The following is a 57,671-nucleotide window of genomic DNA, read 5'->3' as shown; positions in this document are numbered from 1 at the left end:
TGCGTTGGGCAGCGGCGTACCAGGAAGACGACCTGGTGAGTTGGACGGCCGACGGCCGGCCCGACGTCGCCCAGGGACGACCTCGTGTCGATCACGGTGACCAAGCTGTTCCGGAACTGGCGCAAGGTGCGCGCGGGACGCATACGCCCAGCGGGTGCTCAGCCGGACCTGGCTGGACGAGCAGAAGCGCGCGTCCCGCCGGGATTCGAGCCAGGCGGAGCCGCCGCACCTGGGGTGGTCGGTGCCGGATCGGATCACCGATCGGGAGTCGCTCATGCGGCTGCTCAAGGTGCTGGGCCCACGGCAGCGCGCCGTGCTGGTGCTGCGCTTCTACCTGGATTTCTCCGTCGAGGAGACCGCGGAGATTCTCCAGATCACGGTCGGCACGGTGGACACCCGGTTCGCGCTCGTGGCGGACAGTGCGGAGTCCATCGAGGCGACCGCGCGGCGACTCAGCGAGAGCCTGGACGCGGCGCTGAGGGAGGCGGCGCCCGGCGCTGAATGGATCTTCGAGCCGAGAATCCCAGGCGAGACCGGGCCGGACGGCCAACCGATGACGATGTCGCACAAGGAGTGTCGGTTGATTCGCCGACCGCGCGGGCGCATCGGCATGCCGCTGGCGCGCGGAAAAGGGATCTGCAAGCCGAACCGCCCGGCCGTGTGCGGACCGAGCCGGACGTCACGCGTTGGGTCATTCCCGTGGCGGGCCGACCACGAAGCCTTATCTGGGCTGTGAGCAGGGCCTGATCTTCCCCCGGTAGCGTGGCGACGCCGCAGCCCCGCTTTGACACAGGGTACGGTGCCCAGGTGCAGCGTCGCGTGCCCGATACCCTGCCCCGCACCCTCGACGAAGTCGGCGGGTGGTATCGCCGGACCGACCAACTGGTCATGGATTGGCTGCTGGGCTATCAGGAGAGCGCCGGGGTCACCGGCGACCTACTGGAGATGGGGGCGTACCTCGGCAAGAGCGCCATCCTGATCGGCCGTCATCGCCGGCCTGGCGAACGGTTTGTGGTGTGCGACCTCTTCGGCGAGGAGCCACCGACGGCGGAGAACCGCAGGACTGCCCAGTTCTACACCAAGAACCTGACCAGGGCGGCGTTCGAATTCAACTACGCCGCCTTCCACTCCGAGTCGCCCGAGGTGCTCCAGGCGCCGACGTCGGAGCTACCCGAGCACGTGAAACCCGGCACCTGTCGGTTTGTCCACGTGGACGCGTGCCATCTCTACAACGTCGTCCGGGAGGACGTTCAGATTGCCCGTTCGGTGTTGATCGACGACGGCATCGTTGTGTTCGACGACATTCGCAGCGCGCACACCCCCGGCGTCCCAGCGGCCGTCTGGCCAGAGGTCGCCACCGGCGGGCTCCGGCTGATCTGTCTCACTCCCAACAAGCTCTATGCGACCTGGGGGGACGCCAAGCCCATCCAGGACGCCATGCTCAAGTGGCTGCGGGCCCAGCCGGCGTCAAAGAGCGAAGTGCAGCAGGTGACCGGAGAGCGCCTGATCCGGGTATCGGACTGGACGACACCGCCGCCGTGTCCGGTGCCGCCGAACGGCCCGCCGCCCGCCAGGTCCCTCAGGGTCACGCCGCGCGCCAAGCGGATCGTGGTCGATCTGCTTCCGCCCATCTTGACCCGCACGATCAAACGAGCGCGCGCGGCCGCGCAGAATCGTCGCACGGCCAGTTGAATCCGCCCCGTCCAAGGTGACCCTGCGGACCAGGGATCAGCCGACCGTTTCAGATCCTCTTACGGGCGCCGTGCTTCCTCGCAGTCATCGGCGGAATGTGTGTCACTAACCGATACCACCCGCAGCCCCGAAGAATCCTCCACCAAAAGGCCAGCAGCAGGCCGTATTAGTACCGATCTACTATGGACCTTGTCGCGGCGTGAGGGTGACATGATCGAGCCGACTTCGTGCCACCGACGGCGGGAACGCGCCCAGTCGCGACGAGTTCGCCCGGCCGGCCATCACACGGTCAGCAGGTCAGCGTAATTGGACGCCAGATGAAGTGGCTGTTTAGGGAACCGTTGCTTCTGCGAGTCGTGCACCGGACGCATCGTCGGTCGCGAGTCGGCCCGTAGAACCCTCACGGGAGTGGTTGGTGGATTGTGGGTGCTCCCTGGGTGCTCGGATGCCAGCGACCCTGGGCGGACTCCGCGCCTAGAGTCTGGATTTTGGCCCTGAGCGCCTGTCGACTCGGAGACTACACTGGGCAACGACCGCTCTGACCTGGCGATACTCCGGCCCATCTGACTGGGAATGGCAGGCGAGAACCTAGACGTGCTTGGCTTACGTTTGGTAGCGGGGCCGAAAGGCAACCCCCGCGGATTAAAAGTCCGCAACATCCCACCGCAGCGTAACGACGTGGCGCTCTCGAGCATGGACGCAAGGCGATGCCGCCACTGCGGCTCCCCTGCCGCGGCGTCGTGCCGAGGGTGGCCGCGAGCACCCGCTCGGCGAAAGCGTCGGCAGGCAGGCCGGGGGTCGGGGCGGTCAGCAGGTCGAAGTGGCGGCCGGCCGGCTCGAGCGTCGTGGCCATCGTGAACTCCTTCGTTGTCGATCACACCACCCTGGCGATTTCGATCGCAGGGATGCCGTCGGACAACTGCAGCCTCGGTGGCCGATGTGGCCCACCGTGCGGAACCGGCGGGACCGTCGAGGTTTCACGCCGCTGCGGGCTCTCCAGTCGCTGGCGAGCCTGCAGCGGCAGCGCGCCCTGTTTCGGAACAAGCCCTACGGTCGCTCATCAACCAGCGTTGGGATGCGGTTGCTCAACGGCCTCTTCACCGACTCGGCGCAGGCTCCGCGGTGGTTTGATGGTGAGTCTGCCGGGTCAGGCGCGGGCCTCGATGACCAGGTTGGTCATCGTCGACGCGGCGACCTGCGCGGAGGTGAAGCCGGCGTCGCGGAACGCTTGGGTGAGACGGGCTGGGCCGGCTTGGGCGCCGAACGCCGCGCCGCCGTCGGAGACGCTGTGTGGGACACACAGCGCCGAACTGCCGACGTAGAACACGGGGGCGATCGGGTTGGCCAGATTCGCCTCGAGCGTATCCTCGGCATACGGCTCGATCGCCACGACCCGGCCACCAGGCGCCAGCACGCTGCGGGCGTGCGCTAGGGCGCCGACGGGGTCGCCGAAGTCGTGAACCGCGTCGAAGAACAGGACGAGGTCGTAGGTGCCGTCATACCCTGTCGCGTCACCGACGAGGAACTCCACGCGGTCGGAGACACCGGCCTCCGCCGCCGCAGCGACAGCCTGCCGGATCGAGTCCTGGTGGTAGTCGACGCCGGTGAACGTGGAGTTCGGGAACGCCTCCGCCAACAGGATGGTCGGGACGCCCAGACCGCAGCCGACGTCGAGGACGCGGATGCCGGTCTCAAGCTGCTCGATCAAACCGTCCACCGCGGAGAACCACTCGCTGAGCATCGAGTTGCGGTACATCGTTCCGTAGAAGCGGGCGACGGCGGTGAACAGGCGGGGGTCGTGCTCGTGCCAGCCGAGCCCTTCGCCGGTCGTGTAGACGTTCGCGAGCTTGTCGCTGGCGGCCCACACCGCGGCGATGAGTTCGAAGCCGGACATCAGCGCAGTGGGGCTCTCCTCCTCGGCTAGGCAGGAGGCCGCTTCGGGCGAGAGGGTGAACGTGTTCGCGGCGGCGTTGTAGGTCACGTAGCCGTTGGCGGCCTGGGCCGCCAGCCACTCCTGGAGGTATCGCGGAGCGACGCCGGCGTGCTCGGCGAGCTGGGCCACGGTGGTCGTGCCTAGCGTCGCGAGTGATCGCCAGATCCCCAGCCGGTCGCCGAGGTAGACAAGGATCGCGTTGTACGCTGCCGCCTGGTCGCCGGCGACCTTGCCGGCGAACTCCTCGAGCCTGCCGGAGTCCAGGACGGGTGCGTCGAGCTGTGCAGTCATGATGCGTTGTTGCCTTTCGTCGGGGCGCCAGGTTGCGCTGTTGAGGAGTGTGGAGGAGCCCGATCCCACGGCCCTGTCCTTGCGGTGACAGCGCCGTGACAGGTGTTGCCGGGATCATCGTGGCCATGGAACACCTGGGAACGGTCCTGATGATTTGGGCTCATCCGGACGACGAGACCTATCTGGCCGGCGGGCTGTCGGCGGCGCTGACGGACGCCGGTCACCGTGTCGTGTGCGTGACCGCTACCCGCGGCGCTGCCGGCGGTGACGCAGACGTGCGCAGCACCGAGTTGGAGGCCGCCCTGACGGTGCTCGGAGTGACCGAGCACCACTGGCTGGAGTACGACGATGGCGCCTGCGCCTCGGTCGACCCGGCCGAGGCCGCAACCCGATTGGGCCGTCTGCTCGACCATGTCCGGCCCGACACGGTGGTCACCTTCGGCCAGGACGGCTTCACGGGCCACCCCGACCACCGGGCGGTGAACGGGTGGACCGACCTGGCCATCCTCGGCGCCCGCGAGACACCGCTGCTGCTGCATTCGGTCGCGCGGCCCCAGCCGCTCGACGCGGACCTGGACGAGAACTTCAACGTCTTCGAACTCGGTCGTCCACGGGTGTGCGCTGACGATGAGCTCGCGTTGCTGCTGGAGCTTGACGGCGAGCTCTTGGACCGCAAGGTCGAGGCACTACTCCGCCAGTGGTCACAGACCGGCGGCCTTGTCGAGGCGGTGGGGCTGGATCGCTTCCGGACCTGGGTGTCACAAGAAGCCTTCGCCGCGCCGCTGCAAACCGCGTGACTGCGCGCCCGCGCTGCGGCACAGTGCGGGAATGGACCGATCCCGGCTCCCGCTACGCGTTGACCTCCTCGGTCCGCTCGCCGTCATGGTCGAGGGCCGAACCGTCGACGTCCCCGGTAGCCGGCGGCGAGCCCTGCTGGCGCTGCTCGCTCTCGAGGCCGGGCGGACGGTGGGGGTCCAGCGGCTGATCGAAGCGTTGTGGCCCGACGACCCGCCCGACAACGCGGTGCAGGCGCTCTACAACCACATCTCCCGTGTGCGCGGTCATCTCGGTCTGTTGGCAGGGCGGCTGGAACGGCGAGCCAACGGCTACCGCCTCCACCTGGAGCCGTGGGAGCTCGATGTCGATGCCGTACAACGCCTCGCTCCCGACGACCCCGGGGCGGCGCTGTCGCTGTGGCGCGGGCCCGCCTTGGAGGAGTTCCGCTCGCTGCCCGAGTTGGAGAGTGAGTCGGTCCGACTCGGCGAGCTGAAGCTGGAGCTGGTCGACGAGTTCCTGGAGCGACGCCTGGCAACAGGTGAGCATGTCGCCGCGGACGCTGCGGCCGCGGCAACGGCCGCGCCGCTGCGTGAGCGGACCGCGTTCCTACAGATCCGCGCGCTGGCGGCCGAGGGCCGCGCAGCGGAGGCGATGACGGCGGCCCAGGCGTTTCGCCGCCGGCTGGTCCACGAGACTGGGCTGGATCCGACGCCCGCACTGGCCGAGCTGGAGAAACGGGTCGCGGCCGGGACCCTCGGGCGACAGGTGCTCGCCGCGCGTGTCGCGAGACCGATCGGTCCAATGATCGGTCGACAGCATGAGCGCGAGGAGGTACTTCGACTGCTCGCCGATCACGCGGTGGTGATTCTCACTGGCGCGGGCGGGGTCGGCAAGACCCGGTTGGGGCTCGACATCGCGGCCGACGCCGACGAGGCGGTGGTCGTACCACTGGCCGTGGTCGACCGGGCCGAACACGTCTGCCAGGCGGTGGCGTCCACGCTCGGGCTGCGGATGACCGGCGAGGTCCACCCGGCCGACATCGCGGCCGCTCTGGCGGACCGGTCGCTCTTCCTCCTGCTGGACAACTGTGAACACGTCGCAGCCGCCTGTCGCGATCTGGTGGTCGCCATCAGCCGTTCGTCGCCGGGCGTGCGCGTGCTGGCCACCTCACGCGTGACCCTGCAGGTGCCGGGGGAGTACGTCGTGCGGCTGCAGACACTCCCGGTGCCTCACGATGCGGCCGACCTCGACGCGTTACGTCGCAGGCCGAGCGTGCGCGCCTTCGTGGAGCACGCTCGGCGGCGCCGGCCGTCCTATGAACTGGCCGCCGAGGAAGCGGCCGATCTTGTCGAGATCCTGCAACGCCTAGACGGCCTGCCGCTCGGCATCGAGCTGGCAGCCAGACAGGTGGGACTGATGCCGATGCGCGATGTGCTCACCCGCCTGGACCGGGCCCTCGACCTCGCGACCGGGCTCGAGGGCCCGGAGGCCCAGCGACAGCGGACCTTGCGGGCGACGATCGCGTCGTCCTACCGCCTGCTCACACCCGACCAGCAGTGGCTCCTGCGCGCGATCGCGCCCTTCGCAGGTGGGGTGGACGTCCCCACGGTCGAAGCACTGAGCGTCGGGCTGCGCGACGACCCCGTGGACCTGTTGCACCGGCTCGTGGACGCGTCGCTGCTGGTCGCGGATCCCGTCGCGGGTCGCTACCGGCTGTTGTTCACGGTCCGCGCTTTCCTTCACGACGAGATCGATCTCCTCGCCGAGCGCGACGAAGCCTCCGCGCGGTTCGTGTCCCGGTGCCGCGTCGTAGCCGAGGAGATCGGCACCCGGATGCCGGGGGCGGAAGAAGCGCGCGTCGATCGGAGGCTGCGGGCCGAGCTGGACAACCTGCGCGCCGCGCGCGACCTGGCATCCTTCGACGACCGGGTGGCGATCACACTCGGCGTGAACCAGGTAGCCACGTGGCGCGACCTACCCGAAATCTGGTCCTGGGCCACGGAGCTCGCCGCCGACTCGACGCTCGTCGGTCACCCCTCTCACCCGGCCATACTCGCCGCCGCGGCAGAAGCCGCGCGTCTCACGGGCGAGCTGGACGAGGCCGAACGGCTCGCCCGCGAGGCGATCGACGCGGGCGACGAAATCCGCGGTTGGAGCGTGCTCGGGGTCGTCGCGCACTTCCGCGGTGACTTCGGCGCGGCTCGCCAGGACTGGCTGCAGGCCGCCGCGACACCCAGCCCCGACGAGGCGACGTTCGTCGGCTCCGCCGCGCTCGCCGCAGCGTACGACGGCGATCGTGCATCGGCCCGTTCGCTGCTCGACCGGGCGCGGGTGACCTCCCGGTGCGGATCGCACCGCGCCTTCGTCGCCTACGTCGAGGGTGAACTGCTGCCATCGAGGCAGGCGATCGCGTGCTACTCGGCCGCCATCCGGGAAGCCATCTCGGTCGGCTGCAGCTTCATCGAGGGGGTGGCCCGGGTATCCCTGGCGTCGGCACAGGCACGGACCGGGGACGTGGCGGGTGCGGCCAACGGCTTCGCCTACCTCATTGAGTTCTGGCGGCGCACCGGGCAGACGACCCAACTGTGGACCACCGCCCGCAACGCAGCCGAGCTGCTCGCCTCAGCCGGCCGCCCGTCAACCGCGGCCCTGCTACTGATCGTTGCCGACGCCATCCCCGGGGCCGCTGCCGTCAGCCCGGAGATCGCCCGACACAGCGCGCGATCGTTCGTGCGCGTGGAAGATATCGTGGACAAGGACGAGCTGCAGCACGTGCGCAACGAAGCGGCAAAACTGGGCGGGCCGGCGGTCCTCGACCGCGCGGTGACCGAGCTCGGTGAGCTGGCGTCCCGACATTCGTCGGTCAGCTGATTCCGACACCCGCGGATTGCGAACGGAGCCGCGGGATAGAGGAACAAACCCATAGCTGGTCGCTGCGCCGGGCGACGACTGGAAGCCCACCTCGCCCGCCGCCGCCCAGATCGCACACGACCGCAGGTATCCGCCGTCGGCGTTGATCGCTGGTGACCACCCGGACGTGGGGATGCCAGCGATCGCGGTCCGTTCCGGTTCGCCGATCGCCGATCGAGTACTCCACACTGCGGCCACGCTTGCGGTTTTGCTCGACCAGCCAGTCCAGCACGGCGTGAGCCGCGGCGGCCGAGTCACCGCGCACCAGCAGGCGCCGCCGATGCTCGGTCGGGATCTGCGCGAACGCCTCCGCCAGGACCTCCAGGTGATCGGCCGCGGTGTTCGCACCGGCGTTGCCCAGCCGCAGCGCAGGATGCCATCGCCGACACCTACGGCCACGATCCTGCCCGCGCACGCCCGAAACGTGTCGAGCGATCACCGTCTCGTGTCCCGCCACCAACCGACGACGCCGACCAACCCTCGACCAGCCCCTGGGCAGACCCACGCGATGCGACTTACGAAGTGAACCTCACCCGCACGGTCCGGAGGCTCACCGCAGCGCTCACCCGGATCACGGACAGGTGAAGCCTCAATGGTCGTCGGAACCGGGTCCGCAGCCACGGCAACGGCAGACCGGGGGCCCAGGACACCGTCTACATAGATCTAGAACCGGGAAGCGGAGGTCCTCGCAGCTGCTCCCATAGTAATGGGTGCATACGGAGCAGCCCCTTACCCGAGATTTCAGGCGAGGGGGCTGCGAGCTGCAAATATAGATAGTGGACCATACGTGGCAGAATAAGAACCGCGTTTTCCCAGTCCAGGGCCCAGATGTGCCAGTTGCGGCCGTCCGCCGACGCGTGGTGTGAAACCTAGGTCGGTGGCCACCGGCGTTCACTGCGGGGTACCGCGGTCCCGGTCGGGCAGCGCGAGATGCCCGATATCGCGGGGGTCTTCGATTCTTGATATCCCTCCCGGTCAGTGGTTTCGGCTCCGGGAGTTCGGGTAGGCCCTACGGAACGGTCAAATCCGGAAATATTTGGGGGGAGACGGCCATGGCAAAGGCGGTCGGTATCGATCTCGGGACCACGAACTCGGTGATCGCTACCGTGGAGGGCGGCCAGCCGACGGTGATTGCCAACGTCGAGGGGTCGCGCACGACCCCGTCGGTGGTGGCGTTTACCGATCAGGGGGAACGGCTGGTAGGGCAGCTTGCCCGGCGGCAGGCGGTCCTCAACCCGAAGGGCACGATCTATTCCGCCAAGCGCTTCATCGGCCGCCGGTACGAGGAGGTTGCCAGCGAGCTTAATGCGGTGACGTTCGACGTCGAGTCTGGCCCGGAGGGTGCGGTCCGGTTCAAGGTCCGCGACCGCCAGTACGCGCCGGAGGAGGTATCCGCGCTGGTGCTGCGCAAGCTCGTGGAGGACGCGGCGAAGTTTCTCGGCGAGAAGGTGACCGAGGCGGTCATCACGGTGCCGGCGTACTTCAACGACGCGCAGCGCACCGCCACGAGGGACGCCGGGCGGATCGCCGGTCTGGAGGTGTTGCGGATCATCAACGAGCCGACCGCTGCGGCTCTGGCGTACGGCCTGGACAAGCGCCAGCACGAGACGGTGCTGGTGTTCGATCTCGGTGGCGGCACGTTCGATGTCAGCATCCTGGACGTGGGCGACGGTGTGGTGGAGGTGCGGGCCACGGCCGGCGACAGCCATCTGGGCGGCGACGACTTCGACCGCCGACTTGTCGACCACCTGGCCACCGAATTCCAGCGCGAGCAGGGCATCGACCTGCGGCGGGATCCGCAGGCGCTGCAGCGGCTGTTTGAGGCCGCGGAGAAGGCGAAGGTCGAGTTGTCGTCGGTCACTCAGACCACCGTGAACCTCCCGTTTGTCACAGCCGACGCTAACGGCCCCAAACACCTCAACATGACGGTGATGCGGTCGACGTTCGAGCAGATCACCGCCGACCTGGTCGAGCGCTGCCTGGAACCTGTGCGGCAGGCGATGGCCGACGCCAAGGTCGCCGACAGCGACATCGACGAGGTGATCTTGGTCGGCGGGTCGACGCGGATGCCCGCCGTGCAGAACCTGGTCCGGCGGCTGACCGGCGGCAAGGATCCGAACATGACGGTTAACCCGGACGAGGTGGTCGCGCTCGGTGCCGCGGTCCAGGCGGCGGTCATCAAGGGTGAGGTCAAGGACGTGCTGCTGCTGGACGTCACGCCGCTGTCGCTGGGCGTGGAGACCATGGGCGGCGTGATGACCAAGATCATCGAGCGGAACACGACCATCCCAGCCAGGCGCACGGAGGTGTTCTCCACCGCCGACGACAACCAGGGCGCGGTCGACATCGTGGTTCTGCAGGGCGAACGGGAGCGCGCGGCCGACAACCGGGTGCTGGGCCGGTTCCGGTTGGAGGGCGTGCGGCCGGCGCCGCGGGGCGAGCCGCAGATCGAGGTCACCTTCGATATCGATGCCAACGGCATCCTCAACGTTTCGGCCCGGGACCGCGATACCGGAGCCGAGCAGCGGATCACGATCAGCGAGACCAGCAACCTGGACAAGTCCGAGATCGACCGGATGGTGGCGGAGGCCGAGCAGCACCGCGGCGAGGATGCTCGCCTGCGCGCGGAGGTTGACGCGCGCAACGAGTTGGACGCCATCGCGTACCAGGTGCGGCGGCGGCTGTCGGATCTGGGCGACCAGGCCCCCGTACACGAGAAGGCCCGCGCGGAGATGCTGGTGGCCGACGCGCACCAGGCCGTCAAGGAGCAGGCGCCGATCGACCGGGTCCGCTCACTCACGTCCGAGCTCCAGCAGGTCTACCACAGCCTCGCCGCCGCCGCCGGGACCGGGCCCGCCGGCGGTGGCGGTGACCAGAGCGGTGACCGCCCGCCGGGCGGCGGACCGGACGACGATGTCATCGACGCCGAGTTCACCCCGAGCTGAGCCTCGTGGCCGCCGACGACGATGACCAGCGCAACGGCCTGGAACCCGAGCCGGCTGCCAGCGACGCGCAGATCCTGTCGCCCGTGCTGCTTGACGAGCTTCGTGCGGAGGTGAGTGACCTTCGCACGCGGGTGGCGGATCTGGAGGACCGGTGGCGGCGGGCGCTTGCGGACGCCGACAACCTGCGTAAGCGGGCGGCCCGTGAGTCGGCTGTGCAGCGCGAGGACGAGCGGGCCCGGGTGGCCGCGGAGTGGCTGCCGGTGCTCGACAACCTCGACCTGGCGTTGGAGCACGTCGGAGACGATCCGTCCCCGGTGGTCGAGGGCGTCCGGGCGGTACGCGAGCAGGCCTTGGGTGTGCTCGCGCGGCTCGGTTTCCCGCGCCGGTCCGACGAAGGTGCGGCGTTCGACCCGAGCCGGCACGAGGCGGTGGCCGTGCTGCCCTCGCCCGAGGCGCCCGCGGGCACGATCCTGCGCGTGGTGCGGCCCGGGTACGGCACCGAGGAGCGCCTGCTGCGGCCGGCGGCGGTGGTCGTCGCGAAGGGCGAGTAGATGGCTCGCGACTTCTACGAGGCCCTTGGGGTGCCGAGGAACGCCAGCCAGGACGAGATCCAGCGGGCGTACCGCAAGCTGGCGCGCACGTACCACCCGGACGTGAACTCCGACCCCGGCGCGGAGGACAGGTTCAAGGAGATCTCCGAGGCGTACGACGTGCTGTCCGACCCGGATACCCGCAAGCGCTACGACGCGTTCGGCGCCGACTTCCGCCAGGTACCTCCGGACGTCGATCCGTCGACGTGGGCGCAGGCCCGCGGCCGGGCGCGAGCCGGGGCGGGCCAGGCCCACGGCGGGCCGTTCACCTACGCCGACGCCGAGGGGATCGACCTGGAGGATCTGCTGGGCAGCATGTTCGGCGGCCGGGGCCGGCGCGGCTGGGGTCCAGTGCCCGGCGCCGACCAGGAGGCCGAACTGGTGCTCTCGGTCGAGGACGCCTACCGGGGCGGGCGCCGCCGGATCACGCTCGACGGGCGCAGTCTGGACGTCACGATCCCGGCGGGCGTGACCGATGGACAGCGCATCCGCCTGGCCGGGCAGGGTGGTCGCGGCAGCGACGGCGCCGCGGCCGGCGACCTGTACCTGGTCGTCCGGGTCGCCCCGCACCCCCGGTACCGGGTGGACGGGCGGAACATCTCCGTCGACCTTCCGCTGGCGCCCTGGGAGGCGGCGCTGGGCGCGTCGGTCGTGATCGACACACCGGGCGGCGAGGCCAAGGTGAAGGTCCCCGCCGGCACGTCGTCCGGACGGCGGCTGCGCCTGCGCGGGCGCGGCCTGCCCAACCCGCGAGGCCAGCCGGGCGACCTGTTCGCCGAGGTCAAGATCATGGTCCCGGATCGGCTCACGGACGAGGAGCGGCGGTTGTTCGAGCAACTCGCCGCCGCCTCCAGGTTCGACCCGAGGAGGGGATCATGACCTACGCCCTCGTACGCGTCACAAGTGCGGACCCACGCCGGTTCGACCTGGAGGCGTTCTGCCGGGTGGGGCAGGTGCACCCGGACCTCGTATTCCGGTTGGTGGCGCTGGGGCTGCTCGACCCGGAGCGGGGCGCGGCGGGCGAGCTGTGGTTCCGTCCCGCGGACCTGTTCGCGCTGGCCCGGATCCGGCGGCTGCGCGCCGGGCTCGGGGTGAACTACGCCGCGCTCGGCGTGGTGATTGATCTCCTGGACCGGATCGCCGACCTGGAACGGGCGCTGCACAAGACACCATCTCGACGGACCGGAGACCGACCATGGACCTGAACCGTCTGACCCAGAAGTCCCAGGAGGCGTTGCACGACGCGCAGACCAAGGCGCTGCGCTTCGGGCACACCGAGGTCGACGGCGAGCACCTGCTGTTCGCGCTGCTCGACCAGCCGGACGGCTTGGCGCCCCGGCTGCTGGCGACGGCCGGCGCCGACCCCGATGGGCTGCGCAAGGAGCTGGAGGCCGAGCTGAACCGCCGGCCCCGGGTCAGCGGCCCGGGCGCCGCGCCTGGACAGGTCTTCGTGACCCAGCGCATGTCCCGGCTGCTCGACGCCGCGCAGCGGGAGGCGAAACGGCTCAAGGACGAGTACGTCTCCGTCGAGCACCTGGTGATCGCCCTCCTCGACGAGGGCACGCAGACCACGGCGGGCCGGCTGCTGCGCCAGCAGGGGCTGACCCGCGACCGGTTCCTGCAGGCACTCACCGAGATCCGCGGCAACCAACGGGTCACCTCGGCGATGCCGGAGGTGGCGTACGAGGCGCTGTCCAAGTACGGCCGGGACCTAGTCGCCGACGCAGCGGCCGGCAAGCTCGACCCGGTCATCGGCCGGGACGGCGAGATCCGCCGCGTGATCCAGATCCTGTCGCGCAAGACCAAGAACAACCCAGTCCTGATCGGCGACCCGGGCGTCGGCAAGACCGCCATCGTCGAGGGCCTGGCCCAGCGGATCACCCGCGGCGACATACCCGAAGGGCTGCGCGACAAGACCGTCTTCGCCCTCGACATGGGTTCGCTGGTGGCCGGCGCCAAGTACCGCGGCGAGTTCGAGGAGCGACTCAAGGCCGTGCTGAACGAGGTCCGGGCCGGCGAGGGTCGGATCCTGCTATTCGTCGACGAGCTGCACACCGTCGTCGGGGCGGGCGCCGCCGAAGGGGCGATGGACGCCGGCAACATGCTCAAGCCGATGCTGGCCCGGGGTGAGCTGCACATGATCGGCGCCACCACGGTCGACGAGTACCGCCAGCACGTCGAGAAGGACGCCGCGCTGGAGCGCCGGTTCCAGCCGGTACTCGTGGACGAACCATCCGAAGAGGACGCCATCTCGATCCTGCGCGGCCTGCGCGAGCGCCTGGAGGTCTTCCACGGCGTGAAGATCGCCGACAACGCGCTGGTGTCCGCCGTGACGCTCAGCCACCGCTACATCTCCGACCGGTTCCTGCCGGACAAGGCTATCGACCTGGTCGACGAGGCCTGCGCGATGCTCCGAACCGAGATCGACTCGATGCCGGCCGAGCTCGACGAGCTGAGCCGGCGGGTGACCCGGCTGGAGATCGAGGAAGCCGCGCTGTCCAAAGAGGACGACCAGGCGAGCCGGGTGCGGCTGGACCAGCTCCGCAAGGAGCTGTCCGACCTGCGCGCGGAGGCCGACGCGCTGCGGGCGCAGTGGGAGGCGGAGCGCCAGGCGCTGCGCCGGGTGCAGGAGCTGCGCCAGGAGATCGAACAGGTACGGCACGACGCCGAGGAGGCCGAGCGGAACTACGAGCTCAACCGCGCGGCCGAGCTGCGCCACGGCAAGCTCCCCGAATTGGAGCGGCGGCTGGCGTCCGAGGAGGATCGGCTCTCGTCCCGGCAGGGCGGCAAGCGGCTGCTGCGCGAGGTGGTCACCGAAGAGGAGATCGCCTCGATCGTGTCGCGCTGGACGGGCATCCCGGTCAGCCGCCTCACCGAGGGAGAGCGGGACAAGCTGCTGCGCCTGGACCAGATCCTGCACCAGCGGGTGGTCGGCCAGGACGAGGCGGTGCAGCTGGTCGCCGACGCCATCATCCGCGCGCGTTCCGGCATCAAGGATCCGCGCCGGCCGATCGGGTCGTTCATCTTCCTGGGGCCGACCGGGGTCGGCAAGACCGAGTTGGCGCGTTCGCTCGCGGCAGCGCTGTTCGACACCGAGGACAACATCGTCCGCATCGACATGAGCGAGTACCAGGAACGGCACACCGTCAGCCGCCTTCTCGGCGCGCCGCCCGGTTACGTCGGTTACGAGGAGGGCGGCCAGCTCACCGAGGCGGTACGCCGCAAGCCGTACTCGGTGGTGCTGTTCGACGAGATCGAGAAGGCGCACGCCGACGTGTTCAACACCCTGTTGCAGATGCTCGACGACGGCCGGCTCACCGACGCGCAGGGCCGCACCGTCGACTTCCGCAACACCGTCCTCATCATGACCTCCAACATCGGGTCGGGGTACCTGCTCGATGGCGTCACCGCGGACGGTGAGATCAAGGACGACGCCCGCACCGCGGTCATGGGCGAGCTGCGCCGGCACTTCCGGCCCGAGTTCCTCAACCGGGTCGACGACATCGTACTGTTCAAGCCGCTCACCCAACCCGAGATCGAACGCATCGTGAACCTCATGTTCAACGACCTGCGTACCCGCCTCGCCGACCGGCAGATGCAGCTGGAGGTCAGCGAGGAGGCCCAGCGCCTCATCGCCCGGCAGGGCTTCGACCCGGTCTACGGCGCCCGCCCACTGCGCCGGCACATCGCCCGCGAGGTCGAGACCCGCATCGGCCGCGCCCTTCTCGGCGGGGACGTCCGCGCGGGCGCGGTGATCCGGGTCGACGTGTCCGGCGGCGAACTGACCGTCACCCACGCCGCGCCATGAGGGTCGTCGAGTGTCCGAACTGCGGGCGCAAGAACCGGGTGCCCGCCGCGGCGACCGGCAAACCGCGCTGCGGCGGCTGCCACCAGGACCTGCCCTGGCTGGCCGAAGCCGGCGACGACACGTTCGCCGAGGTCGCCGAGCACGCCGCCGTCCCGGTGCTGGTCGACCTGTGGGCGCCGTGGTGCGGCCCGTGCCGCCAGGTCAGCCCCGCGCTCGAACAGGTGGCCCGCGACCTCGCGGGCCGGCTGAAGCTGGTCAAGGTCAATGTGGACACCGCGCCCCAGCTGTCACAGCGGTTCTCCGTGCAGGCCGTGCCGACCCTCATGGTGCTGCGCGACGGGCAGGTCGTCGCGCGCCAGGCCGGTGCCGCGCCGGCGCACGTTCTGCGCCGATGGGTCGACGACGCACTGGGGTCCCGGACATGACGTCCGGCACCCTTGCCGAGACACCCGACGTCGCCGGGGCCTTTCCCCGCCTGGGCGACGACCAGATCGAGGCGCTGCGCCGGTACGGCGAGCGGCGCCCCACCCGCGCCGGTGACGTGCTGGTCCGGGAAGGGGAACGGCACCGGGACTTCTTCGTCGTCCTGGCCGGCACGGTCGCGATCTTCGAGGGGTACGGCACCGCCGAGGAGCGGCTGGTCAAGGTCCACGGCCCCGGCCGGTTCCTCGACGAGCTGGGCCTGCTCACCGGCCAGCCCTCGTTCGTCTCGGCGGTGGTCGACACACCGGGCGAGGTGCTCGCCGTACCGCTGCCGGCCCTGCGCGAGCTGGTCTCCCGCGATCCCAGACTGGGCGACGTGATCCTGCGGGCCTTCATCTGCCGCCGCGAAATGCTGATCGGCGCGGTCTCCGGCATCCGGCTCATCGGCTCGCGGTTCTCACCCGACACCCGGCGGCTGCGCGAGTTCGCCGCCCGCAACCGCCTTCCGCACACGTGGATCGACCTCGACGACGACGCCGGCGCCGAGGCGCTGCTGCGGCACATGAGCGTCACCCCCACGGACACGCCGGTGGTGATCCTGGGCAACGAGCAGGTGCTCCGCAATCCCACCAACGCCGAGCTGGCCCACATCATCGGCCTGCCCACGCGCGACCCGCCCGAGTCCGAACTCGACCTCGTCATCGTCGGCGCCGGCCCGGCCGGGCTCGCCGCCGCCGTCTACGGCGCCTCGGAAGGACTGACGACCGTGGTGCTGGACGCTATCGGCACCGGCGGCCAGGCCAGCACGTCCGCCCGCATCGAGAACTACCTCGGCTTCCCGGCCGGGATCTCCGGTGCGGAGCTCGCCGACCGGGCCGTCATCCAGGCCGAGAAGTTCGGCGCCACGATCACCGTGCCCACTGCGGCGACCGGCCTGGAGCAACGGGACGGTTTCCACACCGTACGGATCGAAGACGGCACGGAGCTCCGCACCCGCACCGTGGTGATCGCCACTGGTGCCCGCTACCGCAGGCTCGACGTGCCGCGGCTGGACGAGTTCGAGGGCACCAGCGTCTACTACGCCGCCACGATCGTGGAGGCCCGGCTCTGCCTGCGGCAGCCGGTGGTCGTCGTGGGTGGCGGCAACTCCGCCGGCCAGGCCGCCGTCTACCTGGCCCAGCACGCGGCCGCCGTACGGCTGCTGATCCGCCACGACGACCTGGGCCGCGACATGTCCCGCTACCTGGTCGACCAGATCGAGCGCGACCCCCGCGTCGAGGTGCTGCGGCGCGCTGCGGTGCGCGAGCTGGTGGGCCGCGACGGGCAGCTCGAAGCGGTCATCGCGGAGGACACCCACACCGGCGTACGCCACACGCTCGATGCAAGCCTGCTCTTCGTTTTCATCGGAGCCCAGCCGTGTACGGGCTGGCTCGCCGGGCGCCTCGCGCTCGACGACCACGGCTACGTCCACACCGGACCGGCAGCCGCGCCGGCCCCGCCGAGCGACCGCCAACCCGATCTCCTGGAGACCAGCCGCCCCGGCGTCTTCGCCGTGGGCGACGTGCGCAGCGGATCCATCAAGCGGGTCGCATCCGCGGTAGGCGAGGGAGCCATGGCGGTCCGCCTCGTCCACGAACACCTCGCCAGGACCGGCCGCTCCCCGGGCCGGTGACCACAAGCCGCCCCGACCGAAGGAACAGCCAGCTCGACGGCGGGTGCCGCACCGCCAGCCCGGGTGTCCATGCGCGGCACCGACTTGCCGACACTGCTCAGACGGCAACGGTCAGGTCGCGCGAACGCGGCCCGGACCTGACCCGATCTGACAAGACCTAACAGTGCAGGTCAGCCCGGACAGCGCTCCTTGGTGTTCAGATCATCGCATCGGCCGGCTCGCGGTTCGCGCCGCCTTGCGAACAGTGCGCTCGGGGCGCGTCTGCCTCCGCGTTTCGGGCCGCGTCCGGGGTACGCGTTTTGGGGCGCGTTGGGTACGCGTTTCGGGTGGACCATACGTGGCAGAATAAGAACCGCGTTTTCCCAGTTCAGGGCCATCTGTGGTAGTCGCGGCGGTTCGTCGCCGGGCCACGGCGGCAAGATCATGAGGGCCTTGCCATCCCACGTAACGCGGAGCAACTCAACGCGGAACAGGCATGGCCCCTGCCACCCCGGGCAGCATCCGTTACGCAACCTGAGCCGCAATCGCGCCCCGCGCGCGTTGTCTGCGGCAGATCAGGACGCCGGCCTGCCCACTGATCGTGGCATCAAGCGACGCAGAACTCGTTGCCCTCGGGATCCTGCATAAACTCCGGCGGCAACCAGCTCCGGCACCTTCTGTCGGATCGCGCACCGCAGCCGCGGAGCGGCGAGGCGCGGGCGTGCCGCATCGTGGTCGACGCTCATCGCGGCCTCCTTTCGCGGAACGGCTAAGGGTGGGGCCGCCGCCGCTGTCGGCTGGCGGCGGCCCCTGGGGAGGGAGTGCGATGCGTTAGACCGATACGCGTTCGGCCGCTGGTTCGGACGGGACCGGTTCGGGTGTGTCCTCGAGTTCGTGGCGCAGCTTCTCGCCTTCGACGTCCACATTGGGCAGGAGCTTGTCGAGCCAGCGCGGCAGCCACCAGGCGGACTTGCCGAGCAAGGTCATGACAGCCGGCACGATGGTCATGCGGACGATCAGGGCGTCGAAGAGTACGGCGATGCCGAGGGCGAATCCGATCGACTTGATGATCGCGTCCGGAGCCAGGATGAACCCTGAGAAGACGCTGATCATGATGATGGCCGCGGCGGTGACGACCCGGGCGCCGTGCCCGAACCCGGCGATCACGGCCTTGCGTGCCTCGGTGCCGTGCACGTACTCCTCGCGCATGCGGGTGACCAGGAAGACCTGGTAGTCCATGGCCAGGCCGAACACGATGCCGATCAGGATGACCGGCAGGAAGCTGGTGATCGGTCCGACCTGGTCGACGCCGAGCGCGCCGGCGAACCACCCCTTCTGGAAGACCGCCACCACCGCGCCGAAGGTAGCCGCGATGCTGAGCAGGAACCCAACGGTTGCCTTCAGGGGCACCAGCAGGGACCGGAACACCAACATGAGCAGGATGAACGCGAGGCCGACCACGACCGCGAGGTACGGGATCAGCGCGGCACCAAGCTTGGCCGAGATGTCGATGTTGATGGCGGTCAGCCCGGTGACGGCGATGGCCGCGCCGGGCACCGCGCCGTCCTGCTGCCGGATGGCCCGGACCAGGTCCTTGGTCGCTTCGGTGCTGGGGCCGCTGTCCGGGATGACGGTCAGGATCGCGGTGTCGCCGGCCTGGTTGACCGCCGGCTCAGTGACCGCGCTGACGTCCTCGATGCCGCGGATCCGCTCGGCCACCTGGGTGGCCGCCTGCTGCGCGGCCGCGTTCGGCACGTCGACGACGACGACCAGCGGCCCGTTGAAGCCCGGCCCGAACCCTTCGGAGAGCAGGTCGTACGCCTTGCGCTGGGTGGTGTCCTTGGCGGCGGTGCTGTCATCAGACATCCCCAACCGCATGTCCAGCGTGGGCAGGGCGACCACACCGAGCCCGACGACCGCGAGCAGCAGCACCGCCACGGGCCGGCGGGCTATCAACCGCGCCCACCGCACGCCGAAGGTGGTGCGGCTGTCGGTTTCCGTGTCTCGGGCGCGCAGCCCGGGGATCCGCCCGCCGGCGATCCGCCGACCGGCAAAGCCAAGCAACGCCGGCAGCAGGGTCAACGCGATCACAACGGACACAGCGACGGTGAACGCGGCAGCCACGCCCATCTGAGTCAGGAACGGGATCCCGACGACCGACAGCGCGGCCAAAGCGATGATCACGGTCAGGCCAGCGAAGACGACCGCGGAACCGGCGGTGCCGACCGCCCGGCCGGCGGCCTCCTGCGGCTCATGTCCAGCGGCAAGTTCGTGCCGGTAGCGGGAGACAATGAACAGGGCATAGTCGATCGCGACGGCCAGGCCGAGCATCAGCGCGAGGGTCGGGGTATTGGACGACAGGTCGACGAACCCGGATGCCGCGGTGATCACACCGATGCCGATGGCGATGCCGAGGATGGCGGTCAGCAGCGGTAGTCCGGCGGCGATCAGAGATCCGAACGTGATGACGAGGACAAGCGCGGCGACGACCACGCCGATGATCTCGCCGAGGCCCTGCTTCGCGTCGACGGCCAGCGCGTCACCGCCGACCTCGACGCTCAGCCCGCTGGCCCGGGCCTGGTCGACCACGCTGGTGAGGGCGGCACGCGCGGCATCGGACACGTCGTCGCCCGGCACCTGGTAGGTGGCCTCGGCGAACCCGATCGTGCCGGCCTGGTTGACCGCGCCGGAGCTGAACGGGTCGCTGACCGAGGCCACCTGCGGCGCCTGCTCCAGGTCGGCGACCGCCTTCTCGACCGCCGCCTTGTAGGCGGGCTTGCTGAGCGTCTGCCCGTCGGGCGCGGCGAACACCACCCGGGCGGTGGCACCGCCAGCCGACGCCTGCGGGAACCGCTCGGCGAGCAGATCGATCGCTTTCTGCGACTGGGTGCCCGGAATGCTGAACGAGTCCTGCGTCGGCCCGGACAGCGCGAAGGCGCCGATCAGCGCCGCGGCCAGGACCGCCAGCCAGGCGCCGGCGACCCACCGCCGGCGGCGGAAGGCCAACCGGCCCAACCGGTAGAGGAACGAGGCCATGAGAAGTTTTCTCCTGTTCAAGGCGTATGGGATCGCCTGTCCGCTTTCGGTAGCGGATGGCTACGGATACGGCGCCGCTGGTGTCGCCGTGGCGCGGGACGACCAGCCAGGTCATCGGCTGCGCCGGGCTACCTCGAAATGCGACTCCTACATCGTTCGCGAGCAAGCCCCTACTCGTCATCGGCCTGCCGCGGTGACCCGACCCGCCGCGATCGCGGTGGCTCCGGGCGGCCGTCTACCGCGTTCACAGGTGCCTTCACAGCCCGGCGCGGCCACGCCTACTGCGCTCGCAGTAGTTTGATTGCGGCCACGGCCACGGGCTGCTTACTGTCGCCCTGTGGGATCTAAAGACCTGGCCAGGGGCCGCATGGGGGCCGGCGGACATCATGCGGTCGCCTACCTCAAACAGGTGGCCGACCAGCTTCATAGGCTCGCCGCAACCCATCCCACCGCCACCCGCGTAGCCGGCGCTGGCGCCCTCTTCCTGGTCTCGATCATGATCACCGCGATGCCAGAACGGTCCGCGCTCACGCCCGGCGCCGTCGTCACCGCCATCGTGGTCTCGGCCAGCTTCGTCGTCGTCCCCGCCCTGCACTGGCCGAACTGGCTCATCCTGGCGACCGCGACCGCAGGCGCGATCGGTGCGATGCCGTCCGGAGCGGACGACTCACCGGCCCGGCCCGCGCTGGTCGCCGCGATGCTCCTCTACTCGCTGCGCAGCGACATGACCGCCGTGATAGCCGCAACCGCCGCTGTCAGCATCGCCTCGGTACTGGCCGGCAGCGTGGTAGCCACCGTGCAGGACCGGATCGAACTGGACAACATCGCGGTCCTGCCATGGGTCGTGGCGGCCGCTGCCCTCGGCCAAGCCATCCAGGCCAACCAGGCACGGCGCGCCATGCTCGAAGAACGCGCCCGGCGCGCCGAACAGAGCCGCGAAAACGAGGCCCGCCGCCGCGTCCAAGCCGAACGGCTCCGCATCGCCCGCGAACTACACGACGCGGTCGGCCACCAGGTAGCGCTCATCAACGTGCAGGCCGGCGCCATGACCCTCCTGCTTGACAGACATGACCTGGCCCACGCCCGCCAGTCCCTGGAACACATCCAGAACGCAAGCCAGGCCGCGCTCACCGAACTCAAGCTCGCCGTGGGCCTGCTGCGCCAGCCCGGCGAACACGAGAGCGTCGAACCCGCCGGTCGGCTCGACCGGCTCGAGGAACTGGTCGCCACCTTCACCGCCACCGGACTACGGGTCACCTGGAACGTCACCGGCTCCGCCCGGCCCCTGCCCGACGCCGTCGACCTCACCGCCTACCGCCTGATCCAGGAATCCCTCACCAACACCGCCAAACACGCCGCGGGAGCATCCGCATCCATCCGGCTCGACTTCCGACCCGGAACCCTCGCACTCACCGTCGAAGACGACGGACCGGCGACACCTGGCGCCGCGGCACGACCGGCAACCGGCGCCGAGGCCGGCCAGGCCGGGCACGGCATCATCGGCATGCACGAGCGAGCCACCGCCCTCGGCGGCCGACTCACAGCCAGCCCCCGCCCCGAAGGCGGCTTCCGCGTCACCGCCGAACTGCCCACCCCGATCGGCGCCGCAGCATGACCGCGGTACGCGTGCTGCTCGCCGACGACCAGGACATCGTCCGCTCCGGCCTACGCCTCATGGTCGACAGCGCCCCCGACCTGACCGTCGTCGGCGAAGCCGCAACCGGAGCCCAAGCCGTACAACTGGCCCGCCAAACCCGCACCGACGTCATCCTCATGGACATCCGTATGCCCGAACTCGACGGCCTCGCCGCCACCCGCCACATCACCGCCGACCCCGACCTGGCCGGCGTGAAGGTGCTGATCCTGACCACCTTCGAGGTCGACGAGTACGTCTTCGAAGCGCTACGCGCCGGCGCGAGCGGATTCCTCGGCAAGGGCGCACGCCCGGAAACGCTGATCGACGCCATCCGGACCGTCGCCCGCGGCGAGGCCCTGCTCTCACCCTCCGCCACCCGCGGGCTGATCGCCCGCTACCTCGCCACGGACGACCACGGCCCGGCCTCGAACCCCGAACTGCTCAACTCGCTCACCGACCGGGAACGCGAAATCGTCGCCCTAGTCGCCACCGGCATGTCGAATGCCGAGATCGCCGACCACCTCACCCTCAGCCCCCTCACCGTCAAAACACACGTCAACCACGCCATGACCAAACTCGACGCCCGCGACCGCGCACAACTCGTCGTCATCGCCTACCAGGCCGGCATGCGCGCTCGCACCTAGCCGGAGTGATCCCCACGCGGCACCCTCCGGGCCCAGACCGGGCAGGATTGCGCCCTCGCCGGGCGTCACCTGAGCCGTACGAGGATTGTGGGAGATATAGCGAGCCCACGATGCCATCACGGCACGGCGGCCGTGGCCAGCCAACGCCACCGCGTCGTGAGCCCGGCATCGCCTTGCGCACAGCAACTCATATAGCCACGGCCGGGCCGGCCCCCGCCCTCATCCGGGTTAGAGCCGTTGTTGGGCCCAGCGGAGGAGGTCACGGATAACGGCCCGCGCGGCGCGTTGCCGGGCCGAGCATCGCGACCAGATCGCTGGCATCACCACTCAGTACAGGACCGAGGCAGGCAGGACCGCGGCTCACACGGACGGACGCGGTCAATCAGATCGCAGCCGAAGCCCGACAACCGCTCCCCCCGGGCTTGGCCCCGACGGCGCGTACGAGCAGGGCCGGTGCGAACCATCCGAGAACGCGGCCTAACTAGCGGTTTTACCGCCTTCGTAGGCCGCGTCTGGGTACGCGTTTCGAGTGGGCGATACTGGGATCGAACCAGTGACCTCTTCGGTGTGAAGGATGTAGGAGTGTCCTATCACACACGTGTGGACGATCTTCGATTGGACTAACCTCCTGGTCAGAGCGGCGAGGTCGGTGCTTCCTCATTTTTCCTCATCGGTCACCATCGGTCCAGGTCCACGGTCAAACGACGGTCAAACGATCTTGGAGTGCGGGATGGGCTTCACTCGAACGCGCGTCGGCAAGGACGGCAAGCCGCGGTACACCGCCTACTACGTCGACATCCGCGGCAAGGAGCGGTCCGCAGGCACATTCGGCGACAAGAAGGCTGCCAACAAGGCGTGGCAGAAGGCGGAGGTCGAGGTTGCGGCCGGGAAGGTCGGTGATCCCCGGCGCGGCCGGCAGATCTTCCGGCGATACGTCGAGGTCGAGTGGTTCCCGAACCACCAGCTTGAGGCCACCACCCGCCAGACGTACACCTATTTGCTCGACCGCTACATCCTGCCCGCGCTCGGCCCCATGCGCATGGTGGATATTCTTCCTTTCCACGTGCGCGAGTGGGTCTTCAAGCTTCAGCAACAGGGCGTGAAGCCGCCGACCATTCGGTACTGCAAGATAATCGCGGATGCCATTTTTACTACGGCCCTGAATGATCAGATAACATTCTTGCACGCCGGCAAAGGCGTCAAAACGCCTCCGGTGGCTTCGAAGCCTCGACGGATCATCACACCCGAGCAGTTCGACGCCTTCTATTGCGCCCTGCCGGAGAACGACATGCGCCTCATGGTTGAGACCGATATCGAGACCGGCCTTCGTTGGGGCGAGCTGACGGAACTACGCCCCAAGGACTTCGACTTCTCCACCGGCGCGCTTAGAGTCTCGCGGGTTGTTGTCGAACTTAATCCGAAGTTCCACCCCGACGGCCAGCGGTTCTTGGTCAAGGACTACCCCAAGGACAAGGAGTGGCGGCAGTTTCGGGTCGCAGATCACCTGCTGGACAAGATCAAGGACCACATCGCCGCCCAGGGGCTGGGCCTCGACGACTTGCTGTTCCAGCTTCGCCAACCGGATGGGCCGCGCAGGCGGATCCCTGAAGTGTTGCCCGACCCAAAGACTCTCGGTCGGACGGAGCCGAACGAGAAGGGCAGGACTTACTTCCACGGCACGCCTACCGCGTACGGGGCTGGAAAGTGCCGGTGCCGGTACTGCAAGGATGCCGTCGCCGCCTATCGGGCGCGACGGCGAGCCGATGGACGGGATAACCCCCGGTCACCCAAGAGGGTGGACACCGACGGGCACATCGGCCGCGACTGGTTCCGCCGGAACGTGTGGACCAAGGCGCTCGACGACGCCAGGCTCGGCATTCATGTGACTCCGCACGGACTTCGCCACGCACACGCGTCGTGGCTGCTGGCCGGTGGCGCCGATCTTCAGGTGGTCAAGGAGCGACTCGGGCACGGCAGCATCAGCACCACGGGCAAGTACCTGCATACCTTGCCCGGCACGGAAGACGCGGCCGTCAACGCCTTGGCGCGCATCCGCGGCAGGTCCCGCGGCTGAAGATCAAGCGCGCCCGAATCTGTCAGAGGAACTGGACAGTTGCGCAGCTGAGATTCCCCCGGGCTACCCGGCAGTGTATGTAACACTCATGGCGACGCGGGACCCCTATAAAGTTGAGCTGTGAGAGGCCACACTTTCATACAGGGGTTCCGCGTCTTTACGTTGCACCGCGACAGATTCGGCGCGTCTCAGCCACCAAGCCGCCGACTACTCAACGTCCACGATCTGTTACGCGGAATAGCTCACTCTCGTCCTGCAAGCGATGAAGCGGCGCGGCTCGCAGTGGCCTAACTCGGGTAGCAGCATCGGCTCGACTGTGGACAGCGATCAGGAGAGCATCAAGTGGTGACGACACCAGTGACTGGCTGGCGGCATCTCAACCAGGATGAACGCAGCCAGGGGCCATCTGCGCTCATGTGTCCTTGCCGCACACGAAGAATGTGAACAACGGGATTTTGTCGGTCCTATGGGTGAACTTCACTCGGTCGACGGTTTCAATCCGGTATCGCTCCATATCGATGAAGTGATCCCGGAATCCGACGAGGCGCCAGCGGGCCTGGAGCGCCGCGTTGTAATAGTCCACCAGCGGTCGCGAGTAGTAGGTCAGCGGGCCCACGATCCCGGAAATCATCACATTCCGCTCTTCGCGAGAGCCCACCGACTGGTCAATGAGAAAGCTTCCGTTATGGAGCACATGCCCATTTGTGTGGAAGTACGGATGCATCAGACTCACGATCAGACGGCCACCCGGCCGGGTGACCCGGTATGCCTCGCGAAATGCGCCGTACAGGTCGTCCACCCACATGAGCACCAGGCTGGAAACGACAAGGTCGAATGAGTCATCGTCGTACGTCAGGCGGCAGACGTCCTGGCAGTGAGACCGAATGCGGCTGTTGTTGCGCCGCACCGGCGGGACGACGTCGCACTCGCAGCCGCCGAGTGGCGTGATCGCGTCGAAGAGCCACCCGGTGCCGCAACCGGCGTCGAGTACCTGCAGCCGACGCATGTCCCCGATCAATTCGATCATGTGTGGCACGAGACCGGTACGGCGCAGGTACTCTGAGTCGTAACGTGGATCATGAATCAGAGCCTTGTACGCTTCGAAGGCATCCTGCCACTGCTGCTTGTTGCCGATCGCCATCTTGTCGCCTTTGGTTTGCGGATTTCCGTCGTACATAGATCTTGGAGTGCCAGACAAGAGTCCGGTCAGCCCTGCTGTTCCCTGCCAGTCATCGGCGGGACGCACCAGTAAGTGGTCGACAGGACCAGAAGTGGGAGGGCCAGGCCGGCTATAGCAACAAGTCGTCGTCATCCTCCTGCATGCGGTCGAGCGCCAACTGACCGAAACGCACGTCCGCCGGGTTTTTCAACGCCGCGTATGTGCCTCTGATGCCGGGCTCGATACGGCGGGTCAGGGTGACGACGTCGACCCGGCGCAGTGCTGCCAGGATGCCGTGGGCCGGCTGGCTCAACTGCCGAGCGTGCCGCTCGACGCCATCCACCATGACGACCTTATCCTCCAGTGAAAGTGGTTGGCGGTCCGTAAGACGGCGTACGGCCTCCACATGGTGGTCCGCATCCGTTTCATTGAGGATTCTCCGTATTGCCGACAGTCGCAGGTACGTCTGATTGGTGTTGAAAAGAGCATCGGGTGTCCGCCCTCCATCCAAAATGGACATGTGGGAGCCGTACGGACCGTCGGTCATGCATAGGGCGCCGCCAACGTCGTAGGTGCGTACGGTGATCGGCAGCGGATGCGCCAACGGCGAGCCGGTTTCATCCATCGACCAGCCCGACTCGTCCCCGCGAACGGCGATCGATACACCCGCGCGCTGCACGCAGGCACTGAACCCCCAGGGCACGCCGGCCAACACACCGTCCACCATGGGATGCCGATCGAGGTACCCAATGATGCCCGGGTTGAGTCGGTAGCCTACGTCATCCCCGTTGGCAGAAGCGATGTACGAGATCCCCTGTTGCTCCCAGGTATCCAGGAGACCGGAAAGAACGAAGCACGACAGCAGGCCCATGCCACCCGAAGGCTTGAGACTAGGCCGCCCCCGTGCATCGCGCAGGATCACGTCGACCCAGCCGTCACGGGGATTGTCGTTAAGTAGCCCGACGTCTATTCGGTAGATGCCGTGCTGCGCGAAGATGCGCACTGAACGGCGGTACGGCTCTACGAGCCGGTCGCGCCATTCGTGCAGTGCGGCCTGACTTGTGGGCGACGCCATCACCGCCATCGGCACGCGCCCAGGCTGCCCGGCGTCCCAGTGCCTTACGTTTGCGAGCCGGATGTCTATCGCTGACAGTCGCCGCCTACGGACGATGAACGCCGGGACGAGCGCTTTCTGGCGAGCCGGATCGGTTTCGGGTACTCCGTACCCGCCGAAGCGTCCACCTGTTCCGCCAGCCGGAGCCAGCACTCCGACTCCACCTGCGGCGATAATGGCGGTGCCCCGGGCTTCATCCCGAGCGTCTGGCAACGCGGTGACGGTAACCAGTGGTTCCTTGAGCACCCCAGCATCGGCACCGGGGCCATCGCTCACGCTGTTCGGCGGTTGCCGCAGCGCTCGGTCCAGGAGGTCGAAGCGCACGCCGTCGGCATACTGATTAGCTGGGCCGAATACTGGCGGCACGAACCGAAGGATCTCCGCCGTACATGCCTTGAGGTCCAGCCCGCAGGTCATGTCGGTCAACCAGCCGCTCGGCCGCTCAGGCAGCACGCGGGGGTCCGCCAGAACGATACGCTCGATCTCGGCGTCGGTCAGGCCGCCCTGGATCAGTCCCGCCGTCAGCAGATCCGGGCCCGACGCACAGTCGGGCGCAAGCTTGCGCAGCTCAGTCAGCCCGGCTAACAAGCCGTCACTGCTGTGTACCAGGTTGAACCTCGAGGTGACCGGCCTATCGTCGGCAAGCGGCATCAAATGATCGACGGCGTCCCGGCGTAGGGAGCCAGGCCGGCAATGCTCCGGCCTGCTGTCGTCGCCTATGAGCGCTCGACGCACATCACCAATCTGGACACCGCTGCCCTCGATCCCCAGGTCGAACAGCCAAGCGACGGGATCGAACAGATCGACCAGTCCGGGCACATGACCGTTGATGACGATGACCGGCGCGCCGGCGTAGAGTCGATCATCGCGTAGGGCGAACGCCGTGAGGCTGGACGCTATCCGGCTGATACCGACCGGAAGCCGGCCACGAAACCAGTCGTACTGCGTGGCGTCGCCCGCACCGAGTAGTGCGCTGGTCGCCCTACCACCGTAATGCCGGATGAGCGTGTCGCGGCTGACCGGTCTGCGGCCGGTCTCCCAAATCCGTGTGAGCTCGCCCGGCGTCAGGCCGTTGTCTCGGATGGCCCTGGCACCGGAGACCACTAGTGAGGAATCGTATCGACAGCCGAAGATCGCCAAGAACTCGTCGCGGTCGAAGCGGTCCGCCAACAGATCCCACAGAGCCGGTGCGGTAGGGCCTTGGTCGAAATACCGGGTGGCAAGCGGATAGAGCGACTCGACGACGTGCCTGCCGGCGTCGGATATCCGACGTAGCCCGCTCACAGTCACGCCGAATGCCGACAATCGGGCAGCTACACAGGCAAGGCTGGTATCGGTCGCGAGATGCGGTCCTTTGGTGACGACGCAGAACATCGCACGAGGCCCACCGGCACGGGTCTCGCCCGCCACAATGGACACTGCATCGTCCACGACGGCGTCGAGTCTGTGCGGTACAGGCGCCGCGCGGCCCCCCGCGAGCGTCCACCGGCCGACGGCACCTTGCAAATCTGCAAGGACCAATGCCTTATCGATCAACGACGCCTCCCGATCGAGAGGTGGTGTCCGGCCTTCTGGCACCACCAGTATGGGGGAGGCGAAGTCGATCCGATAGGGGAACGTAACGAGAAGACATCGCCGTAATGGACATGCTAGCCTCCCAGCAGCGGCCACTGACGCTGCGCTCCGTCACCGCGACAGTGGGATATTTCGGCGTACCGCCCACCCGTCCGAATGACGATCAAGGACCAGGGTGAAGTCAAAGCACCTACCATTAGCTTGGTCGTCGATCAAGGGATACAGAATGAGTGAGTCAACGCAGTCTTCGGCTGTCGAGCTTCCCGAGGAATTGAGATTCGTGCTCGACCTAGACGCCCTGAAGGACCTTGAACGGCAGAACCCGCTGACCGTGGGCAGCCGACGAGAACGTGTGGCCGAGCATTCATGGCACGTTGCTATCGCCGCGCTGCTGCTCCAGGATTTTGCTGACGAAGACATCGATCTAGGCCATGCTGTACTGCTCGCTGTGGTCCACGATGTTGTCGAGCGCTTCGTAGGTGACACGTTTGCCTTCGGCGATGGGAAGGCTGGGCAACATGAGCGCGAGCACACCGCCATGAAGCGGCTGCGGGAAAGCACGGACGCGAAGGCTATTCAGCGACTCGTGGACTGTTGGCAGGAATACGAGGCGCAGGAAACCGCGACCGCACGATTCGTCAAAGGACTCGATGCCCTGCTGCCGATCGCGCAGAACTTCAGTAATCCGGAACAGTCGTCGTGGGTAGCACATCGCGTGGCCGCTGAGAAGGTCAGAACCCGACTACGGAGCCATGGCGCAGCGGGGCGACTACGGGAGATCGCCGAGCAAATGATCTCTAGTGCGCAGGCACGGGGTTATCTGACCTGATAACGCTAGACGAGGGGTGGGCATGTCGCAGTCGCCACTTGTAACGCTCGCCGCCGGGATGATCGGCGCAACTATAGGGTTGTTGGCACCCGTGATCGCGGCCTCGCTCACACGCCTCGGCGCGACGAAGCAAGCACAGCGCGAGGTCGCGGATAGCATTCTCGACCTGCTTAGTGAACCCAAGCCTATCGACGCTCTACTGACCGGTTCGTTCAGCCCCGCACGCCGCAGGCTCTACATCCTGGGCATCCGGCTACGCGACGACGTGGCCCGCCGGGCCTGTACAGACCTTGTCAAAGCCGCTGGTGACGTCGGCGCGTCCGAAGACGACCTCTTTCCTGCCTGGCAGAACGCAATCACTGAAGTCAGCCGCATATCGCGCGGAAAGCGCTAGGCCCACCATGACAACATACGAATCACCCGAGGTCCGGGCAGCCAAGGGCGCGTCAACTCCACGACAGCGCGAAGCACCCACGATCTCCGTACACGCCCGGATCAGTCCCGGCATCGACGTTCTTCTCAACGAGATGCTGGATGCCAGCGAGGTCTTCATCGTGGGCGTGATGCCCTGGGAATGCTCCCGTCGGCTCATCACACTACAACACCAGCGTGTGGAGGCCGGCAATCCGCCGCCGGCGAAGACCGTTCACTATCTCGTTCCCGAACGGGACGCGAAGAACACGGGTGCGGCGATGGCCCCGCGCATCCAGCGGTGGATCGCCGGTCTGTTCGGCATGCGTAACTGGGTGGTACCGAATCGGGATGATAGCGCCAACCGGGACAATTTAAAGATCTACCTGTATCAGTACGATGCCGGCGGCTGCACCATTCTCGTCCGTAAGGATGCCGACTACCGGGCGACGAGCCTGACCTATATACCTGCGGCCGGTTATCCGGTGGAGGGAATCCTCACAGTCGCTCCCCTTGACCCGGATCAGACGGCTGCCGTCCAGCGGCACGTGCTCGACAAGCTTCTGCCCGGCAGCCGTCGATGGGAGATCCGCCAGGTCCGTTGCTACGGGCCTAAGTGGGAACCCGGCGACGATGCCAACGCCTTCACGCCACGGATCTGGCGGCTTAGCAAGGAGCGCAGGCTGGAGCCGCACGAAACCGAGCCTGCCGTCGTGGTCGCCGTCTGCGGGCAGACGTCACAAGGCTCGGTGGTTATATTGAAGAACCGGGACCGATCCAACTCGATCGACGACTTTGACCGGCTCTCGTTGGTCAGTGAGCACGTCATCGTGGAGGACCTCGTTGACTGGATCAAGAAGGTCCCTGGCCCGCTCGATCCCGACGACGTACGGGCCCGGGAGCAGATCTGGCGGGCGGCGGGCCGGCCCGAGCGGCTGCTGTTGCAGCAACAGTTCTTCGCCGAGGCGGCACAACGCGAGCTGTTTATCTCGTGCGGATTAAACGTTGACTTCGATCGACTCCAGTTCCACGGCTACCGTCTGGTCAACCGGGAAGACGGCACGCACCTGGGCTTCGCCGTCTTCCGCCTAGACCTGATTCAGGACGAGGATATCGACGAGCTCGACATCGTGGAGGGCTGGAGCAGCGACATGCGCCCCATCCCGGTCGCGATGCTCTACCAGGATCCGTACGTCAACCGGCTCAACCGGTTTCTCCGCCTCCAGCAGGGGTGGCTCCTGGCGAACGTCCTGCCCAAGCCCCGGCCGGGAGAGCAGCGGTGAAGGTCGGCAACGGTTCGGCGGTCGACGACCCGGTCGGCGTGATCTCGGTCGTCGTGGCGGATGAGGCGAACCCCGGCATGGTGCTGCTCGGCGTACGGAGACCGTCGGCACTCTCTCCACGCCATCCTGGCGTGCTAAGCACGCCCACCCTTCGACTGCCCGCCGATGTATTCGGCCTGCTTACGGCGGACATGCCCGAACCAGTTGCATGCATAGGGATTTACCCGGTCAACGGGCCCGAATTCGTGGTAGGCAGGGGCGGGTATCTCGGATCGGCGCACCCATTCGCAGTGGAATCATTGTTTGGCCGCAAGCTAGGGCTCGCCGACTCACTCGTCGACGGCCGGTTCGAGGCCGTGGCAGTGCCGCGGTTTCTTGCGCTGGACGCGGTGGAAGACCCCCTCGGCACGGGGGAGATCGAGTGGACGGCGATCTTGACGTACGGGGTCCACATCCGCCGTGCCGCCGACGCCATACCGACGTCAACGGCAAGCTACTCCCGGCTGCTGTGGGCATCCTCGGCCAAGCTACCGCGGGCAGTGGCCCACCGAGATGCGCTGTTGCTGGACGAGACTCTGGACGCGATCGAGGTATGCGTCCAAGGCCTATGCCTGCGGGCCGCAGTGCACATGCTGACCGCGGCGACGGGCGAGGCCGCGTTGTAGCCCGGCCGGCGAAAAGGCGACGCCAAGGAAGGCAAGGACATCGAACGGGTGACCTGGAGGGTGACAGTGACCAACGCGGCTAAGTGCGTGTTTGAGAGGGCGTTGATCAGACACGGGGTTATGCGGCTGATGCCAGCATAGTTGATGTTGTATTGAGGGTGTTCTCGTAGGCGATCGGGGATTGGTGTCCGAGGCGTGAGTGGCGGCGGAGCGTGTTGCAGGGGTGCAGCCACCGGCAGGCGGTCAGTCGGGCTTCGCGTTCGTCGGTGAACGCGCGGCGGCCTTGCAGGGTTTCGCGTTTGAAGGTGGCATTGAAGGATTCGCGGCGGCGTTGTCCGCGCTGGAGCCGATCGCGCTCATCGATTGGCGCACGCCGGCGGCTTGGCAAGCGGCGGCGAACGCGGCGGAGGCGTATTGGGCCGTGATCGGAGTTAAACCGATTTCGGTTTAACTCCGATCATGCCGAGCTTTGGGATAAGCCGAGGGATCGTGGGACGGCCTGGTAGGAGCGCTGCTGGGTCTGATTTCTCGGCTTAACGATCCTGCGGTTGGCGGCTACCGTCCGCCGTGTCCATTTCGCGCTGCGGAGAGGAGACGGCCATGGATGTGACGGTCGCAGGGATCGGGTCGGTTGTTGTCGCGGAGTCGCGGGCGGCCGGCTACATGGAGTCGACGATCGGCCAGTACAGGAAGTCGATCAAAGCGTTGACCGACCGCGGCAGCCGGTACACCTCGGCCGAGTTCCGGGCGACACTGACGCGGCTGCGGATGCGCGCGCCGATGGGCCGGGTCGGGCCCTGCCTACGACAACGCCGTCGCCGAGTCGCTCTCTTCGCCACCCTGAAAGCCGAGATCGGCACCCGGGTGTGGGTCACCCGCCGACGCCCGCCAGGCCGTGTTCGCCTACCTCGGCTACTACAACCACGACCGTCTACACTCGACACTTAACCACCGCACCCCGTAAGAAACCCGTGTCTGCCACCGTCAGCCCATCGCCTCGTGGCTTGAAACCCCGGTATCCGGTCCCGGGGTGGAACCTCACTCATCTTCCCGGTCCACACCTGACGCAGTCACAGCCACGCCTTTTCCAACGACGCTCAGGACGACGGTCTTCAGCCAACACCCCTCGTGGTGGTTTGAAACCTGCGTCCGCACGCCGGTTCCGGAGGGCCAACAAACCTCCATCTCCCATACAGCGACACAGCGACTGCGGGCAGAAGGCACACACGCCTCATGGTTCGTGGCCGGTGGCGCCGATCTTCAGGTGGTCAAGGAACGACTCGGGCACGGCAGCATCAGCACAACGGGCAAGTACCTGCACACCCTGCCCGGCACGGAAGACGCCGCCGTCAACGCCCTCGCGCGTATCCGTGGGCGGACGGCGTCTATCGCAGCGCGTTGACGATCGTCGCCTGCCTGGTCACACTCTCACGCCAGCGCGATGACCTGAGCCTGATTGGATGCCAACGCGGGCTCGGACGCAGGGGTTGAGGTCACCGGTTCTACGCCGACGAGGTAGAGGGGGTCCGGCCGGTCCGGTGTCGCCAGGGCGAAGTTGACGTCCGCGTAGAGCGTGTACGCGAGGCCGAGTGGGTTGCGGCGCGCCAGCAGATCCTGTCGAATTTTCAGGAGCGCGGCGCCGGCGGTCTGTCCGTCCAGGAATGCATGGAGGAACTTGGCACCCACCTCAGTCGCGAGCTGCTCCCAAACTGAGATTTCGGTGCCGAGCAGTGCCCCGGCCATTCGGTCCTGGACGAGTTTACGAAGGAACGGGCTCAGGGCATCCGGGCGGAACGCCGCCGTCCGGCATCCGTTCAGCACGATGAGTGGCCGGTGCAGCCACGCATCCGCGTGGAGGTCTGCGGCCTGGAGGGAGCGTTCGTCGTCACCTTCCATCTGGAACCGGAGGATCGGTGGTTCGATGCCGGTCCCAACTCCCCCGTCAGCGTGGCAGTAGAGGTAAACGATGTCGAGGTCGACCGCCTTGAGACTGTCCTTGACGTCGTCCGCGTCGTACGCCTCCGCGACGATCTCGGCCATGCGGGAAGTGGTGGTCACAGTCTTCTTCAGCCAATCAAGATGCTTCGCCGCATTCGGAAGGCCCGCGTTCATGCCGACCACCATCTGGAGCATGGGCGACCCGCGCAGATCCCGAGCGGCTTCCGGGATGGTCGCACCGGTCGTAGTCACCTGCTGCACGGGCAGCTCGATCTGATGCCGGAACCCCCAGAAGCGGCGGGCGCAGACGACGGTGCTTTCGATGTACAAGGGTGCCCCGGTCGCCTGCGCCAACGACCGGCGCTCCTCCTCGGGGCCAGCCAGCAGGCAACCGGGCAGCTCACCGCAGCGCCCCGGCGGCATCTGCCCGTCCGGACCGGGCAGCCCGGCCGGGCAGGTGCCGTGTGCAACTGGTTGTCCGCCCGAGCGACGCCGCCTCTGCGGAGGTTCGTAGACGCGGTCGTAGGCCGCCGCCCAGGGGATCACGTTGTGCAGATAGACGTGCGCGATGTGGATCGGTCGAGGGTCGAGGTCGAGCAGCTCCGCGATCCGCTCTCTGCTTTGTTTGTCCCCGGGCACGACGGCGTCGAAGAGATTCCACCCAACCTCCGCGAGCCGGACCAGATCAACATCGAATCGTTCCGGCTTCCCGGCGTTCGAGTCCTCGCCCACGCCATACCCATAGGAGCGATGCTCCTCCAGCACTCCCGGCTCGGCCGGGGGCGTCGACAGATCCTCCAGCGCCTGCCGGACGTCGGTGACGAGCTTAGGCAGGTCCGCGTCGGTCCGGACCTCGGTGAGTAGCAGGTCCTGGCCCTTGACTGTCACCACGCTCCGGCCGACCAGGTCGTTGACGACGAGGCTTAGGGCGCGGTCGTTGGACGGCGCCGCCATGTCGCTCAGGTTGCGGGTGGCATACTCCAGCCGGGTCCGCCAGGAAGCATCTGCCACGTCATGCTCAGACAAATCGAGCAGGCGAGCCAGCTCGGCCGGATCCGGCTCCTGCTCGCCGGTCGCGTCGTCGACGAGCGCGGCGAGCCGCACGGACTGCACGATGTTCGTCCCGACGTATAGACAGACCCGTAGTGCACTGGCGCCGGCACGGCGGGGGACGACGGTGAAGAAGATTTGTTGACTGGGCTCGTAGCGCGGCACCCACAACTGCTGCACAGGCTCGCCGACGACGTCGAAGTCGATGCCGACTACGGCGACCTCTGCCCAGGCACCCTGCTGACCCGGCTCCCACGCGAACACCTCTTCCACCAGTGCCAGCGCGCCGGTGGGCGTGCGGTCGGGATCCTGAGGCCCCACGTTGACGCCGAGAAGATACGGTCGGGCGCGGAGCAGCGAGTGACCCGTCGGCGCGACCAGTTGCGGCGATTCCTCCTCAGTGTGCAGACCGACATTGAAGAAGCGCGGCGGGGTGCCGGGGGTTGGCGCCTCGCGAATCCGTGTCAGGGGCGGGTCGACGACGCGGCCACCCGTACCGATGCGACCGATCCTGGACATCGAGCGGACCCAGGCAAGGTGCCGGGACACCGGCACGAAGCCGCCACTTTCCATGTCGTACCGTGCGGACTCATAGCTGAAGTCCGGCAGCGTCTGAGCCAACGTATCGAAGTCGGCTAGCCGGTCTGCCCGCTCGAGCGTGCGGCGGAGCGCGCGCACCCCGGCGTCGTCGCCCGGGTCGATCAGCCGCTTCGATAGGTCGTACAGGTCAGTCACTACTCGGGAGATGCGTAGCGCCTCCTCCCCGTGACGACCAACCGTGAGCCCGAGGCCGGGCGCAACGGTCCCGGCGGCCATATCCAGCGGTTGGTCATGGATGATCCGGATGTAGAGCGAGAAGAGGGCATACGGCGACACTCGGTCCGCGACGACGACCGCTGCCCCACCGCGTGCGGTCAGCTCTGCCGCGAGCAGCCGAGCAGCAGCCGCCTCCGCGGCAGTTTGACAGTCGACCACCAGCAGCCGTACCTGGCGACCGGCCGCGATTCGCTCGAACCAGCCAAGGGTTCCGATCCCGTCGGGCTGGGCGGTAGACAGGAGCCCACGCGGCGCCCCTGCCCGGCTCGCCTCGACCGGCGCGAGTATCGAGCCGGCCAATTCGATCACCTCGACCGTCGGCCACGCTTGGAGACCCAGGAATTCCTCCATTTGGACCACTGGCGTCCGCCCCACGACGACGGCGTCGTCACTATCTGCCGGCATGATCCTCTGGATCATTTGCTCGAGCGCATGGGTCGGCACTGGGCTGCCCGGCAAGACCGAGTCGAGCCGGAGCATCCGCAACGGGAACGTCAGCGACATGTCGAGGACCCGTGGCCGCGACGGCGACACCCGCACGATCGCCGCCGATCGAACGGAGGCGTAAAGCGCTGCCTCCCACGGCAACGAGATCACCTTTGGTCCATGCAGATCCAGCGTGACCCGGACTAGCGTGGCTCGCAGGGGATCCATGACCGCCGGAGCGGATGATGCGGTCGCGCGCGCGAGGTGCCGGGCCACCCGGCCACGCGGTCGCAGCGGGGGCGGGATCGACTCGCCGGCCCGCCACGCACGCAGCGATGCCGGGGTTAGGTACACCGGCGGGACGCCGTCGAGGTGGATATCGGCGCCGCCCGTGCGCGACTGCCAAGCCGCGACCTGAACGTCGTGCCGCACGAACTCTTCTCCGGACACGTCGCCACCTCCGTCCTACTCAGCGGCATTCGGCTGGGTCGCCGTCGCGAACTGGCGACGCAGGCCCGAGAAGCCTCCAAAGACCGAGTCGCCAACCTGATGCAGGCCCAGGCCCCACAAGATCGCTGTCAGCCAATCCTCCAAGCCCCCCCAGCTCGCATCGGGTACGAAAAGTAGGAAGAGGCCCAGCCCAACCGCTACGACAAGGATTACGGCATTCGTCAAGCTGTCAAAGACCAGTTGCCGAATGCGGATCTGCGTAGCCGACGACAACCTGACTTCTGTGGTCGGCCCTTTCTCCTCGGCTGGCCGCCACGCCAGGTGCGCAGCCGCCACCGATGGCGCAGTCGCAACGGGGTTCTTGCTAGGACCCATCCGCCCAGTAGTCACCGCCTCCTTCTCAAGGTTCTCGTACAGACTCCGCGCATGCTCGTAGTGCCGTCGGGCCGCCGGCATGTCGCCGGCCGTCGTCGCCTTGTCCGCTTGGTCGATCGTCATGCGCAGCGTGCCGAACCTCTTGTCTTCAGCTGCGCCGGCGGAAGGCTGTTGAGTGACTTTCCGCAAACTCTCAGTCGCCACGCGCAGGCCGGCGATCAGGATGCCAAACAGGCGACGAGAGGCGTCGCGGTAGGCGGTTTCCGCAGACTCAGGCACGGTGGCGGCTCGGGCGGTTCGCGCCGCTGCCGCCGTCGCGCGCTTGAGGTTGTTCCAATCTGTTGGGTCCACCCCGATTGGGGCGGTGCCCGTGGCGGTCCGGTTGACCTCGTCGGTGAGCTCTCGGGCCAGTCCCAGCCTGGCCTCGCTGTATCGAGCGTTGGCGTCCTGCATCTTCCCGACGCGCATTGCCTCCTTGGCGGCGTCCACATGTGCCAGCACGTCCGACCGGCCCGACGCGTCCGCCGCGAGCGCATCCAGTGCCCTACTGAGCGTCGCCGCGGGCTTCGCCTTGCTCTTCAGTTCCACGAGAGCCCGATCGGCCTCCGTCAGTAACGCATCGCGCTGCGGATCGACGAGGTCGGCCTCGAGATAGGCAGTCACGACGGAGAGCAGCGAGACCAGTTCGGTGGGGTTGCCCGCCGCGTCGACCGCGCGTCGCAGCCGAATCCACGTTGGCAGCCGGTTCGCCTTGTCGGCTGCCGATGTCAGGTCTGCCTCGCCCGTTCTCTCTCGCTGACCGTACTGTCTGCGGAGTTGGTCAAGCTGCTCCTGGACGGTTCGCTTCAGCGGCACTTCGGTCTGCTCGTCGAGCGGTGTGAGGTGTTTGAGGGCGATATCGAGGTCGTCACGGAGGCGGCTGAGCCGTAGCTGGGATGTCAGGGCAGGCCGGTAGGCGGTCAAGTACCAGCGCAGCACCGCCGAGATTGCCACGCCAAGCAGGATCGCCAGCGCCGCCAGCAGAATGCCTTGGTGTAACAGGATCGAGATTGGGCTAGTCAGCGCCGAGGTGTCCCCGGACGCCAGTCGTACACTGCCGGTGTACTTGCCGGGATGGCTTAGGCCGGTAACCCGCAGCGTAATTTCTCGCGTCTGGTTGGGCTCGAGCGTCACCGTCTCTGTCCGACGGCCGTCGACCATCACCTGCACGGTGTCGTAGTCAGCTGCGACCGGGCCGCCGCGAGTGTCCCTCGTAAGTGCAATAAGAGCCGGTGCATCCAGGACAACTCGCTGACCATTTGTCTCCCTTAGCAGCACGCGCACGTCAACGTCGGTCGGACGAAAGCCCCACAGCATGCGCGCCTGCACCGTGCCGATCGGATCCACGGCGACGGTTGGGGTCACCCTGGTGCGGCGGACGATGAGGTCCACCAGCAGCGGCTCGGTGCCATAGACGACCGCCACGGTGCCGCGGTAGTCGCCGCCTACGGGGAGATCCGCAGCGACTGTGAACGCGAGCTCACCCTGCGCCGGGACCACCAACTGCTCGCCGACGTACCTCCGACCGCTGAACTCCACCGTCGTTGGCACCTGCATCGACAGGGGATCCGTCAGTGGACTCACCCGCAGCTGGACCGGTGTTGGTGCGCCTGACGTGGACAGCACGCGGAAGGCGCGCTGGAACTCCGGCACCGGGCTTTCCATCGACAAGCTGCCGCCGCTTGCACCGTCGAGGCGCAGGCCGGCGTCGGTGTTCTTCGTAACCGCTATAGCCAGCTGTCCCCGGAGCGCCCCGCCATCCAGGACCAGCAGCGATCCATCGTATGTACCGGGCCGGGGCACGCTCACTCGGAGCTGAACCACCGCAAACTCCCCCAGTGGCGGCAAGGTGATCCCCGTCGCCTGCTGATTGGACTCATCGAGAACCATCAGCGCACCAGAATCAAGCCGGGGCAGGAATCGCACCTTAAGAGGCTGATCCCCGGATTGGCCGAGGAATACCGTGACCGATCCGCCGGTCTCGCCGGCAGGCACGGTGAGGGAGATCTTGGACGTTTCCGCGCCCGCAGGACTGAGCCGGAACTGGATCTGGTCGGCGCCAAACGCGGCCGGCGGTGAAACCAGTGAGAGCACAAGCGCCACCGCAGCCACAACAAGGATAGAACGACGCGTTCGACGAGTGGACCGTTGCACTGCGCCACCCCCGATCCAGGAGGGACAGTCAATTCAGCAGAGTGTCGATGGCCGAGTGGGCGTTACCTACCTCCGGTGACGCTCAACCGACCCCACTAGGCAGGCGAGCCGTCGTGGTTCCACGCGTCCGCACAGACGCCTTCGCACGAACGTACGGCGGCGAAACCCTGACCGGGCACTTGTAGTCGGGTAGCGGACGACAAGCCAACCCTTCTGGACCCATATGTTAGCAGTGGTGCGGGTTCGTCGCCCTAGATTTCGATCACCTGCCCGGCGATCAACCGACTATCCAAATGGACAGTCCGACGTGGATGGATAGACAACCGATGGATCACAGATCTCCTCCGGACATTGCAGTCAGCCGGTCGATCATCGTCGCCGTATCCTTCAGCCATCCCTGAAGCTCAGCGACGGTCGCGGGCAGCTCGTACGTGTGGTGGTGCATGGCACGAGACAGCCCATGCCACGCGGAGGTCGCCAGCGCGGCGGTGTCGCGGTCAGCGAGGACGGGCAACGCGAGCAACTGGTGCCGCATCGGCCGCCCAACCAGGCATTGCGCCCGATGCTGCTCCCAGTACCGCCGCATCGCCTGCTCCAGCGCGAGCCGGGTGAGAGCCGCGCAGGCCCTCGGCCAGCTGCGACGCAGGCTGGTTGGCGGTGCCGCGAGCAGCGTGCGGGCGAAGTCCAGCAGCGTGCGGGGAGCCGGCGCCGTCACCGTGGCCTCAGCTTCCGGACGACCCGTTCGGCGTCGTCGATGAGCGCGTGTAGCCCGCCACCGGCGGGCTGGCCGTGGACCCCCTTGTTGGCGGCGCGTACGACGCGCGGTGCGGCGGGGTCGAGGCTGCTCAGCGCGGCCTGGTAGTCGCTGGTCTGCCGGCTGCCGTGCAGCAGCGCGAGCCGCAGTGCGTCGTGAAGTGACTTCGCGCCGGCCAGATCGGCCTCGGTGTCGGCGATTGGCCGGCCGGCGTGGAAGTCGCGGACCCGTATGGCCTCGTGACAGGCGAACTCTAGGGCGTCGCGGATCTGGTTGCACACCACCAGGACGCGTACCGGCTCGTCCAGCTTATCGTCGGCGGCGATGGCGCGGGCGTCCTGAAGGTAGCGACGGGCCGGGTCACCGTCCTTGTCATCGGAGACGACGACCTGCGAGCGGGCCAGCCGGCTGACAGTCAGGATCCGGGCCTGTAGGCCGAGGTGACGCACAGCCGCCGGCAACCGGTCGTCGTGGGTGAAGACCACGACCTGACGGGTACGGGCGACGCGGTCGAGCACCTGGGCGAGGCCGTACACCTTGAGCGGATCCATCGACTGCACCGGGTCGTCGATGAGCAGGAAGCGGAACGGGCTCTCGGGCATGGTGGCTCGGGGCAGGAACAGCGCCAGCGCCAGCGAGTGCAGCTCACCCTGGCTCATCACGCCAAGCGCCGCGCAGGCCGCGCCGTCCACTGTGGCGTCCAGGGCGACCCTGCGGGATGTGCCGGTACCGGCGAGGCGGATGCCGCCCAGCTCCACGTTGCTTTCCTGGCGGAGAGTGTTCCAGATCTCCGTGGCCGCGTCCGCGATCGGTGCGAGCTTCTGGTTGCGGATCTCCTCCCCTGTCTCCCGCAACCAGGTGATGGCCTTCTGGAGGGCGGCATGATTAGCGGTGGCCTGTCGGCTGGCTTGTTCGGCCGCGACGTACTGCCAGATCTGCTCGACGACCGGCCGCCACGCCTGCCGGCGCTGGGTGATCACCGTGCGAGCCGCGGCCTGCGCTGACCGCAGCGCCTCCTCCAGGGTGTCGTGGGCGGCCAGCAGCTCATCGAGGCGTTGCGCGGCGATCGCGTCCGCCCAGCGCTTGGCCGCTGCGACGGTCTCAGCCATCCCCGCGACGTCGGCCGCGGGCAGTGGCGGTACCCACGTTCGCAGCGCCGCCCAGCCGGCCCGCACCTGTTGGTGTGCGGCTTCCAGCGACTCGGCCTGGGTGGTCAGCCGCTGCTGCTCCGCGCGGGCCTCGGCCGCCCACGTGTCATCCAGGGTGCGCCCCCCGCACACCGGACACGCCTGGTCGGGATGGGCACGGTGGTGCTGCAACGCCTGCTGAAGCAGGCGGGCGACGGCGCGCGCGTCCTCGGCCGGGGTACCCGCCAGATCCTCGATCCGCGCCTGCGCCGCGCGCAGCCCGTCCAGCAGCGTTACTAGGTCGGCGCGGGCGGACAGCTGCAGCGCGTCGAGTTGGCGCAGCGGGAGGGCCACCTCGTCATCCGCGACATCGTCGGCGTACCCGATGAGTGCCAGCTCCCCGAGGTCGGACAGCGCCTGCTCGGCGGCGCGGGCCCGAGCGTCGGGGTGTGCGGCGAGTGTGTCGCGCAGGGCGGGCAGCAGCGCGGCGCCGGCCTTGCGCTGCCCGTCGGCTGCCTTGCGGGCCTGCTTGAGCATCGTCTCCAGATCGACGAGCCGTTCGAGCCCGAGGATGCTCTGCAACGAGTCGTGCATGTCGCTGGGGCGGCCGCTTAGCAGCCCGCCCAGTTCCGCGTACGAGAGGAACGGACGGTACAGCTCCAATGGTGCCTGCCAGCCCGATTCGGCGATCGACTGTCGCGGCCGGCCGTGCAGCTGGAAGGACGACCGGCCCGCGTCCAGGTCGGCGCCGGTGGGCCATTGCCGCCGCACCGTGGCGCCGTTGCGGTGGTCCTCCACGCCCAGTTGCACCACGATCGTGGGGTCATCGGTGACGTGCAGGTTCCGCCAACCGTCCTTCCAGACCTGGGTGCGGCCGGACCAGCGGCGGTTGTCTCCGGTGAGCGCCAGCTCGACCGCCTCGGCGAAGCTGGATTTTCCGGAGCCGTTGCGGCCGGTCACGATCGTCAGGCCGGGCGCGGGCGTGAGATCGAGTCGCGCCGTCGGGCCGACGCCGCGAAATCCCGTCACCTCCACAGAGGACAGGTACGTGCCTTTCCGTTCCTCGGCTTCGCCGGGCTGCTGGGGAGGTTCGGGTGGCGGCTCCGGCCGGGTCGGCGCGGTCCCGCCGAGCGCCTCGGCGAACTCATCCGGGCCGAGCAGGGCGGCGTAGAGGAGGTTCGCGGCGGCCTCGGGTAGCGCCGAACGATCGAGCCGATCAAGGACGAGTTGGTCGACGGTGTCTGTGCGTACGGCGGTCATGTGGGCCTCCATTGAGAACGCACCGCGCCGCCGGACCCCGAATGGGGTCAGGCGAACGGGTGCAGGCATCGGGCGGACAGGTGCGGTGGGCGTCTGTAAAGCGGACGCCTTGTCGCGCGACGGCACGGCAAGGTGGGGTCACGCGGCGCTAACCGAGTACAGCACCGACTGAAAGCACTGTCAATCGCCATATTGAGTGAGAGGCTCGCGTACGGTAGGGTCGGTCGTACCCTTTTGACAGGAGCCGCCGATGCCGTCGCCCCCGGCGCTAGTTACCGCCGCCGAGATCTCCCGCCTGGCCGGGGTGACTCGGGCGACGGTCAGCAACTGGCGACGACGCCACCTGGACTTTCCCGCGCCCGCCGGTGGCACCGACAGCAGTCCCGCGTATGACCTGGACGCGGTACGCGCCTGGCTCGACGCCCGCGGCCTGCTGCCAACCGGCGCCGCCGTCGACGACCTGCGCGCCGCACTACGCGCTCGCCCCGACTCCTCGACAGAGAGCCTGCTGGCGCTGGTCGTGGCCGCGCACCGCCTCGACCGGTCAGCACTCGACGACCTCGCGACTCTGCCCGACCACGACCTGGCCACCCGAGCGGCCACGCTGGCGCCGAGCCCCGGTGCGGTCCCCCGAGGTGCTGACGAGGCCGTGTTGCTCCGTGCGCTGCTGCGGTGTGTACAGAAGGATGGTCCGGTGGTCGCCACCGACGTCCTCGCCGAACACGGCGCGGACGAGCGCACCACGGGCAACTACCGGACACCGGCCCCCGTCGCGGAACTCATGGCAAGCCTGCTCGGCCGACCGCGGGCGTACCCGTCCGATGTATACGACCCGGCCTGCGGCGTCGGGACACTACTCGACGCCGCGCTCCGGCTCGGCGCCCGGCGCGCGTACGGGCAGGACCTGAATCCCGGCCAGGCCGCACAGGCCGCAGCTAGGCTCGACATCGCGGCCGGGCCGGAAACGACCGACATCCGGGCCGGCGACAGCCTCCGCGCCGACGCGTTCACCACCCTCACCACGGCCGCGGCGCTGTGCAACCCCCCGTACGGCAACCGTGACTGGGGGCACGACGAGTTGGCCTACGACCCCCGCTGGGCGTACGGCCTGCCGCCCAAAGGTGAGCCGGAGCTGGCATGGGTCCAGCACTGCCTCGCCCATATCGCGCCCGGAGGGTATGCCGTACTGCTGATGCCACCGGCGGCGGCCGAGCGCCCGCCGGGCCGGCGGCTGCGGGCCGAACTCATCCGCGGCGGTGCCCTGCGCGCAGTGATCGCCCTACCTGCCGGCGCCGCGCCGCCCGCACACGTCGGCCTGCACCTGTGGTTGCTGACCCGGCCCGCCCCCGGCGCCGATCCGCCGGAGACCGTGCTGCTGGTCGACGCCGCCCGCCGAAAGGTGGACGGCTGGGACGCTGTCCGCGACACCGCGTCCACCGCCTGGTGGGACTACAACGACGGCACCTTCGCCGCGGTACCGTCGTTGACCCGCGCGGTGCCGGTGATCGACCTGCTCGCCGGCCCGGTAGACCTCACACCGGCCCGCCACGTTCAATCCGCCCCGACCGCCGTGCGACCCGCCGACCACGCACGGGCCGTCCGGCGTACACGAGCCGACCTGCGACGCGCGGCGAACGCCCTTGCCGAAGCGGCCGCGGACGACGCGCCATGGTCGCCGGCCGGCGACCAGCCCCAGACCTGGCGCACCACCACGGTGGCGGACCTGCTGCGCGGTGGCGCCCTCACGATGCGGCGCGCTGTACCCGCCAGCGGCGCGACTCCGGTCGACATCCAGCCCGGCGACATCCTCCTGCCCGAACTGTTCGCCGGTTCGTACGAGGCGCGGGTGGCCGGCGCAGACGAGGGCGGCACCGCGCTCGGCCGCCAGCGCCTGGCGCTGCGCCCCGACCCGGAACGCCTGGACCCATGGTTCCTCGCCGGCTTCCTCAGCGCCCAGGAGAACGTCAGCGCGGCGACCAGCGGCAGCTCCGTCGTGCGCGTCGACGTCCGCCGCCTCCGCGTGCCCATCATGGCCCTGCCCGAACAACGTCAGTACGGCCTCGCCTTCCGCCGCGTCCACGACCTACGCGCGGTTGCGGAGACGACCAGCCGGCTCGCCGAAGACGTCGCCCACAGCCTCGCTGCTGGCCTGACCACCGGCCTGCTGCTGCCATCCGAACCACCCCAACCGCAAACCCGAAAGTGAGCTGTTGACGTGAGCACCCATCAGGAGTTGGTCGGCCTCGTCTGGCAGGTCGCGGACCTGCTGCGCGGCGACTACAAGCGGTCCGAGTACGGCAAGGTCATGCTGCCGTTGACCGTGCTACGCCGGCTGGACTGCGTCATGGCGCCGACCCGGGAACAGGTGTGGGAACGGGACGCCGCCCTGAAGATGGCCAACAAGGACCAGTTGCTGCGGATCGCCGCCGGCCTGCCGTTCTATAACACGTCGATGCAGGACTTCGCCACCATCGGCGCCTCCGCACCGGACGTGGAGAAGAACCTCATCGACTACATCAACGGCTTCTCCCCCAACGCCCGCGAAATCATCGACAAGTACGAGTTCCACACGCAGATCGCCCGCTTGCGGGGAGCCAAGCTGCTCTACCCCGTGGTCCAGAAGTTCCGCGACATCGACCTCAGCCCCAAGAAGGTCGACAACCACCAGATGGGGTACGTCTTCGAGGAACTGATCCGGCGCTTCTCCGAAATCTCCAACGAGACAGCCGGTGAGCACTTCACCCCGCGCGAGGTCATCCAGCTGATGGTGAACCTACTCATCGGCCAGGACAGCGAACACCTCACCGGAGCACCGGTCATCAACGTGCTCGACCCTGCCTGCGGCACCGGCGGCATGCTGTCAGCCGCAGAGGATGTCATCACCTCGCTCAACCCGAACGCCCGGATACACCTCTTCGGCCAGGAGCTGAATGCCGAGTCGTACGCGATCTGCCGCTCCGACATGATGCTCAAGGGCCAGGACCCGTCGAACATCTACCTGGGCAACTCGTTCAGCGAGGACGGCCACGAGGACAAGCGGTTCGACTACATGCTGGCGAACCCACCGTTCGGCGTGGAGTGGAAGAAGGTCAAGGACGCCGTCGAAGACGAGGCGAAGGTCGGGCACGCGGGCCGCTTCGGCGCTGGCCTGCCGCGTATCAACGATGGGTCGTTCCTCTTCCTCCAGCACATGATCTCCAAAATGGAGCCACCAGACAAAGGCGGCTCCCGCATCGCCATCGTCTTCAACGGCTCCCCCCTCTTCACCGGAGCCGCCGAGTCCGGCGAGTCGAACATCCGGCGCTGGATCCTGGAGAACGACCTGTTGGAGGGCATCGTCGGGCTGCCGGACCAGTTGTTCTACAACACCGGCATCTCCACGTACTTCTGGATCCTGTCCAACCGCAAGCCGGCCAGCCTCCGGCGCAAGGTGATCCTGCTCGACGCCCGCGACCAGTGGATCAAGATGCGCAAGAGCCTCGGCGACAAGCGCAAGATGATCTCCGACGAGCAGATCGCGTACATCACCCGGCTCTACGGCGAGGCACTGACCATCGCGGCCGACGAGTCCCATTCCGACCACGCCAAGGTGAAGGTCTTCCGTACCACCGACTTCGGCTACCGGCGCATCACGGTGGAACGACCCCTCAAGCTCCGCTTCGAGATCACGGAGGAGACGCTCGCAGCGCTCGCCGAGAGCAAGCCGCTCGCCAAGTGGGCGCACCGGGAGTCGCTGTTGGACGCGTTCAAGCCGCTGCTGGGCACGGTGTGGCGCACGGGTGCGGACGCGAAGGACGCGCTGCAGCAGGCGGCTGCCGCCGGTGGAGTGCTGTGGCCGACCGGCGCCCCGGCGAAGGCGGTGATGGATGGGGTCGCGGTGGCCGACCCGGAAGGGGAGTTGCAGGAGGTCAAGGGCGCGGTGCAGCCGGACCCCGACCTGCGCGACTACGAGAACGTTCCGCTGGAGCAGGACATCCACGAGTACTTCGAACACGAGGTCCACCCACACGTCTCTGACGCCTGGATCGACGAGACCAAGACCAAGATCGGGTACGAGATCCCCTTCACCCGCCACTTCTACGTCTACAAGCCGCCTAGGCCCCTCGCCGAAATCGACACCGAACTCCGCAACCTCGAAGCTCAGATCCAGGCCCTGCTGAGCGAGGTGACTTCATGAGGCAACTACGTATGAGGCACGTGGTTCGAAACATTGTCGAGAAGTCGGACGGATCACCTCAACCCTTTGTCGGGCTAGAGTCGATCGAAGGAAATGCGGGCCGACTGAGCGCAGATGAGCTGCCGATCAAGAGCGCGACGGACAGCCTACGTCACCAAAAAGGCGACGTCCTCTTCAGCAAACTGCGTCCGTATCTTGCAAAGTCACTCATGGCAGATAGGCCCGGCACAGGGACGGGTGAACTGCTGGTACTCAGGCCCACTCCGCAAATGGAGCCAAGATACCTTCTCTACATGACACTCTCACGTCCGTGGCTGGAGTGGGCCGAAATGACTTCATACGGGTCCAAAATGCCGAGGACGTCTTGGGATGCAATAGCTGAGTGCCCGCTATGGTTGCCGTCATTCCAGGAGCAGCGACGGATCGCCCACTTCCTCGACACTGAAACAGCCCGCATCGACCGACTGCGCGCCTCAATGATCGATGCCTTGTCGCTCCTAGACGAGCGGGATCGGACGACGATCGACAACGTCTTCCGTGATGGTGACCATTCAAGACAAATCAGGCGTCTTGTAGCAAAATGGATCGACTACCGCGGCGCCACACCGACGAAGACCGAGCATGGTGTGCCGCTTATAACGGCCGGCAATATCTTCAACGGTCGTGTGGATTATGGTCGCTCGCCTGAATTCATTAGTGAGAATGACTACGATAGCTGGATGCGACGCGGCCTTCCTCGTTCGGGGGACGTCTTGCTAACAACAGAGGCACCGTTGGGTGAGGTTGCGATACTGAATGATCCTGCTGTCGCGCTGGCTCAACGAATCATCCTCATACGTCCACATCAGGCCCTGGACGCTCATTGGATTTACTGGTATTTTCGATCTCCCTTAGGGAAGTCGGAACTCCTAAGGCGTGCAACAGGATCGACTGCGCTAGGAATTAAAGCCGACAGGTTGAGATCGGTTCCGGTGCCAGTATTTGACGATGCCGAAAAGCAACAACGAATCAAGAATCTGGAAATTGGTATCAAGTCGACCCTGCGCTTGCGCAGCCCGATTGGGCGGCAGTTGGAGCTGTTGGCTGAGCGGCGGCAGGCGTTGATTACGGCGGCGGTGACCGGGCAGTTCGATGTGACGACCGGGAGGGGAGCCGATCTGTCATGAACGCGAATGTCTATAAGGAAGACGCGTTCGAGAAGGCCATTGTGGACGAGGTGCTCGACAACGGCTGGGTTCGCGGACTTACCAAGGGCGGCTACCGGCCCGACCTCGGCCTCGACACCGGCGAGCTAGACACCTTCGTTGGAAGGACGCAGAAGCCGGCGCTGGACAAGCTCGTCAACGCGTACGGCGATCTGCCCACCGCGCAGCACGAGTTGGCCAAGCGCGTCGCTGCCGAGATCGACAAGCGAGGTGCACTGGATGTGCTGCGCAACGGGGTCAAGGACCGCGGCGTCACCATCCAGCTCTGCTACTTCCGGCCCGGTCACACCCTCGCGGCCGGTGCGCTGGATGAGTACCGCGGCAACCAACTCACCGTGGTCCGGCAGTTGCGGTACTCCGACAAGAGCGGCGACGAGCTGGACCTGGCACTGTTCGTCAACGGCATCCCGATCGCCACCGCCGAGCTAAAGAACACTCTGACCGGGCAGGACGTCGAGAAGGCGAAGCAGCAGTACCGCGAAGACCGCGACGCGAAGGAACTCATCTTCGCGCGGCGTACCCTCGTGCATTTCGCCGTGGACCCGCACCTGGTGTTCCTGACTACCCGGCTGGCTGGGAAAGCGACCCGCTTCCTGCCGTTCAACGTCGGCTCGAATGGGCCGGGTGTGTCCGGCGGCGCCGGGAATCCGCCCGCGCCAGCGGACGGCTACCAGACCTCGTACCTGTGGCGGGAAGTATGGCAGCGGGACAACTTCCTGGAGCTGCTGCAACGCTTCGTGCATGTCGCCGTGCCGAAGAAGGGTAAGGCCAACCCTCACACCAGCCCGCTGATTTTCCCGCGCTACCACCAGTGGCACGCGGTGCGCCGGATGACCGCGCACGCCAGCTGCGAGGGCGCCGGGCACAACTACCTGATCGAGCACTCAGCCGGCTCCGGCAAGTCGAACACGATCGCTTGGCTGGCACACCGTCTGTCCACTTTGCACGATGCGGACAACAAGCCGGTCTTCGACAAGGCTATCGTCATCACCGACCGGGTCGTGCTGGACCGGCAGTTGCAGGACACGATCTACCAGTTCGACCACGTGGCCGGCGTCGTCCGGAAGATCGACGAAGATTCCCAGCAGCTCGCCGACGCGCTGACCGGGTCCGCCGCGCGGGTGATCATCACGACGTTGCAGAAGTTCCCGTTCGTGCTGGACAAGGTGTCCAAGCTTGGCGAACGGCGCTACGCGGTGATTATCGACGAGGCGCACTCGTCGCAGTCTGGGGAATCCGCCAGCGCGTTGAAGAAGGCGCTCGGCAGGTCGGGCTCGGACGATATCGACGACGACGGTGACCTGCTCACCGCCTCCGCACTGGCCCGCGGCCGGCACGGCAACCTGTCGTTCTTCGGGTTCACCGCCACGCCGAAGCAGAAGACGCTGGAACTGTTCGGCACCCGCAACCCGGACACCGACCGGGACGAGCCGTTCCACGTCTACTCGATGCGGCAGGCCATCGACGAGGGCTTCATCTTGGACGTGCTGCGCAATTACATCACGTACGAGGCGCGATGGCGGCTGGCGAACGCGGCGGTGGAGGCCACCGAAACGGCCGACCCGGAGGTCGATCCGAAAAAGGCGAAGGCGAAGCTGGTACGGGCCGCCGAGCTGCACCCCGAGTCGCAGGACCAGCGGGCGCAGATCATCATCGAGCACTTCCGTAACGAGGTCGCCGATCGGATCGGCGGCCGGGCCAAGGCGATGGTGGTGACCCGGTCCCGGGAGCACGCGCTGAAGCTGTACCAGGCGCTGCGCAGGTACCTCGACAAGCGTGGCATCACCGACTGCGCGCCGCTCGTTGCGTTCTCCGGCACGCTGACACTCAAAGACATCGACTACACCGAGCCGAGATTGAACGGCGTCTCGGAGGCGGCACTGCCAGAAGCATTCGCTTACACCAAAGTGGACGATCCGCAGGCCGCAGCGCGCAACCAGACCGAGTACCGCATCCTCGTCGTCGCCGAGAAGTACCAGACCGGCTTCGACCAGCCGCTGCTGGCCGCGATGTACGTGGACAAGCCGCTCGCCGGCGTCGCCGCTGTTCAGACACTGTCCCGGCTCAACCGCACCCACCCCGACAAGACGCAGGACGACGTGTTCGTGCTGGACCTGGCGAACAAGGCGCAGGACATCCAGAAGGCGTTCAAGCCGTACTTCGAAACCACCATCACCGAACCGACCGACCCTAACCTGCTCTACGACAAGCAGCGCGAGGTGATGGACCACCAGCTCCTCGTCGAGTCCGAAATGGACTCGTTCGCGGCAGCGCTGCTCACCGCCGAGAGCACCGGACAGTTGGACGGTGCACACGCGGAGCTGTACCGCTTCCTTCAGCCGGCCGTCGACCGCTTCACCGAGCTGGCGAAGCAGGACCGGGACCGGGCCGAGGAGTTCCGGTCGTCGATCAACGACTACGTCCGCGCGTACGGCTTCTTGGCCCAGGTCATCGGCTACGCCGACCCGGACCTGGAGCGGCTCTACCTGTACAGCCGATTCCTGACACGGCGCCTGCCCCGCGAGCCCGGCGCGGGCGTGGACATCGGCGAGACGACACTGAGCCACCTGCGCATCAACAAGCTGGCCGAGGAGAACCTGTCGCTGCAGCCGTCCGGCGCCCACCTCATCCCCGGCTTTTCACCCGACGGCGGGGCGGCCCGCGAGGTCGAGGAGCAACCGCTCAGCGAGGTGATCGAGGAGCTGAACCAGCGCTTCGGCTACGACCTCAGCACCTCCGACCAGATCCTGCTGGTACAGCAGATCATCTCGCTGGCCGAGGACGAGAACATGCAGCAGGTCGCGCTGAACAACGACATCGCCCGCTTCGGCCAGGTCGCGGACCCGGAACTCGACAACATCGTGGCCCGCAACCACGACCGCAACACCACGTTCGTCGGCCGGTACTTCGACAATCCGGAATTCCAGGCCGCGGTCAAGCAGGAGGCGCGGCGCCGTGCGTACGACTTGATTTTGAGCCCCTCTCGGACCGAAGCGTTGCGTAAGCTACGCACCCAGGTCGCCCGCGACGCCGTAGAAGGGTGACCGGCCGGGAGGTGGCAGTGACCGACGTGTCGGATGAAGAATGGGTCTTCGGGGACCGTTACCGAGTCGACGCGCCCATCGGCAGCGGCGGCATGGGCGCCGTCTGGAGCGGCTACGACCAGCATCTGGACCGCCGGGTCGCGATCAAGCTCATGCGCAACGCGCCCGCGACGCCGGTCGACCTCGGCGACGCCGAAGGCGCCGCCCTCGCCAAGGCCGCGGCAGCGGACCGGGAACGGTTCCTGCGAGAGATCCGCACCACCGCGCGACTCGAACTGCCAGGCATACCTGCCGTGTACGACTTCGGCGTCGAAGAGACCACCGGCCGGATCTACCTGGTCATGCAACTGGTGTACGGGCAGACGCTGACCGAGATGATCGACTCCCGTGACTACGCGGCTGAGCCCTGGCCCGTCTCCTGGGCAGCGGCGATCGCCGCGCAGGTGGCCGCCACCCTGGTCGACGTACACCGGGTCGACGTCGTCCACCGCGACATCAAACCGGCCAACCTGATGGTCACCGACGGCGGGCTCGTGAAGGTGCTCGACTTCGGCGTGGCCATCCTCCGCGGCGCGAGTGCCCTGCCGAAGCTGACCCAAGTCGGCATGACCGTCGGCAGCCCGCCATACATGCCGCCGGAGCAGGTGGTCGGCAACCCGGTCGGACCCGCCAGCGACGTGTACGCCCTCGGCTGCGTGCTGTACGAGACCCTCACCGGCCGGGTCCCGTTCGTCGAGACGACGAACCGGTCCTATCAGGACCAACACATCAACGCCCCCGCCCCGTCGGCACGCGCCGTCCATCCAGACGTACCTGCCGACATCGACGCCCTGATCGCGGCGATGCTGGCGAAACGGCCGACCGACCGGCCCGCCGCGACGGCCGTCTACGAGACCCTGCTTCCGTTCGCTGCTCACCCCGACGCGGCAACCGACGCGAGCGGCCGCGACCCTCGCCGGCCATTCGTCCGCCCGCTCGCCCCAGCGTCCCGCCGCAGCACGCCCGCCGCCCGGCAGGCGCCACGGGCAGTAGCACCGCTGAGCATGGACGAGGCCGACGACATCCGGGAACGGGTCGCGAACCTGGTGCGGGAATCACAGTTCCAGCACGCCATCGACCTGCTCGACGAGGCCGTCGTCCGAGCGGCCGCAGAACCGGACCTCAAGCTGGATATGCAGGTCGTGCTGGTATCCACCCTGTGGTTCGCCGATGAGTTCCGGCGGGTCGCCGCCATCCTGGACGAGATCCTGCCCAAGCTCGACGACAGCCCGGACAGCGCGATCCTGCACTACTACGCCGGCGTCAGCCACGCCGAAACCGGAAACGTCGAACCAGCCATCACCTCGCTCAAGCTCTTCCTGGACCGCACCGAGCCATACGACCCGCTGTTCCGGGACGCGACGTACCGGCTCGGCATGCTGTTACCTGCGGCTGGTCGTGCGATCGATGGTCTGCGGCTGCTGGAGGCGCTACGGCCCGGCCTGGTCGCCGAGTACGGGCCGGACTCGGTCCACGTGAACACGTTGGACCGGCGCATCGCCCACATCCGAGGTGAACAGCGCGGTCGGTGAACGATGTCGCAACTCGGGTAGACGGGTTACCGCACGCCTGCGCGCATGCGGTCGGGCATCAGGTCGCACAGCAGACGGTACGTCTCCTTGTCGAGGTCTTCGGGGACTTCGGCTTCGCGGACGCGGATCAGCTCGCCGAGTATCTGTTCGAGTTCGGCGGTGTTTCCTTCGGCTGCGGCGACGCGCAGGAGGTCGCGCCAGGTGATGTCGCTGCTGCGGTCGGGGTCGGCGAGCCATGCCTGGTCGACGGCCCACCGGGCATCGGGAAGGTCGCCAGCGTCGAGGCACAGCTCCGCGAAGCGGTGTGCGGTGTCCACTACCGCCGCAGCGAGGTGGTAGGGAGTGATTTCGGACTTGGGTAGCCATGGATACGGGTTGCGGGCGACCGGGGAGTACGCGATGTCGGCCCCGGCCAGCGGCGCTCCACGTACGAGGGCGAGGGCTTGGCGGAGATCTCCGGCGCCGGCTGGTCCGCGTGCCTCGCCGCAGCTGCGTAGCCGCCGGAACAGGTGCCAGTCGAGAAGGTATCCGTCGCGTAGGTGGTACCGGCGGTCGGTGGTGGCGTCGGGCAGCCACGGCTCGCCGTCGGTTGTTACGCCGAGCCAGCGGCGGGCTCGTGCGACGGCGACTCGGCGGCTGGTTGCCTGGGGTTGCTGTCCTGGCCACAGCGCCTCATCGAACTGGTCGGCGGTGGCGCCGCGAGCACCGCGGGCGGCGAGGTAAATGATGATCTCGGCGTAGAAGCGCAGCCGTTCCGACGGTTGGTGGCCGGAAGCTTCGACTGTGGCGGGTCCGAGGATGGCGATCCTCGGGCGGGTGGGATCAGCGTCGATCCAGGCACCGAGGTCGGCGTCCAGGGTTGGGTCACTGTGGCGGCGGCGGGCCGGCGCGGTGACCGTCTTGCGCGCTGGGCCTTGGCTGCCATCCAATGGCAGGACTGTCGGCACTCGGGCGGCCTCGTCGACGGTTCTGCTGGTCTCCGCGCCCGCGTGGGGCGGCGGCGGTATGGGGTTGGCCGCTGGTTCGGGCTCCTGCGGTACTCCCGCAGGGCGCTCGTCGTCGGTGAGACCGTACGCGTCTGGCCGGCGGGCCTCAGTGGTGGAGGAAGCCTCGCCGACCGGTTCGTGGAGCAGCCCGCCAGCGGCGTCGGTGCCCGCTGCCCACGGCTCGACCTCCGGCGCGGCAGGCACTCGCGGCCAGCCGGTTCCCTCGTCAGCGTTGGCTCCGTGGGCCGGATCAGGCTGGGGGGTGTGGCGGCGGGCGGTGTCGAGCAGGTCGGCGAGGTTGCAGAGTTCCGTCCGGGGCAGCCCGGCGGTGGTGAGGCTTGCGTCGTCGCCGGTCATGCCGAGGAACGGGATGGTAAGCCGACCGTTCGCGTCGACGGAGATGGGCCAGCGGCCGACGTTCCGCGCGGTCGTGACCACGACGGCAACCGCGCAGCGGCCGGCTGCGGACAGGTCGCTGTCGAGGGCTTCCAGCGCGGCGATCTCGTCCGGGCCGGGGGCTTTGGCCAGCAGGACCTGCGGCATCCAGGCATCGGCGGCGATGTCAGCGATCCGTCCGGCAAGCGGGTCGCCCGCGTCGAGGTGGTCCAATGACTGGACCACTTGCGACGCGCGGCGGCGGATGCGTTCGATGGCCACGCCGATATTCGGAGCGGCCTCGATACGGTCACCGCCCAACGCGATGAGTTCGCCGGTCTCGGCTGCGTCGAACCCGGCGACGGTGATCTCGACGTGGTCACTCCATGCGTTGCACGCCAACTCCGCGGCGAGGTACCGGAGCAGATCGTCGGCTCGATCTTGGTCGCCGGTGACGGCGAGTACGCCGAGCCGCTCCAGGTCGAGCAGTAGGTGCATGCCCGGCCGGGAACCGACGGCGGCGAGAGTCGGTAGCGGAGCGAGTTGCCCATCGCTGTCAGGCAGGTCGATGTCGCCAGGCAGCGTCCAGTTGAGCTGGTTGCCGCCCCATGGAGCCGGCGGGTCGGAGCAGGGTTGGGTGAGCAGCAGGTTGACGGTGTCGCCGTGTAGCCAGGCGCCGACGATGTCGGGCATACGTTCGGTCGGGCGGTCGGCGAGGCCAGCGGCGAGCACACGCAGTGCGTGGTCGAGGCGTTCGACAGCGACAGGTTGAGCGACTACGCGTAGTTGTGTCTCCGCCTTCGGTTCGACGGGTGTGGGAAGGCGGCGGCCGACGGGGCGGTGCTGCTCCTGGCGGCGCCGGTTGCGTCGCAGCACGGTCAGCAGCAGCGCGGCGAGCAGACCGGCGCCGAACAGCGGAACGCCTATCAGGAGCGCGTTGTCGAGCATGCTGTCGTCCTCACCGGGTTGGTGACCGTCCGGCGTGGCAGCCTGTGGTGCCGGGGTGCGCTCGGGGACGGCCTGGCCGGTGCTGGCCGCGCCTCGGGTGGGGCTTGCGGTCGCGCTCGGGCTGGTGGTGGCTGTGGGGCGCCGGCTGGCCGAAGGACTGGGCGCGGTCGGGGCGGTGCTCGGTGCGCCTGGGCCGGCGCCGCCGGCCGAAGGCGGGCCGCCTGGTACGGCGCCTGTGGACGGTGGCGCGGGGCTGACGATGGTGCCGGTTGCGTGCGTGCGGGGACCACGGTCGCGTGCTTCGTTGGGGAGTACAAGCCGGTCGTTTGCAAGGATCAGGTCAGGGAAGCGGCCATCGCGCTTCTCGTACTTCGGGTTGAGATCCCGGATTTCGGTGTATCGCTCGGGGTCGCCGAGGAACCGTTCGGCGATGAACCACATCCAGTCGTCTTCGGCGACCTCGTACACCAGCGCGGTAACCGGAGCGTCCACAGTGGTGCTTTGGGCGACCGGGGTGAGTCCTGCTGTCCGCGCGATGGTGGTGGTCGGGATTCGCACCGTCCAGCCTGGGTAGACACGGGTGTCGCCAGGGTTCAGCACGCGCCCGTCCGGCTGCGCCAGTCCGTAGGTGGCCGCCGCGATGGCATGCCACTGGTACTTGTCGCCGAGGTAGCGCTCCGCCAGCGCCGGCATCTGCTCGCCAGGGCGCACGTGGTGCTCGATGTAGCGGCTCGCCGTGACTGGTTCGACCGTCGTTGCCGTGGTGGTTGTCGTGACAGTGTCGGCAGACACGGTGGCGACCGCCGGGGCGACCGCTGCGGGGGCCGCGCGTACCGGTGTGGCGGTGGCGCTGGCAATCGCTGGCGAGGTGAGCATCGCGGCGATCGCGGCGATCAGGCCGGCGGCGATGTGCCGCTGCCAGGTCGGTCCGGGCAGCCGCCAACCACGCCATGCGGCCAGGATCTCGGCGAGCACCGCCCAGAGGAAGGTTGCCCAGGCCAGCCAGCCGACGAGGCACAGCACCCGCACGAACAAGGTGCCGTCGTCCGGACTGGTCAGCTCCTGCGGCGTCGGAAACGGCGGACCTAGGAAACGCCACGCGACCGCCAGCACCATGGGTACGGCCACCAGCAGGGCGGCCAGCGCGGCCAGAGCCGCCAAGCCGACGAGGACCCGGCCGACGCGGCGTCCAGCCCGCGTGGTGTGGCGCGGCACCATTCTCCCTCCCTACCGGTGTCTCGTGTCACTACGTTTCGACCAGGACGGCAGTTGCCTGCCGGGTGGCCGGCAGAGTGTCGAGGCCGACCAAGCCCAGGAACACCGTGGTGTAGGTGATCGTGACGGTGACGGTGATCTGCATGCGGTCTTGAGACACGACCACGGCGCCGGTCTCGCCAGCGGCGGCCAGGTAGATCTGTGCGGCGGCGACCGCCGGCCCGGGGTCGACCAGCTTGTCTCCGCCGGGGATTGCCTCCGAGCCTTGGACGGCCTGCCCGGCGGCGCGGGCTGCTTCGGCGGCGAGGTTGTCGGCGCGGCGCAGGGCCCGGACCTTGCCCCCGCCGTCAACGGACAACCCGATCATTGCAAGCACGGCGAAGGTCAGGACGATAACCAGCAGTGAGATACGGCCCTCGTCGCGGGGTGCCTGCCGGCTCCATTTGCCGCTCATGATCTTGTCCGAAAGTTGTCGAGCGCGCTGACAAACGTGTAATTGATCGTCTTGGACCCGGGTAGGCCGTCGGCGGCCAAGTCGCTGAAGTCGATGACACAGGTTACGGACACGCTGACGGTGGCGGGTTGACCGATTTGTACGTCGAAGCCAGCCAGGTTCGCGGCCACAGTGAGGCGGGCGCAATGCAGTCCTTCCTGGCTGAGGGTGGCGCTGGCGGCGGCGTACGCCGCCTGACTGGCCTCGGCCTTGGTGCGTGAGATCGACGCGGCGCGGGCGGCGTCGTGGGCCGCCTCTTCGACCGCGCCACCCGCGACCTGGATCCGCCCACCGACGATCGCGGCACCGATCAGAATCAACAGCCACGGCGCGATGATCGCCGCCTCGATCGCTGCCGATCCCCGGTCCGCATGTCGCCGCATGGTCATGGTGCGGTCACCCGTTCCACGGTGCCGTGCACGGTCGCGCTGACCTTGAACGCGTTGCAGAAGCCGGGAAGCACGGACAGACACTTGCCAGTGACGGTGGCCTGGACCTGCTGGCCGTCGGTGGTGACGGTGACGGTGGTATCGGTCAGCCCGTCGCCGGTGGAGGCCGTGAACGCGTTCGCTTCGGCGACGCCCGCGCCCGCTGGGGCGTTGTAGGCGCGTTGGGCATCTGCTGCCTCGGCGGCGGCAGCGTGCGCGATCGAGCGCGCCCAGAAGTACGTGGACGCCTGGATGGCGGTGAAGATGATGGCCATGACGGCGGTGGCGGTGATGGCGAACTCGATAGACGCCGACCCGCGGTCGCGCGGCCGGCCCGGTCCAGGCCCGGCCAGGCGAAGTCGCGGCGCGGCGTGCGTAATCATTTGATGTTGGGGATTCGGTTGTTGATGGCCAGTGTGATAGCTCCGGCGACGAGGCCAGCCACGGCGATCGCGAGCAGCGCGAAGATCGCCCACTCAATCGCGGTGGCGCCAGTGTCGTCGTCGCGCGCTGCCTGCCAACGCGCGCGCAGCAGGGTGACTGCGGCGCCGACCAGCTGGTGCATCGTGCTTCTCCCCTCTTCCCGGGTTCGAGGCCGGGACGCTCTCAGGTGGTGACGAGGCGGACCAGGAACGGGTACGCCGCGATGATGAACAGCACGAACACGAGCAGGCTGGTGGGGATGTAAAGGACGGTGGTGGCGGTGTTGGCCCGCTCTTCCCCCTTGGCCAGGATCGCGGCGCGCAGCGACTCGGCCCGGCTGCGCAGGGTGTCGTAGACCTGGGCGCCTTCGTCGCCGACCAGCGTCATGATTTCTCCGACGTCGCCGAGGTCCGGTACGCCGATCTCGGCCGCGACGGCTTTGAGTCCGTCCCACGGCGGTTCCAGCCGCAGCCGGGAAGTCTCCAACGACTCGCGGATGCGCCGCGACACCCAGCCGCCACCGACGGCGGCGGCGCGCTCCAGAGCCTCGGTAGGGCCGCGGGAGGCGGCCAGCTCCAGCGCGATGAGGTCGAGATGGACGGCGACGTGCCGGGAGAACTCCTCACGAGCCTCGGCGGCGCGCTGGCGCACCGACACGTCGACCAGGAAGAAGAACAGCACGGCGAGCAGGACGCCGACCACGGCGGGGATCGCGACGCCGAACCACAGGCCGCTCAGGGCGAGAATGAGGCTGAACACCGACGGAAAAACGAAGCCCAACAGCGTGAAGGCGATCTTCTCGCTGACGTACCGTTCCGGACTGCGGCCGATCAGAGCGAGTTCGCGGTGCGGCACCCGCAACCGGCCGCCGATCACAGCTAGTGCGCTGACCAGAAACGTTCACCGGGTTTGCTGACACGCCGGGCGTGGTCGGTCGGTTCCGGTTAGATCGCCTGCACGCTCGATAGCGA

Annotated in this window: 39 protein-coding genes and 2 pseudogenes; 24 read left to right on the top strand and 17 right to left on the bottom strand. The window is 67.9% G+C overall.

Annotated elements, in window-relative coordinates; translation table 11 throughout:
- The first annotated feature begins 154 nt into the window (after window positions 1-154).
- Complete coding sequence (locus QMG73_RS46455) at window positions 155-736, top strand: RNA polymerase sigma factor (RefSeq protein ID WP_407676858.1); 582 nt, start codon at window positions 155-157, stop codon at window positions 734-736.
- 71 nt (window positions 737-807) lie between these two features.
- A complete protein-coding gene (locus tag QMG73_RS25565) occupies window positions 808-1,692 on the top strand; it encodes a class I SAM-dependent methyltransferase (protein ID WP_281899760.1) in 885 nt (294 codons plus the stop codon).
- A gap of 1,147 nt (window positions 1,693-2,839) precedes the next feature.
- Here the strand turns inward: QMG73_RS25565 and QMG73_RS25560 are convergent.
- Window positions 2,840-3,916: a class I SAM-dependent methyltransferase gene (locus QMG73_RS25560; protein WP_281899759.1), complete on the bottom strand. Its 1,077-nt coding sequence runs from the start codon at window positions 3,914-3,916 to the stop codon at window positions 2,840-2,842.
- A 125-nt stretch (window positions 3,917-4,041) separates the two neighbouring features.
- On the opposite strand from QMG73_RS25560, the gene QMG73_RS25555 reads away from it, so the two are divergent.
- Both QMG73_RS25555 and QMG73_RS25550 read left to right on the top strand, forming a co-directional pair.
- Window positions 4,042-4,713 (top strand): PIG-L deacetylase family protein, encoded by a 672-nt coding sequence (locus tag QMG73_RS25555; protein ID WP_281899757.1) that lies wholly within the window; start codon window positions 4,042-4,044, stop codon window positions 4,711-4,713.
- Window positions 4,714-4,744: 31 nt separating this feature from the next.
- On the top strand, window positions 4,745-7,564 hold the full coding sequence (locus QMG73_RS25550; RefSeq protein ID WP_281899755.1) for a BTAD domain-containing putative transcriptional regulator: 2,820 nt from the start codon (window positions 4,745-4,747) through the stop codon (window positions 7,562-7,564).
- 129 nt (window positions 7,565-7,693) lie between these two features.
- Here QMG73_RS25550 and QMG73_RS46610 read toward each other — a convergent pair.
- Window positions 7,694-7,970, bottom strand: a pseudogene (locus tag QMG73_RS46610) (IS1380 family transposase); the annotation flags it as partial.
- 685 nt (window positions 7,971-8,655) lie between these two features.
- On the opposite strand from QMG73_RS46610, the gene dnaK reads away from it, so the two are divergent.
- From dnaK to QMG73_RS25510, 7 genes are read left to right on the top strand one after another with little or no spacing between them, the layout of a single operon-like run.
- Window positions 8,656-10,548: a molecular chaperone DnaK gene (dnaK, locus tag QMG73_RS25540; RefSeq protein WP_281899753.1), complete on the top strand. Its 1,893-nt coding sequence runs from the start codon at window positions 8,656-8,658 to the stop codon at window positions 10,546-10,548.
- 5 nt (window positions 10,549-10,553) lie between these two features.
- On the top strand, window positions 10,554-11,099 hold the full coding sequence (locus QMG73_RS25535) for a nucleotide exchange factor GrpE (RefSeq protein ID WP_281899751.1): 546 nt from the start codon (window positions 10,554-10,556) through the stop codon (window positions 11,097-11,099).
- A complete protein-coding gene (locus QMG73_RS25530) occupies window positions 11,100-12,017 on the top strand; it encodes a DnaJ C-terminal domain-containing protein (RefSeq protein ID WP_281899749.1) in 918 nt (305 codons plus the stop codon). It abuts the gene before it with no gap.
- Complete coding sequence (locus QMG73_RS25525) at window positions 12,014-12,343, top strand: chaperone modulator CbpM (RefSeq protein WP_281899747.1); 330 nt, start codon at window positions 12,014-12,016, stop codon at window positions 12,341-12,343. The genes QMG73_RS25530 and QMG73_RS25525 overlap by 4 nt, the downstream gene beginning before the upstream one ends.
- Window positions 12,334-14,946 (top strand): ATP-dependent chaperone ClpB, encoded by a 2,613-nt coding sequence (clpB, locus tag QMG73_RS25520; RefSeq protein ID WP_281899746.1) that lies wholly within the window; start codon window positions 12,334-12,336, stop codon window positions 14,944-14,946. Before QMG73_RS25525 ends, clpB begins: the two co-directional genes overlap by 10 nt.
- Window positions 14,943-15,371, top strand: a complete 429-nt coding sequence (trxA, locus tag QMG73_RS25515) for a thioredoxin (protein WP_281899744.1) — start codon at window positions 14,943-14,945, stop codon at window positions 15,369-15,371. Before clpB ends, trxA begins: the two co-directional genes overlap by 4 nt.
- A complete protein-coding gene (locus QMG73_RS25510; RefSeq protein WP_281899742.1) occupies window positions 15,368-17,041 on the top strand; it encodes an FAD-dependent oxidoreductase in 1,674 nt (557 codons plus the stop codon). Before trxA ends, QMG73_RS25510 begins: the two co-directional genes overlap by 4 nt.
- 586 nt (window positions 17,042-17,627) lie before the next feature.
- Here QMG73_RS25510 and QMG73_RS46450 read toward each other — a convergent pair.
- Window positions 17,628-17,750 carry a VOC family protein gene (locus QMG73_RS46450; RefSeq protein WP_407676857.1) on the bottom strand — a complete coding sequence of 41 codons (123 nt, stop codon included), beginning with the start codon at window positions 17,748-17,750 and terminating at the stop codon, window positions 17,628-17,630.
- A gap of 101 nt (window positions 17,751-17,851) precedes the next feature.
- Window positions 17,852-20,056 (bottom strand): MMPL family transporter, encoded by a 2,205-nt coding sequence (locus QMG73_RS25505; RefSeq protein WP_281899741.1) that lies wholly within the window; start codon window positions 20,054-20,056, stop codon window positions 17,852-17,854.
- A 337-nt stretch (window positions 20,057-20,393) separates the two neighbouring features.
- Between QMG73_RS25505 and QMG73_RS25500 the strand changes: the two genes are divergently transcribed.
- The 3 genes from QMG73_RS25500 to QMG73_RS25490 all read left to right on the top strand — a co-directional run bounded on the left by QMG73_RS25500 (window position 20,394) and on the right by QMG73_RS25490 (window position 24,410).
- Window positions 20,394-21,671, top strand: a complete 1,278-nt coding sequence (locus QMG73_RS25500; protein WP_281899739.1) for a sensor histidine kinase — start codon at window positions 20,394-20,396, stop codon at window positions 21,669-21,671.
- Window positions 21,668-22,336: a response regulator transcription factor gene (locus QMG73_RS25495; protein ID WP_281899737.1), complete on the top strand. Its 669-nt coding sequence runs from the start codon at window positions 21,668-21,670 to the stop codon at window positions 22,334-22,336. Before QMG73_RS25500 ends, QMG73_RS25495 begins: the two co-directional genes overlap by 4 nt.
- Window positions 22,337-23,066: 730 nt before the next feature.
- On the top strand, window positions 23,067-24,410 hold the full coding sequence (locus QMG73_RS25490) for a tyrosine-type recombinase/integrase (RefSeq protein ID WP_281899735.1): 1,344 nt from the start codon (window positions 23,067-23,069) through the stop codon (window positions 24,408-24,410).
- 412 nt (window positions 24,411-24,822) lie between these two features.
- Here QMG73_RS25490 and QMG73_RS25485 read toward each other — a convergent pair whose 3' ends face one another.
- Together QMG73_RS25485 and QMG73_RS25480 are read right to left on the bottom strand one after the other, a co-directional pair.
- On the bottom strand, window positions 24,823-25,551 hold the full coding sequence (locus QMG73_RS25485) for a class I SAM-dependent methyltransferase (RefSeq protein ID WP_281899733.1): 729 nt from the start codon (window positions 25,549-25,551) through the stop codon (window positions 24,823-24,825).
- A gap of 148 nt (window positions 25,552-25,699) precedes the next feature.
- On the bottom strand, window positions 25,700-28,219 hold the full coding sequence (locus QMG73_RS25480) for a hypothetical protein (protein WP_281899731.1): 2,520 nt from the start codon (window positions 28,217-28,219) through the stop codon (window positions 25,700-25,702).
- A gap of 265 nt (window positions 28,220-28,484) precedes the next feature.
- Between QMG73_RS25480 and QMG73_RS25475 the strand changes: the two genes are divergently transcribed.
- Genes QMG73_RS25475 through QMG73_RS25460 form a run of 4 tightly spaced genes read left to right on the top strand, consistent with a single transcriptional unit; the run spans window position 28,485 to window position 31,446 of the window.
- Window positions 28,485-29,087 carry an HD domain-containing protein gene (locus QMG73_RS25475; protein ID WP_281899730.1) on the top strand — a complete coding sequence of 201 codons (603 nt, stop codon included), beginning with the start codon at window positions 28,485-28,487 and terminating at the stop codon, window positions 29,085-29,087.
- 22 nt (window positions 29,088-29,109) lie between these two features.
- A complete protein-coding gene (locus QMG73_RS25470) occupies window positions 29,110-29,481 on the top strand; it encodes a hypothetical protein (RefSeq protein WP_281899728.1) in 372 nt (123 codons plus the stop codon).
- 7 nt (window positions 29,482-29,488) lie between these two features.
- Entirely contained in the window at window positions 29,489-30,781 is a 1,293-nt protein-coding gene (locus QMG73_RS25465; RefSeq protein ID WP_281899726.1) for a hypothetical protein, read from the top strand.
- Entirely contained in the window at window positions 30,778-31,446 is a 669-nt protein-coding gene (locus tag QMG73_RS25460) for a hypothetical protein (RefSeq protein WP_281899724.1), read from the top strand. The genes QMG73_RS25465 and QMG73_RS25460 overlap by 4 nt, the downstream gene beginning before the upstream one ends.
- 118 nt (window positions 31,447-31,564) lie before the next feature.
- Here the strand turns inward: QMG73_RS25460 and QMG73_RS46445 are convergent, their stop codons facing one another.
- A complete protein-coding gene (locus QMG73_RS46445) occupies window positions 31,565-31,834 on the bottom strand; it encodes an integrase core domain-containing protein (RefSeq protein ID WP_407676856.1) in 270 nt (89 codons plus the stop codon).
- Window positions 31,835-32,323: 489 nt separating this feature from the next.
- Here QMG73_RS46445 and QMG73_RS46440 point away from each other — a divergent pair.
- Window positions 32,324-32,410, top strand: a pseudogene (locus QMG73_RS46440) (integrase core domain-containing protein); the annotation flags it as partial.
- A gap of 464 nt (window positions 32,411-32,874) precedes the next feature.
- On the opposite strand, the gene QMG73_RS25450 reads toward QMG73_RS46440, so the two are convergent.
- The 4 genes from QMG73_RS25450 to QMG73_RS25435 all read right to left on the bottom strand — a co-directional run bounded on the left by QMG73_RS25450 (window position 32,875) and on the right by QMG73_RS25435 (window position 41,835).
- On the bottom strand, window positions 32,875-36,126 hold the full coding sequence (locus tag QMG73_RS25450) for a hypothetical protein (RefSeq protein WP_281899720.1): 3,252 nt from the start codon (window positions 36,124-36,126) through the stop codon (window positions 32,875-32,877).
- A 15-nt stretch (window positions 36,127-36,141) separates the two neighbouring features.
- The gene (locus QMG73_RS25445; protein ID WP_281899719.1) at window positions 36,142-38,643 is read right to left on the bottom strand and encodes a hypothetical protein; all 2,502 of its coding nucleotides are present in this window, start codon (window positions 38,641-38,643) and stop codon (window positions 36,142-36,144) included.
- Window positions 38,644-39,025: 382 nt separating this feature from the next.
- Window positions 39,026-39,409: a hypothetical protein gene (locus QMG73_RS25440; RefSeq protein WP_281899718.1), complete on the bottom strand. Its 384-nt coding sequence runs from the start codon at window positions 39,407-39,409 to the stop codon at window positions 39,026-39,028.
- Complete coding sequence (locus tag QMG73_RS25435; RefSeq protein ID WP_281899716.1) at window positions 39,406-41,835, bottom strand: AAA family ATPase; 2,430 nt, start codon at window positions 41,833-41,835, stop codon at window positions 39,406-39,408. Before QMG73_RS25435 ends, QMG73_RS25440 begins: the two co-directional genes overlap by 4 nt.
- Before the next feature lie 250 nt (window positions 41,836-42,085).
- On the opposite strand from QMG73_RS25435, the gene QMG73_RS25430 reads away from it, so the two are divergent.
- The 5 genes from QMG73_RS25430 to QMG73_RS25410 are packed head-to-tail and all read left to right on the top strand — an operon-like array spanning window position 42,086 to window position 51,832.
- Entirely contained in the window at window positions 42,086-44,041 is a 1,956-nt protein-coding gene (locus QMG73_RS25430) for an N-6 DNA methylase (RefSeq protein ID WP_281899715.1), read from the top strand.
- Between the two features lie 9 nt (window positions 44,042-44,050).
- Window positions 44,051-46,012 carry a type I restriction-modification system subunit M gene (locus QMG73_RS25425; protein WP_281899714.1) on the top strand — a complete coding sequence of 654 codons (1,962 nt, stop codon included), beginning with the start codon at window positions 44,051-44,053 and terminating at the stop codon, window positions 46,010-46,012.
- Window positions 46,009-47,178 (top strand): restriction endonuclease subunit S, encoded by a 1,170-nt coding sequence (locus QMG73_RS25420; RefSeq protein WP_281899712.1) that lies wholly within the window; start codon window positions 46,009-46,011, stop codon window positions 47,176-47,178. The genes QMG73_RS25425 and QMG73_RS25420 overlap by 4 nt, the downstream gene beginning before the upstream one ends.
- A complete protein-coding gene (locus QMG73_RS25415) occupies window positions 47,175-50,261 on the top strand; it encodes a type I restriction endonuclease subunit R (RefSeq protein ID WP_281899711.1) in 3,087 nt (1,028 codons plus the stop codon). Before QMG73_RS25420 ends, QMG73_RS25415 begins: the two co-directional genes overlap by 4 nt.
- Before the next feature lie 17 nt (window positions 50,262-50,278).
- The gene (locus QMG73_RS25410; RefSeq protein ID WP_281899709.1) at window positions 50,279-51,832 is read left to right on the top strand and encodes a serine/threonine-protein kinase; all 1,554 of its coding nucleotides are present in this window, start codon (window positions 50,279-50,281) and stop codon (window positions 51,830-51,832) included.
- A 26-nt stretch (window positions 51,833-51,858) separates the two neighbouring features.
- Here QMG73_RS25410 and QMG73_RS25405 read toward each other — a convergent pair whose 3' ends face one another.
- The 6 genes from QMG73_RS25405 to QMG73_RS25380 are packed head-to-tail and all read right to left on the bottom strand — an operon-like array spanning window position 51,859 to window position 57,576.
- Window positions 51,859-55,359, bottom strand: a complete 3,501-nt coding sequence (locus QMG73_RS25405; protein ID WP_281899707.1) for a LysM peptidoglycan-binding domain-containing protein — start codon at window positions 55,357-55,359, stop codon at window positions 51,859-51,861.
- A gap of 28 nt (window positions 55,360-55,387) precedes the next feature.
- On the bottom strand, window positions 55,388-55,810 hold the full coding sequence (locus tag QMG73_RS25400) for a pilus assembly protein TadG-related protein (protein WP_281899705.1): 423 nt from the start codon (window positions 55,808-55,810) through the stop codon (window positions 55,388-55,390).
- Complete coding sequence (locus QMG73_RS25395; protein WP_281899704.1) at window positions 55,807-56,238, bottom strand: TadE/TadG family type IV pilus assembly protein; 432 nt, start codon at window positions 56,236-56,238, stop codon at window positions 55,807-55,809. Before QMG73_RS25395 ends, QMG73_RS25400 begins: the two co-directional genes overlap by 4 nt.
- Window positions 56,235-56,660 (bottom strand): TadE family protein, encoded by a 426-nt coding sequence (locus tag QMG73_RS25390; protein ID WP_281899703.1) that lies wholly within the window; start codon window positions 56,658-56,660, stop codon window positions 56,235-56,237. Before QMG73_RS25390 ends, QMG73_RS25395 begins: the two co-directional genes overlap by 4 nt.
- On the bottom strand, window positions 56,657-56,842 hold the full coding sequence (locus tag QMG73_RS25385; RefSeq protein WP_281899702.1) for a hypothetical protein: 186 nt from the start codon (window positions 56,840-56,842) through the stop codon (window positions 56,657-56,659). The genes QMG73_RS25390 and QMG73_RS25385 overlap by 4 nt, the downstream gene beginning before the upstream one ends.
- Window positions 56,843-56,883: 41 nt before the next feature.
- Window positions 56,884-57,576: a type II secretion system F family protein gene (locus tag QMG73_RS25380; RefSeq protein WP_281899700.1), complete on the bottom strand. Its 693-nt coding sequence runs from the start codon at window positions 57,574-57,576 to the stop codon at window positions 56,884-56,886.
- Window positions 57,577-57,671: the final 95 nt, after the last annotated feature.

It is taken from the genome of Phytohabitans aurantiacus (assembly GCF_027923225.1).
In the GTDB taxonomy this organism is placed as follows: domain Bacteria; phylum Actinomycetota; class Actinomycetes; order Mycobacteriales; family Micromonosporaceae; genus Phytohabitans; species Phytohabitans aurantiacus.
This window is presented reverse-complemented; position numbering and strand designations above follow the sequence as displayed.

Excerpts from the sequence above, each read along its gene's own strand:
- QMG73_RS25560 (WP_281899759.1), bottom strand. The coding sequence starts at position 3,916 with ATGACTGCACAGCTCGACGCACCCGTCCTGGACTCCGGCAGGCTCGAG.
- QMG73_RS25555 (WP_281899757.1), top strand. The coding sequence starts at position 4,042 with ATGGAACACCTGGGAACGGTCCTGATGATTTGGGCTCATCCGGACGAC.
- QMG73_RS25550 (WP_281899755.1), top strand. The coding sequence starts at position 4,745 with ATGGACCGATCCCGGCTCCCGCTACGCGTTGACCTCCTCGGTCCGCTC.
- dnaK (WP_281899753.1), top strand. The coding sequence starts at position 8,656 with ATGGCAAAGGCGGTCGGTATCGATCTCGGGACCACGAACTCGGTGATC.
- QMG73_RS25530 (WP_281899749.1), top strand. The coding sequence starts at position 11,100 with ATGGCTCGCGACTTCTACGAGGCCCTTGGGGTGCCGAGGAACGCCAGC.
- QMG73_RS25525 (WP_281899747.1), top strand. The coding sequence starts at position 12,014 with ATGACCTACGCCCTCGTACGCGTCACAAGTGCGGACCCACGCCGGTTC.
- clpB (WP_281899746.1), top strand. The coding sequence starts at position 12,334 with ATGGACCTGAACCGTCTGACCCAGAAGTCCCAGGAGGCGTTGCACGAC.
- trxA (WP_281899744.1), top strand. The coding sequence starts at position 14,943 with ATGAGGGTCGTCGAGTGTCCGAACTGCGGGCGCAAGAACCGGGTGCCC.
- QMG73_RS25510 (WP_281899742.1), top strand. The coding sequence starts at position 15,368 with ATGACGTCCGGCACCCTTGCCGAGACACCCGACGTCGCCGGGGCCTTT.
- QMG73_RS46450 (WP_407676857.1), bottom strand. The coding sequence starts at position 17,750 with ATGCGGCACGCCCGCGCCTCGCCGCTCCGCGGCTGCGGTGCGCGATCC.
- QMG73_RS25505 (WP_281899741.1), bottom strand. The coding sequence starts at position 20,056 with ATGGCCTCGTTCCTCTACCGGTTGGGCCGGTTGGCCTTCCGCCGCCGG.
- QMG73_RS25495 (WP_281899737.1), top strand. The coding sequence starts at position 21,668 with ATGACCGCGGTACGCGTGCTGCTCGCCGACGACCAGGACATCGTCCGC.
- QMG73_RS25490 (WP_281899735.1), top strand. The coding sequence starts at position 23,067 with ATGGGCTTCACTCGAACGCGCGTCGGCAAGGACGGCAAGCCGCGGTAC.
- QMG73_RS25485 (WP_281899733.1), bottom strand. The coding sequence starts at position 25,551 with ATGGCGATCGGCAACAAGCAGCAGTGGCAGGATGCCTTCGAAGCGTAC.
- QMG73_RS25475 (WP_281899730.1), top strand. The coding sequence starts at position 28,485 with ATGAGTGAGTCAACGCAGTCTTCGGCTGTCGAGCTTCCCGAGGAATTG.
- QMG73_RS25470 (WP_281899728.1), top strand. The coding sequence starts at position 29,110 with ATGTCGCAGTCGCCACTTGTAACGCTCGCCGCCGGGATGATCGGCGCA.
- QMG73_RS25465 (WP_281899726.1), top strand. The coding sequence starts at position 29,489 with ATGACAACATACGAATCACCCGAGGTCCGGGCAGCCAAGGGCGCGTCA.
- QMG73_RS25435 (WP_281899716.1), bottom strand. The coding sequence starts at position 41,835 with ATGACCGCCGTACGCACAGACACCGTCGACCAACTCGTCCTTGATCGG.
- QMG73_RS25430 (WP_281899715.1), top strand. The coding sequence starts at position 42,086 with ATGCCGTCGCCCCCGGCGCTAGTTACCGCCGCCGAGATCTCCCGCCTG.
- QMG73_RS25420 (WP_281899712.1), top strand. The coding sequence starts at position 46,009 with ATGAGGCAACTACGTATGAGGCACGTGGTTCGAAACATTGTCGAGAAG.
- QMG73_RS25415 (WP_281899711.1), top strand. The coding sequence starts at position 47,175 with ATGAACGCGAATGTCTATAAGGAAGACGCGTTCGAGAAGGCCATTGTG.
- QMG73_RS25405 (WP_281899707.1), bottom strand. The coding sequence starts at position 55,359 with ATGGTGCCGCGCCACACCACGCGGGCTGGACGCCGCGTCGGCCGGGTC.
- QMG73_RS25400 (WP_281899705.1), bottom strand. The coding sequence starts at position 55,810 with ATGAGCGGCAAATGGAGCCGGCAGGCACCCCGCGACGAGGGCCGTATC.
- QMG73_RS25395 (WP_281899704.1), bottom strand. The coding sequence starts at position 56,238 with ATGACCATGCGGCGACATGCGGACCGGGGATCGGCAGCGATCGAGGCG.
- QMG73_RS25390 (WP_281899703.1), bottom strand. The coding sequence starts at position 56,660 with ATGATTACGCACGCCGCGCCGCGACTTCGCCTGGCCGGGCCTGGACCG.
- QMG73_RS25385 (WP_281899702.1), bottom strand. The coding sequence starts at position 56,842 with ATGCACCAGCTGGTCGGCGCCGCAGTCACCCTGCTGCGCGCGCGTTGG.